56 protein-coding genes (1 of these 56 only partly in view) are annotated in these 56291 nt (G+C 61.8%); 31 read left to right on the top strand and 25 right to left on the bottom strand.

Translation table 11 applies throughout. The features are described from left to right. The first annotated feature begins 63 nt into the window (after positions 1-63). The gene (locus ACR0DA_RS16805) at positions 64-486 is read left to right on the top strand and encodes a tellurite resistance TerB family protein (protein ID WP_093963405.1); all 423 of its coding nucleotides are present in this window, start codon (positions 64-66) and stop codon (positions 484-486) included. Positions 487-492: 6 nt separating this feature from the next. Here ACR0DA_RS16805 and dacB read toward each other — a convergent pair whose 3' ends face one another. The 3 genes from dacB to ACR0DA_RS16790 form a co-directional block, all read right to left on the bottom strand. Next, the gene (gene dacB / locus ACR0DA_RS16800; RefSeq protein WP_480754991.1) at positions 493-1971 is read right to left on the bottom strand and encodes a D-alanyl-D-alanine carboxypeptidase/D-alanyl-D-alanine endopeptidase; all 1479 of its coding nucleotides are present in this window, start codon (positions 1969-1971) and stop codon (positions 493-495) included. A gap of 84 nt (positions 1972-2055) precedes the next feature. Further along, positions 2056-2658 carry a nicotinate-nucleotide adenylyltransferase gene (locus ACR0DA_RS16795; RefSeq protein WP_437342883.1) on the bottom strand — a complete coding sequence of 201 codons (603 nt, stop codon included), beginning with the start codon at positions 2656-2658 and terminating at the stop codon, positions 2056-2058. 32 nt (positions 2659-2690) lie between these two features. Further along, positions 2691-3161, bottom strand: coding sequence for an MOSC domain-containing protein (locus ACR0DA_RS16790; RefSeq protein ID WP_480632444.1), 471 nt, complete (start codon positions 3159-3161; stop codon positions 2691-2693). A gap of 136 nt (positions 3162-3297) precedes the next feature. Here ACR0DA_RS16790 and ettA point away from each other — a divergent pair, with 136 nt between their 5' ends. Then, a complete protein-coding gene (ettA, locus tag ACR0DA_RS16785) occupies positions 3298-4965 on the top strand; it encodes an energy-dependent translational throttle protein EttA (protein ID WP_170343264.1) in 1668 nt (555 codons plus the stop codon). A gap of 32 nt (positions 4966-4997) precedes the next feature. Here the strand turns inward: ettA and ACR0DA_RS16780 are convergent, their stop codons facing one another. Continuing rightward, entirely contained in the window at positions 4998-5897 is a 900-nt protein-coding gene (locus ACR0DA_RS16780; protein ID WP_480754989.1) for an HAD family hydrolase, read from the bottom strand. Positions 5898-6230: 333 nt separating this feature from the next. Between ACR0DA_RS16780 and ACR0DA_RS16775 the strand changes: the two genes are divergently transcribed. Together ACR0DA_RS16775 and ACR0DA_RS16770 are read left to right on the top strand one after the other, a co-directional pair. After that, entirely contained in the window at positions 6231-6437 is a 207-nt protein-coding gene (locus ACR0DA_RS16775; protein WP_093963409.1) for a cold-shock protein, read from the top strand. Between the two features lie 190 nt (positions 6438-6627). Continuing rightward, the gene (locus ACR0DA_RS16770) at positions 6628-7188 is read left to right on the top strand and encodes a L,D-transpeptidase (protein ID WP_170360241.1); all 561 of its coding nucleotides are present in this window, start codon (positions 6628-6630) and stop codon (positions 7186-7188) included. A gap of 8 nt (positions 7189-7196) precedes the next feature. Here the strand turns inward: ACR0DA_RS16770 and ACR0DA_RS16765 are convergent, their stop codons facing one another. Next, positions 7197-7811, bottom strand: a complete 615-nt coding sequence (locus ACR0DA_RS16765; protein ID WP_170372153.1) for an SOS response-associated peptidase — start codon at positions 7809-7811, stop codon at positions 7197-7199. 3 nt (positions 7812-7814) lie between these two features. Continuing rightward, complete coding sequence (locus ACR0DA_RS16760; RefSeq protein WP_480754987.1) at positions 7815-8456, bottom strand: arylesterase; 642 nt, start codon at positions 8454-8456, stop codon at positions 7815-7817. A gap of 49 nt (positions 8457-8505) precedes the next feature. Between ACR0DA_RS16760 and ACR0DA_RS16755 the strand changes: the two genes are divergently transcribed. Beyond that, on the top strand, positions 8506-9201 hold the full coding sequence (locus ACR0DA_RS16755) for an ABC transporter ATP-binding protein (RefSeq protein ID WP_170448400.1): 696 nt from the start codon (positions 8506-8508) through the stop codon (positions 9199-9201). Next, on the top strand, positions 9198-11723 hold the full coding sequence (locus ACR0DA_RS16750) for an ABC transporter permease (protein WP_480754985.1): 2526 nt from the start codon (positions 9198-9200) through the stop codon (positions 11721-11723). Before ACR0DA_RS16755 ends, ACR0DA_RS16750 begins: the two co-directional genes overlap by 4 nt. A 2-nt stretch (positions 11724-11725) precedes the next feature. Here ACR0DA_RS16750 and ACR0DA_RS16745 read toward each other — a convergent pair whose 3' ends face one another. Next, positions 11726-12172, bottom strand: a complete 447-nt coding sequence (locus ACR0DA_RS16745) for an RrF2 family transcriptional regulator (RefSeq protein WP_170360231.1) — start codon at positions 12170-12172, stop codon at positions 11726-11728. A gap of 97 nt (positions 12173-12269) precedes the next feature. Between ACR0DA_RS16745 and ACR0DA_RS16740 the strand changes: the two genes are divergently transcribed. Beyond that, positions 12270-12839, top strand: a complete 570-nt coding sequence (locus ACR0DA_RS16740; protein WP_170601232.1) for a gamma-glutamylcyclotransferase family protein — start codon at positions 12270-12272, stop codon at positions 12837-12839. A gap of 71 nt (positions 12840-12910) precedes the next feature. Here ACR0DA_RS16740 and gltX read toward each other — a convergent pair whose 3' ends face one another. Together gltX and ACR0DA_RS16730 are read right to left on the bottom strand one after the other, a co-directional pair. Further along, positions 12911-14236, bottom strand: a complete 1326-nt coding sequence (gltX, locus tag ACR0DA_RS16735) for a glutamate--tRNA ligase (RefSeq protein WP_480754983.1) — start codon at positions 14234-14236, stop codon at positions 12911-12913. Positions 14237-14310: 74 nt separating this feature from the next. Next, the gene (locus ACR0DA_RS16730; protein ID WP_480754982.1) at positions 14311-14745 is read right to left on the bottom strand and encodes a DUF1801 domain-containing protein; all 435 of its coding nucleotides are present in this window, start codon (positions 14743-14745) and stop codon (positions 14311-14313) included. A 115-nt stretch (positions 14746-14860) separates the two neighbouring features. Between ACR0DA_RS16730 and ACR0DA_RS16725 the strand changes: the two genes are divergently transcribed. Next, positions 14861-15793 carry an MBL fold metallo-hydrolase gene (locus ACR0DA_RS16725; RefSeq protein ID WP_480754981.1) on the top strand — a complete coding sequence of 311 codons (933 nt, stop codon included), beginning with the start codon at positions 14861-14863 and terminating at the stop codon, positions 15791-15793. Here the strand turns inward: ACR0DA_RS16725 and ACR0DA_RS16720 are convergent, their stop codons facing one another. The 3 genes from ACR0DA_RS16720 to ACR0DA_RS16710 all read right to left on the bottom strand — a co-directional run bounded on the left by ACR0DA_RS16720 (position 15794) and on the right by ACR0DA_RS16710 (position 19503). After that, positions 15794-17125 carry an NAD(P)/FAD-dependent oxidoreductase gene (locus tag ACR0DA_RS16720; RefSeq protein ID WP_170369703.1) on the bottom strand — a complete coding sequence of 444 codons (1332 nt, stop codon included), beginning with the start codon at positions 17123-17125 and terminating at the stop codon, positions 15794-15796. It abuts the gene before it with no gap. Positions 17126-17269: 144 nt separating this feature from the next. Further along, positions 17270-17545, bottom strand: a complete 276-nt coding sequence (locus tag ACR0DA_RS16715) for a hypothetical protein (RefSeq protein ID WP_480754979.1) — start codon at positions 17543-17545, stop codon at positions 17270-17272. A gap of 299 nt (positions 17546-17844) precedes the next feature. Then, positions 17845-19503 (bottom strand): NAD+ synthase, encoded by a 1659-nt coding sequence (locus ACR0DA_RS16710; protein ID WP_480754978.1) that lies wholly within the window; start codon positions 19501-19503, stop codon positions 17845-17847. Positions 19504-19659: 156 nt separating this feature from the next. On the opposite strand from ACR0DA_RS16710, the gene ACR0DA_RS16705 reads away from it, so the two are divergent. Then, positions 19660-21132, top strand: coding sequence for an MORN repeat-containing protein (locus ACR0DA_RS16705; RefSeq protein WP_480754977.1), 1473 nt, complete (start codon positions 19660-19662; stop codon positions 21130-21132). Positions 21133-21136: 4 nt separating this feature from the next. Here the strand turns inward: ACR0DA_RS16705 and ACR0DA_RS16700 are convergent, their stop codons facing one another. Then, positions 21137-21802, bottom strand: coding sequence for an SDR family NAD(P)-dependent oxidoreductase (locus ACR0DA_RS16700; protein WP_480754975.1), 666 nt, complete (start codon positions 21800-21802; stop codon positions 21137-21139). A 287-nt stretch (positions 21803-22089) separates the two neighbouring features. On the opposite strand from ACR0DA_RS16700, the gene ACR0DA_RS16695 reads away from it, so the two are divergent. After that, positions 22090-23661 carry a 2-isopropylmalate synthase gene (locus tag ACR0DA_RS16695; RefSeq protein ID WP_170445645.1) on the top strand — a complete coding sequence of 524 codons (1572 nt, stop codon included), beginning with the start codon at positions 22090-22092 and terminating at the stop codon, positions 23659-23661. Positions 23662-23829: 168 nt separating this feature from the next. Here ACR0DA_RS16695 and ACR0DA_RS16690 read toward each other — a convergent pair whose 3' ends face one another. Beyond that, positions 23830-24615, bottom strand: a complete 786-nt coding sequence (locus tag ACR0DA_RS16690) for a 23S rRNA (adenine(2030)-N(6))-methyltransferase RlmJ (protein WP_480754973.1) — start codon at positions 24613-24615, stop codon at positions 23830-23832. 156 nt (positions 24616-24771) lie between these two features. Here ACR0DA_RS16690 and ACR0DA_RS16685 point away from each other — a divergent pair, with 156 nt between their 5' ends. From ACR0DA_RS16685 to ACR0DA_RS16660, 6 genes are all read left to right on the top strand, one after another. Beyond that, positions 24772-25818: a rod shape-determining protein gene (locus ACR0DA_RS16685; RefSeq protein ID WP_093963423.1), complete on the top strand. Its 1047-nt coding sequence runs from the start codon at positions 24772-24774 to the stop codon at positions 25816-25818. A gap of 61 nt (positions 25819-25879) precedes the next feature. Further along, positions 25880-26782 carry a rod shape-determining protein MreC gene (gene mreC / locus ACR0DA_RS16680; RefSeq protein WP_170365324.1) on the top strand — a complete coding sequence of 301 codons (903 nt, stop codon included), beginning with the start codon at positions 25880-25882 and terminating at the stop codon, positions 26780-26782. Continuing rightward, positions 26775-27311, top strand: a complete 537-nt coding sequence (locus ACR0DA_RS16675) for a rod shape-determining protein MreD (protein ID WP_170601247.1) — start codon at positions 26775-26777, stop codon at positions 27309-27311. The genes mreC and ACR0DA_RS16675 overlap by 8 nt, the downstream gene beginning before the upstream one ends. Next, the gene (gene mrdA, locus ACR0DA_RS16670; RefSeq protein WP_480754971.1) at positions 27308-29254 is read left to right on the top strand and encodes a penicillin-binding protein 2; all 1947 of its coding nucleotides are present in this window, start codon (positions 27308-27310) and stop codon (positions 29252-29254) included. Before ACR0DA_RS16675 ends, mrdA begins: the two co-directional genes overlap by 4 nt. After that, complete coding sequence (gene rodA, locus ACR0DA_RS16665; RefSeq protein ID WP_170372184.1) at positions 29251-30390, top strand: rod shape-determining protein RodA; 1140 nt, start codon at positions 29251-29253, stop codon at positions 30388-30390. The genes mrdA and rodA overlap by 4 nt, the downstream gene beginning before the upstream one ends. A gap of 15 nt (positions 30391-30405) precedes the next feature. Continuing rightward, on the top strand, positions 30406-31338 hold the full coding sequence (locus tag ACR0DA_RS16660; protein ID WP_480754970.1) for a 2-hydroxyacid dehydrogenase: 933 nt from the start codon (positions 30406-30408) through the stop codon (positions 31336-31338). Between the two features lie 36 nt (positions 31339-31374). Here the strand turns inward: ACR0DA_RS16660 and ACR0DA_RS16655 are convergent, their stop codons facing one another. The 6 genes from ACR0DA_RS16655 to ACR0DA_RS16630 all read right to left on the bottom strand — a co-directional run bounded on the left by ACR0DA_RS16655 (position 31375) and on the right by ACR0DA_RS16630 (position 37951). Beyond that, positions 31375-33390, bottom strand: coding sequence for a M3 family metallopeptidase (locus ACR0DA_RS16655; protein ID WP_480754968.1), 2016 nt, complete (start codon positions 33388-33390; stop codon positions 31375-31377). A 59-nt stretch (positions 33391-33449) separates the two neighbouring features. After that, positions 33450-34496: a HesA/MoeB/ThiF family protein gene (locus tag ACR0DA_RS16650; RefSeq protein WP_480754966.1), complete on the bottom strand. Its 1047-nt coding sequence runs from the start codon at positions 34494-34496 to the stop codon at positions 33450-33452. Beyond that, positions 34496-34951 carry a dUTP diphosphatase gene (gene dut, locus ACR0DA_RS16645; RefSeq protein WP_480755040.1) on the bottom strand — a complete coding sequence of 152 codons (456 nt, stop codon included), beginning with the start codon at positions 34949-34951 and terminating at the stop codon, positions 34496-34498. The genes ACR0DA_RS16650 and dut overlap by 1 nt, the downstream gene beginning before the upstream one ends. A 39-nt stretch (positions 34952-34990) precedes the next feature. Beyond that, a complete protein-coding gene (gene coaBC / locus ACR0DA_RS16640) occupies positions 34991-36187 on the bottom strand; it encodes a bifunctional phosphopantothenoylcysteine decarboxylase/phosphopantothenate--cysteine ligase CoaBC (protein ID WP_480755038.1) in 1197 nt (398 codons plus the stop codon). Between the two features lie 64 nt (positions 36188-36251). Next, positions 36252-37076 carry a ChaN family lipoprotein gene (locus ACR0DA_RS16635; RefSeq protein WP_170367660.1) on the bottom strand — a complete coding sequence of 275 codons (825 nt, stop codon included), beginning with the start codon at positions 37074-37076 and terminating at the stop codon, positions 36252-36254. Continuing rightward, positions 37073-37951: an RNA polymerase factor sigma-32 gene (locus ACR0DA_RS16630; protein ID WP_170367659.1), complete on the bottom strand. Its 879-nt coding sequence runs from the start codon at positions 37949-37951 to the stop codon at positions 37073-37075. The genes ACR0DA_RS16635 and ACR0DA_RS16630 overlap by 4 nt, the downstream gene beginning before the upstream one ends. A gap of 101 nt (positions 37952-38052) precedes the next feature. Between ACR0DA_RS16630 and cobU the strand changes: the two genes are divergently transcribed. The 4 genes from cobU (at position 38053) to ACR0DA_RS16610 (ending at position 41665) form a co-directional block, all read left to right on the top strand. Beyond that, entirely contained in the window at positions 38053-38574 is a 522-nt protein-coding gene (gene cobU / locus ACR0DA_RS16625) for a bifunctional adenosylcobinamide kinase/adenosylcobinamide-phosphate guanylyltransferase (RefSeq protein WP_480754964.1), read from the top strand. Then, positions 38571-39149 (top strand): histidine phosphatase family protein, encoded by a 579-nt coding sequence (locus ACR0DA_RS16620; RefSeq protein WP_480754962.1) that lies wholly within the window; start codon positions 38571-38573, stop codon positions 39147-39149. Before cobU ends, ACR0DA_RS16620 begins: the two co-directional genes overlap by 4 nt. Before the next feature lie 58 nt (positions 39150-39207). Then, on the top strand, positions 39208-40086 hold the full coding sequence (locus ACR0DA_RS16615) for a glutathione S-transferase (protein ID WP_480754961.1): 879 nt from the start codon (positions 39208-39210) through the stop codon (positions 40084-40086). A 64-nt stretch (positions 40087-40150) separates the two neighbouring features. Beyond that, on the top strand, positions 40151-41665 hold the full coding sequence (locus ACR0DA_RS16610; RefSeq protein ID WP_480754959.1) for a YifB family Mg chelatase-like AAA ATPase: 1515 nt from the start codon (positions 40151-40153) through the stop codon (positions 41663-41665). Here the strand turns inward: ACR0DA_RS16610 and gshB are convergent. The 3 genes from gshB to rsmI all read right to left on the bottom strand — a co-directional run bounded on the left by gshB (position 41662) and on the right by rsmI (position 43886). Further along, positions 41662-42594: a glutathione synthase gene (gene gshB, locus ACR0DA_RS16605; RefSeq protein WP_170360189.1), complete on the bottom strand. Its 933-nt coding sequence runs from the start codon at positions 42592-42594 to the stop codon at positions 41662-41664. The genes ACR0DA_RS16610 and gshB overlap by 4 nt on opposite strands. Before the next feature lie 61 nt (positions 42595-42655). Beyond that, positions 42656-43027 carry a YraN family protein gene (locus tag ACR0DA_RS16600; RefSeq protein WP_260064167.1) on the bottom strand — a complete coding sequence of 124 codons (372 nt, stop codon included), beginning with the start codon at positions 43025-43027 and terminating at the stop codon, positions 42656-42658. A 1-nt stretch (position 43028) separates the two neighbouring features. Then, complete coding sequence (gene rsmI / locus ACR0DA_RS16595) at positions 43029-43886, bottom strand: 16S rRNA (cytidine(1402)-2'-O)-methyltransferase (RefSeq protein WP_260064164.1); 858 nt, start codon at positions 43884-43886, stop codon at positions 43029-43031. A gap of 88 nt (positions 43887-43974) precedes the next feature. On the opposite strand from rsmI, the gene ACR0DA_RS16590 reads away from it, so the two are divergent. Genes ACR0DA_RS16590 through murJ form a run of 3 tightly spaced genes read left to right on the top strand, consistent with a single transcriptional unit; the run spans position 43975 to position 49452 of the window. Beyond that, a complete protein-coding gene (locus ACR0DA_RS16590) occupies positions 43975-45135 on the top strand; it encodes a penicillin-binding protein activator (protein ID WP_170360183.1) in 1161 nt (386 codons plus the stop codon). Then, the gene (locus tag ACR0DA_RS16585) at positions 45095-47914 is read left to right on the top strand and encodes a [protein-PII] uridylyltransferase (protein WP_480754957.1); all 2820 of its coding nucleotides are present in this window, start codon (positions 45095-45097) and stop codon (positions 47912-47914) included. The genes ACR0DA_RS16590 and ACR0DA_RS16585 overlap by 41 nt, the downstream gene beginning before the upstream one ends. Further along, positions 47911-49452, top strand: coding sequence for a murein biosynthesis integral membrane protein MurJ (gene murJ, locus ACR0DA_RS16580; protein WP_480754955.1), 1542 nt, complete (start codon positions 47911-47913; stop codon positions 49450-49452). Before ACR0DA_RS16585 ends, murJ begins: the two co-directional genes overlap by 4 nt. Before the next feature lie 5 nt (positions 49453-49457). Here the strand turns inward: murJ and ACR0DA_RS16575 are convergent, their stop codons facing one another. Continuing rightward, positions 49458-50144 carry a rhomboid family intramembrane serine protease gene (locus ACR0DA_RS16575; protein ID WP_480754954.1) on the bottom strand — a complete coding sequence of 229 codons (687 nt, stop codon included), beginning with the start codon at positions 50142-50144 and terminating at the stop codon, positions 49458-49460. An 86-nt stretch (positions 50145-50230) separates the two neighbouring features. On the opposite strand from ACR0DA_RS16575, the gene trpS reads away from it, so the two are divergent. Further along, on the top strand, positions 50231-51259 hold the full coding sequence (gene trpS, locus ACR0DA_RS16570) for a tryptophan--tRNA ligase (protein ID WP_480637517.1): 1029 nt from the start codon (positions 50231-50233) through the stop codon (positions 51257-51259). 58 nt (positions 51260-51317) lie between these two features. Here the strand turns inward: trpS and ACR0DA_RS16565 are convergent, their stop codons facing one another. Next, on the bottom strand, positions 51318-52367 hold the full coding sequence (locus tag ACR0DA_RS16565) for a Glu/Leu/Phe/Val family dehydrogenase (protein WP_480754952.1): 1050 nt from the start codon (positions 52365-52367) through the stop codon (positions 51318-51320). A gap of 129 nt (positions 52368-52496) precedes the next feature. Here ACR0DA_RS16565 and ACR0DA_RS16560 point away from each other — a divergent pair, with 129 nt between their 5' ends. From ACR0DA_RS16560 to rimI, 7 genes are all read left to right on the top strand, one after another. Further along, positions 52497-52958 carry an Lrp/AsnC family transcriptional regulator gene (locus ACR0DA_RS16560; RefSeq protein ID WP_480754951.1) on the top strand — a complete coding sequence of 154 codons (462 nt, stop codon included), beginning with the start codon at positions 52497-52499 and terminating at the stop codon, positions 52956-52958. Between the two features lie 58 nt (positions 52959-53016). Then, positions 53017-53880 (top strand): branched-chain amino acid aminotransferase, encoded by an 864-nt coding sequence (locus ACR0DA_RS16555; RefSeq protein WP_480754949.1) that lies wholly within the window; start codon positions 53017-53019, stop codon positions 53878-53880. 75 nt (positions 53881-53955) lie between these two features. Continuing rightward, a complete protein-coding gene (locus ACR0DA_RS16550) occupies positions 53956-54411 on the top strand; it encodes a universal stress protein (protein WP_170342153.1) in 456 nt (151 codons plus the stop codon). Beyond that, positions 54411-55004 carry a DsbA family protein gene (locus ACR0DA_RS16545; RefSeq protein WP_480754947.1) on the top strand — a complete coding sequence of 198 codons (594 nt, stop codon included), beginning with the start codon at positions 54411-54413 and terminating at the stop codon, positions 55002-55004. Before ACR0DA_RS16550 ends, ACR0DA_RS16545 begins: the two co-directional genes overlap by 1 nt. A 68-nt stretch (positions 55005-55072) precedes the next feature. Further along, the gene (locus ACR0DA_RS16540) at positions 55073-55636 is read left to right on the top strand and encodes a NifU family protein (RefSeq protein WP_093963451.1); all 564 of its coding nucleotides are present in this window, start codon (positions 55073-55075) and stop codon (positions 55634-55636) included. Continuing rightward, the gene (gene tsaB / locus ACR0DA_RS16535) at positions 55626-56216 is read left to right on the top strand and encodes a tRNA (adenosine(37)-N6)-threonylcarbamoyltransferase complex dimerization subunit type 1 TsaB (protein ID WP_170436108.1); all 591 of its coding nucleotides are present in this window, start codon (positions 55626-55628) and stop codon (positions 56214-56216) included. The genes ACR0DA_RS16540 and tsaB overlap by 11 nt, the downstream gene beginning before the upstream one ends. After that, positions 56213-56291, top strand: partial view of a ribosomal protein S18-alanine N-acetyltransferase gene (gene rimI / locus ACR0DA_RS16530; RefSeq protein ID WP_170391890.1) — the beginning only. Its footprint extends 335 nt past the window's final position; the window shows 79 of its 414 coding nt (coding positions 1-79); its start codon is at positions 56213-56215; its stop codon lies beyond the right edge, outside the window. Before tsaB ends, rimI begins: the two co-directional genes overlap by 4 nt.

The following is a 56291-nucleotide window of genomic DNA, read 5'->3' as shown; positions in this document are numbered from 1 at the left end:
GATATTGAACCCTTTGCCACACCTCAATAACGTGCGGCACGATACCAATCGCAGGATGTTCCCATGACCCAACCCGTTTCCCACCCGATGTCGCCGCAGGATTGCCTTGTGGCGATCATGGTGGCCGTCTCAGCCTCGGACGAGAACATCCGCACCGTCGAACTGGTCAAGATCGAGACAGCCGTGAATATGCTGCCTGTGTTTGCCGACTACGATATCGACCGTATGCGCCGGGTTTCGCAGATCGTGTTTGATCTGTTCGAGCAGGAAGATGGTCTGGACGCACTGTTTGGTCTGATCCGGGACAACCTGCCTGAGCGGTTGAACGAAACGGCCTATGCTCTGGCCTGCGATGTCGCCGCCGCCGACGGCTCGCTGGCCGAAACCGAACTGCGGTTGCTGGAAGAGATCCGGTATGAGTTGGAGATCGACCGGCTGCACGCCGCAGCGATCGAGCGCGGCGCACGGGCGCGTCACACCGTCTGATCGGATTCAGCTGCCATAAAGCGCGCCCCAGCGCTCGATGAGGGCCTGCTGCAGTTTGCGAGACCTGCGATTCCAGCTGCGCGCGCCTTCAGGGCGTTCGCGGCTTTCACGCGCGATGGTCGCCCGATGCGGAAGATCGGCAGTGAATATCGCAAAGGCCAACTCGGATCCTCCGGCGGTGGTCAGATACCCGCCCAGGCCAGATACAAAGTTCAAGGTCCCGGTCTTGGCGTCCACCTTGATCGGGTGCCCTTGGATCCGCTGGCCTTTGGCGTCGGTCAGGGTAAACGGCTTCAACAGATGTCGCAGCGTTTCATGCTGCTGAGCGGCCACCAGAACTTTGACCAGACCAGACGGTACCATTCGCGAAGCATCACCCAATCCGGAATGATCCACCATTGCAATACCGGACGCGCCGTAGGTCTGAGCCGACCAGCGATTCATCTCATCCGCGGAGTCTACCAGTGTTTGCGGCCGCCTACCCCGCGCGACGGTCGCAGCCAGCCCCACCATCTCGGCCGTGAGGTTGGTCGAATATTTCAGCATCCCTTTCACTATGCTGGTCAGTTCATCGCTCTTATGCGTGACCAGAACGGTGCCCCTGGGGGCCTCGCGTGTGACTTGAACCCGCCCCAGGACGATGCCGTTGACCCGGGCCAGAGTGCGGAACACATCCCCGGCGTACAAGCCCGGTTTGCGTACGGGCAACCACCTGGCGCCGCCGCTGCCCAGCGCGCCCTTGGCAACTGTCCAGCGGTCCTGCCGCGCGCTGGGTTGATAGCTGTAGACCGGAAGGTTGCGATTTTCGATCCGCATCGCGGCCATGTCCACCGACGGCGTATAACTGGCACTGCGTGCGTCCATGGTCACGTCATAGCTGGACCCTTGGCGTTTCCACTCGAAATGCACGCGGTTGAAGTTCAGGGAAATTCCACTGATCGCAGGGCTATAGCCCACATGATCAGGCTGACCGGGGTCTATGCTGAATACATAGGGCAATCCGCCGCTGTACACTTTGAACGCCCCACTAACCTCGGTCAGTCCGGCCTTGCGCAGGTTGGCGGCCATCGTGGCCAGAGCATCGGTATCCAATACCGGATCGCCGCCTCCGGCCAGTATCAGATCACCCTTGAGGATTCCGTTTTCAATCGGACCATCTGCGATCAGCTTTGTTTCGAACCGATGGTCTGGCCCCAGAACGTCCAGCGCGTAAAGCGCGGTCAGGGCTTTGGCGACACTGGCCGGCGGCAAGCCGCGGGCCCCGCCGAATTCCTCCAGTTGCGCGCCGGTTTTCACGTCTGCCACGGCGAAGACCACTTCGCCCTTCAATCGCGCCGCCTGAATGATGCGTTCGGCACCGCTCAACTCGGCGCCACGGGCAACAGGCCGCAATGAGACCGTTGGCGCCCCGGCAAGGCCCGCGGTGGGGATCAGAAGCGAACCGGCGCCGGCCAGAAAGAAACGTCTCGAAATACGATCAGTCATGGGTCAAATAAAATCCCAGAGATCACAGGCAAACAACCATGCACCTGAATTATGTGCCCATCGGGGCTGTTCAGGCAACACCTGTCAGGTCCAGCCGCCTTTGGAGCGTATCTGAGTCGAGCTGACATCGACCATCGGCACGTTCACGAAACACCAGGCCGGTGCATCGGCCCGACCCAAAAGATGCCGCGCCGTTCCGTCAATCCGGTATTTGCCATAGACACGCGCCGCCGGTGACATGCGCGCCGAAATCCGATCTCCGGGGCGCGCCACCACGCCCACAGGAACGGTGTCCATGATCGACCGCCAGTCCTTCCATTTGTGAAACTGGGCCAGGTTGTCAGCCCCCATCAGCCAAACGAACCGAACCTGCGGATAGAGCCGCCGCAAGGCAGCAAGTGTGTCAGCCGTGGCGCGGGTGCCCGTCAGATCCTCAATGTCAGTCACCTCAACCTTGGGATGCTGCATGATGGACCGTGCAGCCTCAACTCGCTGATCGATCGGAGCCGGGCCGCGAGACTTCAGCGGGTTCCCCGGCGACACCAACCACCAGACCCGATCCAAACCAAAAGCCTTCATCGCCTCCAGTGTAACGTGCACATGCCCCTGATGCGGCGGATCGAACGATCCCCCGAACAGTCCCACGACCTGACCGGGCCGCGCATATGGTATCGCGCTTCGCAACATCCCCTGCTGTAGTCCAGAACTCACCGGCCTTGTCAATCAACAGGTTGCACAGCATCGCCCAAACCGACCGCCCCCGATCGCACCACTTCGGCACACCAGCCGCCATGCCCGCGCACTGCAGAGTACCCCCCGTTGCCCAACGCCTCTTCCATCCTGCTGCAAGGCGCGCAGATAACCGTGATCCGCAAAATGGCGGTGCCGACCTGAACCTCGCGCCCTTTGAGAGCGCCCAAATTGATGCCGGAAACCACCAGATTGCGCCGCAGCACGTCCGGTGTGACTGGGCCTTGTCCCAAATAGCTGCCGATCGCGGCAAGATGCTCGTTCTGAATCAGGGTCACCGCACGCTTCCCCGGGCGACTGCGATCGCCCTCAACCCCATCTTCCCGGATCATGGCCTGACCCAGTGCGATCATATCCAATCGTCGCCCCGGTCTGACGCCGATCCATTCGATCCGCCCGGCCTTGGCCCAACCTGATACCAATTGCGCAAGTTCCGGCATTCCCAGCATCCTTCCCAGTCCGGTCAGGCCGGCGCATAAGGCCAGCCAGAAATTCGCCAAAGCACCAGCTTGCCCCGCCCGTCCCGCTTGGCTATCAAGCGGGTCAACCTGAATTCCCCGACCCAGAGGACGCGACATGGCCGCCTATCAATATGTCTACCACATGCAGGGTGTCTCAAAGACCTATCCCGGTGGCAAGAAGTGCTTTGAAAACATTCACCTGAGCTTTCTGCCCGGCGTAAAGATCGGTGTCGTCGGCGTGAACGGCGCCGGTAAGTCGACCCTGATGAAGATCATGGCCGGCCTCGATACCGATTTCACCGGCGAGGCGTGGGCCGCCGAGGGCGCAAAGGTCGGCTATCTGCCACAGGAACCTCAGTTGGACGAATCCCTGACCGTCCGTGAAAACGTCATGCTGGGCGTGGCCGAGAAAAAGGCCAAGGTCGACCGCTTCAACGAAATCGCGATGGAGATCGCCGAGAACTACTCGGACGAGTTGATGGAAGAGATGACCGCCCTGCAGGACGCGATCGACGCGGAAAACCTGTGGGACCTCGACAGCCAGATCGACGTGTCGATGGAAGCGCTGCGCTGCCCGCCGGACGATGCTAACATCGCCAACCTCTCGGGCGGTGAGAAACGCCGCGTGGCGCTCTGCAAGCTGCTGCTGGAAGCGCCCGACATGCTGCTCTTGGACGAACCGACCAACCACCTGGACGCCGAGACCATCGCCTGGCTGCAACAGCACCTGATCGACTACAAGGGCACCATCCTGATCGTCACCCACGACCGCTACTTCCTGGATGACATCACCGGCTGGATCCTCGAGTTGGACCGCGGACGTGGCATCCCGTACGAGGGCAACTATTCCTCGTGGCTGGAGCAGAAGGCCAAGCGGCTTGAGCAGGAAGCCCGCGAGGACAAATCCAAGCAGAAGACCCTGCAACGCGAATTGGAATGGATGCGTCAGGGTCAAAAGGCCCGTCAGGCCAAATCCAAGGCCCGTATCAACGCCTACAACGAGCTGGCGGAACAGTCTGAGCGCGAGAAGCTGACCCGCGCCCAGATCGTCATCCCCAACGGCCCGCGCCTGGGCAGCAAGGTGATCGAGGTCAACGGGCTGGCCAAGCATATGGGCGACAAGCAACTGATCGAGAACCTGTCCTTCAGCCTGCCGCCGGGCGGCATCGTCGGTGTGATCGGCCCCAACGGCGCCGGTAAGTCGACCCTGTTCAAGATGCTCACCGGCCAGGAAAAACCTGACGCGGGCACCATCGAATACGGCGACACGGTGCAACTGTCCTATGTCGATCAGTCGCGCGACGACCTCAACGACAACGACACCGTGTGGGAGGCGATCACCGGCGGCGCCGAGATCATCCAACTGGGTGACGCGCAGGTCAATTCCCGCGCCTATTGCTCTTCCTTCAACTTCAAGGGCGGCGACCAGCAGAAAAAGGTCTCGTTGCTGTCAGGGGGTGAGCGCAACCGCGTCCACATGGCCCGCCTGCTGAAAGAGGGCGGCAACGTCCTGCTGCTGGACGAACCGACCAACGACCTGGACGTCGAAACCCTGCGTGCGCTGGAAGACGCGCTGGTCGATTTCGCCGGCTGCGCCGTGGTCATCTCGCACGACCGTTTTTTCCTCGACCGGATCTGTACGCACATCCTGGCCTTTGAAGGTGATGCGCATGTCGAATGGTTCGAGGGCAACTTCGAAGACTACGAAGAAGACAAGAAGCGCCGCCTGGGACCGGACGCGCTGGAACCCAAGCGGCTGAAGCATAAGAAATTTGCGAGGTGATCAGTGCCATAGGGTAGAGGCGTCCTCTACCCTCAAAGCTCTCCTCTTGGCGGCAGTTCAAAAATTCGCTGCCTCAAAACCACTCGTGAAACGATTACTCTCAGCGTGTCTTTGACTAGCCTATCCAGCTCCGAATCTTCTCTAAAGTCCGCTGGACAAAAGTAGTCGATTCTTTTTGCCTCTTTAAGCTTGAGGCACTTTCTGTGGCTTTCGCCTGGCTTGTGCACAGCAACAGCGTGCCCACCGTTTTGCATTACTACAGCCATGCTGGGAACATCGGTGTCACCGTCGCCAAAATAGATCATATTGTCGAACGGAATCCGCCGCTCGTGTTTCGGCATGTGAGAGTTGATACTTTCATTAACGTTTAGGACGCCCTTGTTTATTCTAAACAGATATTGCGTCTTGGAAGTATCAGATATTACCCTCGCCGGCCATTTGGGGTGGCCGTACTGATCATAATAAAACTCACAAGCATATATCTCTTTGAAGTGATGAGAAATGTCACACCCTTCGATCATTTCTCTGAGGCCAGAAGAAACCACGTAGTGCTCTAAGTGAACATCTGCATCACCGGCCAAACCTTTTGCAAACTCTTCAATTCGGGGAAACCATTCCCGGACACCTTCAAAAAATTTGATTTCTCTTCCATGCTCGTTGAACTTATTTCTGTCGAGTTTAACTCTCTTTGCCTCTGATATCGCGATCATCTCTCGCATATAAACAAGCAGTTCTTCTGAATTTTCTTTGATGCGTTTGGATTTCACATCTGCCCAAAAGTCTTCGGGAGCCACGCCAAGCTCAGGCAGAACTCCGTAGTGTTGCATGGCTTCCGGGCTCAACGTCCCATCGAAATCATAGACAAGTGCGACAACGTTTTGTTTGAAAACTGTATTTTCGACCAATTTTCTGCCTTTCTTCAACTTTCCCACTGACAATATCTAGGGGTTTCACGCGTGCCATTCAATCTAGGGAACTCAAAATTTATGCAAATCTATCATACAGTTATCGATCAGCCGGCGCTGCTGGTTCTTTCAGATGAAAACAGGTTCTGAATTTTCGGAAGCCCAAAATAGCTTTCGCGCTTGGTCACTTGCCGCCACTTTCCACCCTTGCCATATGGCCCCCTCAGTGCCATATGCAAAGAGCTTACGTTATTCTACTTCGACCTACTGTCTCCGTTTTCGGCGTTCAGTCTATCGATCCAGACAACGACGCCGGGCTGCCGCAATTCCGTGGGCAGCACTAATACAGGAGATACGGATATGCCCGCAGGCACCGTAAAATGGTTCAACACCACCAAAGGTTTCGGCTTCATCGCACCCGAAGAGGGCGGCAAAGACGTGTTCGTGCACATTTCGTCCGTCGAACGTTCGGGCCTGACCGGCCTGGCCGACAACCAGAAAGTCACCTATGAACTGCGCGCTGGTCGCGACGGTCGCGAAAGCGCCGACAACATCGAACTGGCCTAAACCAGGTCTCTGGGGGCGACGGATGGCCGTCGCCCCCATTTTTTTGCCCGATTTCCGATCGCGCTTTCCAGACCCGGTGGGGCAGGAAAACAACATCACTTTCCGGTGAAACCCGCGCGGGAATTGACCCGATCGGCTATTCTGAACAGACTGCTATCCTGTTTTCTTTGTTGATTAGCCGAGTATTGCCATGTTCTCACGCCGCAATTTTCTGATCTCTGCCGCCGCTATCAGTGCCGTGCCTGGCACGGCCCACGCGAAGAAGAAGCCGGTCGAGTACGACCCGACTCCGCAAATCGTTCGGATCAAGAAGCAGTTTTTGCCCGGGCAATTGTTGGTCGCGCCACGTTCGTTCTACCTGTATTTCGTGACCGAGCCTCGCAAAGCCATCCGTTACGGCTGTGGCGTCGGCAAGGCCGGGCTGGAATTTACCGGAACTGCGACGATCGACGTGAAAAAGGAATGGCCCACCTGGCGCCCCACCGAAGAGATGATCGAGCGGGACCCCGTTGCCTATGCCAAATTCAAGGACAATGACTATGTCCAGCCCGGTGGCGGAGACAACCCGCTTGGCGCCCGTGCCTTGTATCTGTTTCAGAATGGCGTCGACACGTATTTCCGCATCCATGGAACGACCCAGCCGCAGACCATCGGACGAGCCGTGTCGAACGGGTGCATCAGAATGCTGAATGAGCACGTGATCGACCTGTACAACCGCGTCCCGATCGGAACGGTCGTCACCGTCGTCTAAGGCAGCGGTCAAGGCCCCGACCAATCCACCCCTTCGGCTTTTTCAATCTTCAGTCTTCCGTTTGGCCACGGGACACAAAGGCTTGCCGCTTGCCTGTCCGATCCGTTCAGCCAGGTCCGGACGTCTTCGGGCCGCAACAGGACACCCATGCGGTGGTGGATCGGCCGCAGATCATCGTTCGGCTCGCAGGTCACAGCAGCGAACTGATCGACATGCTGACCACCGGGCGCGATCCATCTGTCCGTAATCGCGGCAAACAACAAGGGGATTCCGTCGGCGGATTCAATCCGCCACGCGGTTTTGCGGCGCTTTTCGCCGGTCCACTCGTACCAGCCATCAACCGGAACAACCGCGCGACCGACACCTAGAAAAGCAGATTTGTCAAAAACCGTTTCCGACCGCGCATTGATGATCGTTTCCATGACCGGTCGCCCCCGGGCATTGACGCGCCCTACGGGAATCATGCCCCACCGCATGGGCCCGGCGCCTTCAGCGGTCAGAACGATAACTTCCTGACCGGGCTGTATGTTCTGGCGCGGCTGTTCATCCGGCCAAGCAGTTTCTCGACCCAGGAATTCGGAAATCTGGGAAAACGGCCGCGTCAGAAAGAACCGCCCGGGCACGGTTTACTGCCGCTGTTTTGCGGCGGCGATCAGATCAAGGACAGCAGGTCCAAGATCATCCACGATCAGCGCAACGCCGCGCGCATTGGGGTGGATCCCGTCAGGTTGCATGTAGGTCTGCACGGCTCCGGGGTCGCCACCCGCCTGCAACCCGGAAAAAAAGCTGGGGGAATAAAGTGTGCCGAACTGGGTGGTCAAATCCGGATACATCGCATCAAACGCCTGTTTGTAGTCCGCGCCATAATTGCCCGGAGCCTGCATGCCGATCAGCAGAACCGGAACCTTGGCCGTTTGCGCCTCGGTCAGAATTTTTTCCAGATTCGACTTCGAGACCGCCGGGTCGATCCCACGAAGAACGTCGTTTCCGCCCAGCGCCACGATCATCCCGTCCACCTCTGGTGTCAGGGTCCAGCCCACACGCGCCGCACCACCGGCCGTTGTGTCCCCGGAAACACCGGCGTTGATTATCTTCACCTCGACGCCTTGCGCATCCAGCCACCGGTTCAGTTGAGGGACGAACCCATCCTTCTCAACAAGGCCGTAGCCTTGAGTCAGCGAGTCTCCGAGAGCGGCCAGGACCACCGGCTCGGCTGTGGCAGCAATGCCGCAGAGCGACAACAGCCCCGCCGCCAGAGCCTTGCGCAAATTCCTGACCGCTCCATATCCCAAATGACTGCCCCTTTCGGAAAGACTGATGACTGAACCCGTTCTGACACTCCAAAATGCCGCTTTGTCGCTGGATGGCAATGCCGGACCTGTTGAAATCTTGCGGGACATCAATCTGACCGTGAAAGAGGGAGAAACGCTGGGCCTCGTCGGCCCGTCCGGTTCGGGTAAATCCTCGCTGTTGATGCTGATGGGCGGACTAGAGCAGACGACCGCGGGTCGCATCACTGCATTGGGACAAGACCTGACTTCGATGAGTGAGGATGCGCTGGCCCGGTTTCGGCGCGACGCGATGGGCGTCGTTTTCCAGAATTTCCATCTGATCCCGACCATGACGGCGCTTGAAAACGTTGCCACCCCGCTGGAACTGGCCGGTCACCGCGATGCCTTCGATCGGGCCGAGGCCGAATTGGCGGCGGTGGGGCTTTCGCATCGGCGCGATCACTACCCGGCGCAACTGTCGGGCGGCGAACAACAGCGGGTCGCGCTGGCCCGCGCTTCGGCCCCGAGGCCTCGGATCCTTTTGGCGGACGAACCAACCGGCAATCTGGATGAGACGAATGGCGCGGCTATCGTTGATTTGCTGTTCGGCCTGCGCGACCGGCACGGGGCGACGCTGGTTCTGGTCACACACAGCCACTCGCTGGCCCGCAGATGCGACCGGGTTGTCCGATTGCGCGACGGCCGCATCACCGAAGAGGCCAGCCAAGAGGCAGCGGAATGAGCTTGCGCCTGGCGACGCGCCTGGCCCGACGTGAACTCAGAGGCGGCTTACGCGGTTTTCGGGTTTTTCTGGCCTGCCTGACCCTGGGGGTTGCCGCCATTGCTGCGGTTGGATCGGTGCGGCAAGCAATCATGACCGGCCTTGCACAGGAGGGGGCAGCCTTGCTGGGCGGCGATGCCCAGATCGAGCTGACCTATCGCTTTGCGGACGAAGCAGAAACCGCGTGGATGGAGCAAAACGCCGATCGCGTGTCCGAAGTCGTCGATTTCCGCTCGATGGCCGTGACCCGCAGCGACGCACCGCAACGCGGACTTACTCAGGTCAAGGCCATCGATGAGGCCTATCCTCTGATCGGTGCCGTCCGGTTGAACCCCGAAATCTCGCTGTCCGATGCGTTGGACGGAAATGCCACCCTTCCCGGGGCAGTGATGGACCCGGTTCTGATCGAGCGTCTGGGGCTGGACATCGGCGACAGTTTTGCACTGGGCACGCAGGACTTTGTGTTGTCCGCCGCCCTGATATCCGAACCCGACGCGGCCGGAGATGGGTTCACCTTGGGGCCGCGCACATTGGTTCGCACAGCCGATCTGAAGGACTCGGGCCTATTGCAGCCCGGCACGCTGTTTTCCACCAAATACCGTATGGACCTGCCGGTCGGGGCCGACCTCGCAGAACTCTCGGAACAAGCAGAGAGTGTTCTGCAAGGCTCTGGGCTGCGCTGGACCGATGCGCGCAACGGCGCACCCGGAATTGCCGAATTCGTCTCGCGCCTCGGCGCGTTCCTGGTGCTGGTGGGTCTCTCGGGTCTGGCTGTGGGCGGCATCGGCGTGTCCGCGGCCGTACGCGCCTATCTCGCGCGAAAGACCGAAACCATCGCCACATTGCGTACGCTGGGCGCTGACCGCGCCACGATCTTTCAGACCTATCTGATCCAGATCGGCGTTCTTTCGGTTGTCGGGATCGCCGCTGGTGTAGCCCTTGGCGGGCTGGCCCCGATTCTCCTGGCATCCCTGATTGAAAGCCGGCTTCCCGTACCGGCCGTTTTCTCTGTCTATCCGCAACCGCTGTTCGAGGCGGCATTGTATGGCCTGCTGACCGCCTTGCTGTTCACCCTGTGGCCCCTTGCCCGGGCGGAGGACGTCCGGGCAGCGACCCTGTTCCGCGATGCGCTGAGCAGTGCCCGCAGGTTGCCCCGCGCCGCTTACCTGTTGGCGACGGGCCTTGCCCTGGCGACACTGATCGCCACCGCCGCTTGGTTCAGCGGATCCCCCTGGCTGACCCTCTGGACCGGAGGTGGATTTGTCGGCGCATTGGTGCTGTTGGCGCTGTCGGCCCAAGGCATCCGCTATGTGGCAAAAAGGGCCGCCACACGCGCCCGTGGCCGCCCGGCGTTGCGTTGGGCACTTGCCGCAACTTCCGACCCCCGTGAAGGTGCCGCATCGGTGGTCCTGTCTCTGGGATTGGGCCTGTCGGTTCTGGCTGCGGTCGGACAGATCGACGGCACTCTGCGCAATGCGATATCCGGGAACCTGCCGGACGTGGCGCCGTCGTACTTTTTCGTGGACATTCAAAAAGACCAGATGCCCGGCTTCAGCAGCCGGCTTGAAAACGACCCCGGTGTCACACGTGTAGAAAGCGCACCAATGCTGCGCGGAATCATCTCGCAGATCAACGGCCAGCCAGCACATCAGGTTGCGGGCGATCATTGGGTTCTGGAAGGCGATCGCGGCGTGACCTATTCGGACAACGCGCCACAAAACGCCCGCATCACCGCCGGGGAATGGTGGCCAGAGGACTATTCAGGCCCGCCTCAGATCAGCTTCGCCGCGGAAGAGGCCGAGGAAATGGGTCTCAAGCTTGGTGACGAACTGACTGTGAACATTCTCGGGCGTGATATCACCGCGACCATAACATCGCTGCGCGAGGTGGATTTCTCGAACGCGGGCATGGGATTCATCATGTCGATGAATCCGTCCGCACTGGCCGGCGCGCCTCATAGCTTCATTGCAACGGTTTATGCCGAGGAAGAGGCCGAGGCAGCCATCCTTCAAGACCTTGCGACCCAGTTCCCCAACATCACCGCGATCCGGGTTCGGGACGCGATCGACCGTGTCTCGGGCCTGCTTGCCGGTTTGGCCTCGGCCACCTCCTACGGCGCCGGTGTCTCTTTGCTGACCGGTTTTCTGGTCCTGATCGGCGCAGCGGCCGCGGGAGAGCCCGCACGTCGCTACGAGGCCGCAATCCTCAAGACGATCGGCGCAGATCGCCGACGGATACTTCTCAGTTTTGGCTTGCGCTCGGCGCTTCTGGGTGCGGCTGCGGGCTGCGTGGCGCTGCTGGCCGGCATCCTTGGCGGCTGGGCGGTGGCGACATTCATTTTCGATACCAGCTTTGCGGTGATATGGCCTTCGGCATTGGGTATCGTCGCTGCCGGGCTGGCCGTCACGCTGCTGGCAGGGCTGTTCTTCGCCCTCCGCCCCCTATCCGTCAGCCCAGCCCGCGTCCTGCGGGCCAGCGATTGAATTCAACGCACGCAGGTAACGGGTTGCAGAATTTTCAGCAGCGGATCGTTGTCACAAACCAAAGCATCCAACGATATTTCATCCAGCGACGCAAAGAAGACCTCGGCCGCGTCCTGCAGCGCCAGACGCAGGCGGCAGGCATCGGTCAACGGACAGGTGTTGTCGGCATCCGCAAAACACTCGGCGATCGGCAAACTGCCCTCGACATGGCGAAAGACGGATCCGATCCGGATCTGGTCCGCCGGCCGCCCCAGTGTCATTCCACCGTTGCGACCGCGCTGCGTGCTCAGATACCCTAGCTGACCCAGCTGGTTGATGACTTGCGCCAGATGGTTTTCCGAGATGTTGCAGACATCCGCAATCTCGGATTTCGTCACGAGCCGATCCGGATGTGCAGCGCAATACATCAACAGCCGCACGGCGATATTTGTTCGTTTGGTGATCCGCATCAGATCCTCCCCCCGAATTTCAAGATGCAGCCTTATTGCACAGACCGCAAAAAAACGGTTTGACATACATCAATCGTCAAGAAGGACAGCACGCGACATGGCAGAGCCCTATTTCTTTGGCTATGGCAGCCTCGTAAACCTTGCCACGCATGACTTTCCCGACCCGCGCCCGGCGCGACTCAAGGGCTGGCGCCGGGCGTGGCGGCATACCGATCTGCGTCCGGTCGCCTTCTTGACCGCAGTGCCGGATCCCGACTGCGAGATCGACGGCATGATCGCACATGTCCCCAAAAACGACTGGGCGGCACTGGATGAACGGGAGTGGGCCTATGATCGGATCCCCGCCACCCACGCCATAACTCATTCTCTGAAGACAGAGGTCGAGATTGCGGTCTATGCGGTTCCGGAACAGCACCGCAAGGACCCGACGCACAGCCACCCCGTTTTGCTCAGCTATGTGGACGTTGTGGTGCAGGGGTATTTGCGCGCATTCGGCTTGCCGGGTGTCGAGCGTTTCTTCGCCACGACCGACGGGTGGGACGCGCCGATCCTGAATGACCGGAACGCGCCGCGTTATCCGCGCCACCAACAGCTTCACCCCGACGAAACAGCCTTGGTCGATGAGCACCTGTCCCGGGTTTCGGCCCGGATCGTTCAAACCGCGTGAAGAAGGCGGGCGCCTGCAGCACCCGCCTCTGGTTCTTGTTCAGATCAAAGGCGACACCGCCCCGCGGTGTCTTATTTTCGCGCCCGCACGACCTGCAGCAACGGCAGAAAGGTCGCCATCTCGGGGCCACGCTCCATCCCGGTCAGCGCCTTGCGCAACGGCATGAACAGGCCCTTGCCCTTGCGGCCGGTCGCCTCTTTCACGACCGCCGTCCACTTGCCCCAGGTCTCGCCGTCAAACGGCCCCTCGGGCAGCAGTTCCATCGCCTGCGCGACGAATTCGCGGTCTTCGTCGTCGATCAGCGGCTCGGCGCCATCGCGGCACAGTTCCCACCAGCCCTTCAGGTCGTTCAGCGTGGTGATGTTCTCGCGCGCCATCATCCAGAACGGCTCGGCCAGTTCATCGGGTACACCGGCCGCGGCCACCGCGTCGGAAACCTTCTCGAGCGGCAGCGTCTGCAGATGTCGGGCCGTCAGAGGAAACAGGTCCTGCACGTCGAACTTGGTCGGCGCCGACCCGAACCGGGTGACGTCGAAACCTTCGATCAACTCGGCCATGTCGCTGCGCAGTTCCACCGGGTCGGACGAGCCCAACCGCGCCATCAGGCTCAACAGCGCCATCGGCTGCACGCCCTGCTCGCGCAGATCGCGCAGCGCCAGCGTGCCAAGACGCTTGGACAGCGCCTCACCCTGCGGGCCGGTCAGCAACGAGTGATGGGCAAAACGCGGGACGGTTCCGCCCAGCGCCTTGATGATCTGAATCTGGGTCGCTGTGTTGGTCACGTGGTCGGCGCCGCGCACCACGTCGGTCACGCCCATCTCGGTGTCGTCCACGACCGAGGCCAGCGTATACAGGACCTGCCCGTCGCCACGGATCAGCACCGGATCCGACACCGAGGCCGCATCGATCGACACGTCACCCAGAATGCCGTCCGTCCACTCGATGCGCTCATGATCCAGCTTGAACCGCCATACACCGTTGCCACGTTCGGCTCGCAGCGCCTCTTTCTCGGCCTCCGACAGGTTCAGGGCGGCCCGATCATAAACCGGCGGCTTGCCCATGTTCAGCTGCTTCTTGCGCTTGAGGTCCAGCTCGGTCGGGGTCTCAAAGGCTTCGTAGAACCTGCCGATCTCGCGCAGCTTGCCGGCGGCTTCTGCATAGCGGTCCAGCCGGTCCGACTGCCGCTCCACCCGGTCCCAGTGCAGACCCAGCCACTCGAGATCCTGCTTGATCGCATCAACATATTCTTCCTTCGACCGTTCGGGGTCGGTGTCGTCGATACGCAGGATGAACGTGCCGCCGGCCTTGCGGGCGATCAGATAGTTCATCAGCGCGGTGCGCAGGTTGCCCACATGAATATAACCGGTGGGCGAAGGGGCGAAACGGGTGGTTGTCATGGATGTCTCCTGTTGGCGCGGCTCATGTCACATGAGCGCGTTTTTGTCCAGAAGGCGGTGCGAATGCTTGCCGTTTACTCGGACTTGATCGGCCAACGTGATGACAGGTCATCCAACCCTGCTCGGATCAATTCGGCCAACACGTCCTCGCCAATGTCCGACAGCTTGTTCACGTACAGACATGACTTGCCGGTCTTGTGCTTGCCCAGGCGCGCCAGAATACTGCCGAAATCGGAGTAGCCCGGCATGATATAGATCGAAAACGCGGCCTTGCGTGGGGAAAACCCGGTGGCAAGAAAAGTGCCTTCCCGCCCGGACTTGTAGCGGTAGTCATATCGCCCGTATCCAACGATGGATGGCCCCCACATGACTGGCCGAAACCCGGTGACGGTTTCAAACAGGGTGTTCAGCCTCTGCGCCTCCGTTGCGCGCGCGGCCGGCAGGATCGCTGCCAAAAACTCCTGGACGCTTTGATCGGTCGGAACGGTTTTGTTTCCTGAGCGGGACATGAACAAGATTTAACATGCGTTCGGCCAGCGCGCAGCCCATATGGTAGAGTGGAAAGTGGCAATTATCCGAAAGCGTTCTAATTCGTCGCACGTAATCTGACAGGGAGACTTTGAAATGACCATGAAACTGACCCGCCGGGCCGCTTTGGGCACCGCCGCTGCGCTACCTTTTGCATCTATCGCGACACAGTCACTGGCTGCCGGGGCCGAAACCAAGGCCAACTCGACCGTCGCCCGCAGCTTTCAACTGGGCGATTTCACGGTCACGACCCTGTTGGATGGCAGCTTGCCGCGAGACGGCGCCCAAGAGATTTTCGGCGGTGGCGCGTCAGACGAGGAGTTTGCCAAAGTATCGGCCGACAATTTCATCTCGCCCGACATTGCCCAGTTCTTCTTCACGCCAACGCTCGTCAATACCGGATCCGAACTGATCCTGTTTGACACGGGATTGGGCCAAGGCGGTATCCAGAAGGCTCTGGCCGATGCGGGCGTTGGCCCCGAGGCGATCAACGTTGTCGTCCTGACCCACATGCACCCCGACCACATTGGCGGCATGACGACCAACGATGCCGCGACCTTTCCGAACGCACGATATGTGACCGCCGCGGCCGAGTATGATTTCTGGTCAGCACAGGAGGCCGGCAACCGCGTCGGCGACCTTGTGGCAGCCAAGGTCACCCCGATGGCTGAAAAGATGTCGTTCATCGGAGACGGTGGCGAGGTCGCATCCGGCGTGACCGCCATGGCGGCCTTCGGGCATACACCCGGACACATGGTCTATCATCTCGAAAGCAACGGTCAGCGGCTGATCCTGACCGCCGATCTTGCCAATCACTATGTCTGGTCCTTCGCGCATCCGGAATGGGAAGTCCGGTTTGACATGGACAAAGCAGCGGCCACCGCATCCCGTCGGAACGTGTTGGGTATGCTTGCCGCGGACAAGGTCCCGATGATCGGGTACCACATGCCTTTCCCGGCCGCCGGCTATGTCGAGCCGCGTGGCGAAGGCTTCCGTTTTATACCTGTCAGCTATCAGATGATGGGCTGATCAATACCCCGGGTCCGGCCGTACTTTCGTACCGTCCGAAAACCGCGACAGTCGAAAGGCGGCCGGGTCCACACAAGGCGATGTGTTCGTCACCAGATCGGCCACCAGGCGGCCGGCACCGGGGCCTATGCCAAATCCATGTCCCGAAAACCCGGTTGCAATCACCAGTCCCGGGATTTCCTGCACTTTCGAGATGACCGGGATTGCATCCGGGGTCACATCGATCATCCCGCCCCAGCTCTGCACGATTTCGGCACCAACCAGTGCCGGAAGCGCCTGACGGGCCTTGGCCCATGACTTGCGGAGCGCCTTCTGCGACGGCTCGGGGTCCAGTGTCCGACAGAGTTCGAACGGGGTTACGTCGGTGGGCGCCCATGACCGGCGCTGACGCGCCTCAATGGTCCAGCGGTGCGACAGGCGGAATCTGAGCGATTTCCATTCCTGCGCGAATGCCGGCAGGAATTTCGCGGCCAACCGAAAACTGTCAGGCACGATATCTACTGTGTTTTCATGGCCCGAGGCGATCGTGTACCCGCCGTCGGCGCGTTTGCGAATGGCAAAATCATCCGACCACAGAGCTGTTTCCGGACCCGGTTCCACAGGCGAGGTCCGCAGAACCGTGTTCAGCACCTTCAGCTGTGGCAGGGCAATTCCTTCGTTACCGGCAAACAACCGAGACCAAGCCCCCCCGGCCAGAACCACTTGATCGCAAGCGACCCGCCCCCGTTCCGTGTAAACCCCGGCAACGCGACCAGCTTGCAGGTCTAGGCAGCGTACCGCGCAATTTGTCATGATGACCGCGCCTTGGTCACGCGCCGCCTCGGCCAACGCCGGAGCAACCCATTGCGGCTCGGCCCGTCCGTCCTGCGGCGTGAAAAGCGCGGCCTTCAACTTGGTCTGGAGGCCGGGCATGTTCTGTTCCAACTCGGATCCGGAAACCATGCGCGCTCCGGTCTGGTAGCCCTCGAGGTTTCGCAACCAGCGCTCCATATCAGCTGCGGACCGGTCGGTCCGCGCACCGAACAGAATGCCGGATTGCACATAGCCGGATTTGCGCCCGATCCGCTCATCAAGCGATTGCCAGATCCTGAGCGACTCGGTCATCAACGGTATTTCGCGCGGGTCGCGCAGCCCCAGACGAACCCAGCCCCAGTTCCTGGAACTCTGTTCGGCGCCGATCTGGCCCTTTTCACACAAGAGGACGGAATTGCCACGTTCCGCCAGTTCCAGCGCAGTTGAGACACCGATAATCCCTCCGCCGACGATCAGAACGTCAACGGATTTGGGCAGGCAAAGATCGGATTCAACAGGGTTGGGCTTGGGGCCGGGCATCAACGGATCTTGTTAGTCAGACACGAGTTTCATCGAGCCTTGGCAAACGTCATCCGGCAATCCTGAATAACGGAAAAAGCATCACTTTGTTCGGTTGTGTGGCGTCGATGCAAACGCCACAATGGAACTAGACCGGCACGCGGTTCAGGCCGCGCCCGAGAACTCGGCCCATTTCTGACGCAACAAAGCTGCGACACCCGAGTTTTGGGTCTCTGACTCGGTCTCTTCGGGTTGAAGCTCGGGCAATTCCGGGTGTTTGGCTGAGAACTCCTCGGACGGCTCCTCGCTCTCTGCGTCAGCCTCGGCCAACACACCGGCGATTGCCGCTTCCAGACGCGCCTCATCCAATTCGCGCGCCGGTGTCTCCATTGTCTTGTACCTCAACGGCGCATGCAGCGGTTTGTCATATCCATCAACCATCGGACCACCTAAACCTTATAACCGGCACCCCACCACGGATGCGTCACCAGAAAACTTGGTCTTCAACTGCGCTTCGCCCGACAGATCAATGCTCGGCTCCCGCGCGCCGATCTTTCAAAATATGTGGCAAGATCGGTCCTAAACTATGGCAAAAAAATGTCCAAAAAACAAGGAGGCGGCCAAGCGCTGTCAGCAATACCGCGCCACCTGCGGAACAGTCAGGGTGTAATCCCCTCATTGCCGCCGATTTGTAAACAAACACCTGGGCCCCGGCACAGGGCGCTCAGCCGTAGTTTTCGTTAGCTTGGATCGCGCCAGCGATTCACGATCGGATAGCGCCGGTCCAACCAGAAGGCCCGAGGTGTCAGGCGCGTGCCCGGCGCGGACTGAAAGCGCTTGTATTCGCTGATATAGATCAGATGCTCGACACGTCGGGCATCAGCCTCGTTGTACCCGGCCGCCACACAATCCGCGATCGAGCCGTCCTGATCAACAAGGATGTCGAGAATACCGTCCAGGACCGGGTAATCGGGAAGGCTGTCGCTGTCTTTCTGATCCTCGCGCAGCTCGGCACTGGGTGGTTTGTCGATGACCGAGGGGCGAATGACCTCGCCGGCGGGTCCTTTCATCCAGTCGCGGTGATTGGCATTGCGCCAGCGGCAGGTTTCGAACACCCGGGTCTTGTACAGATCCTTGATCGGATTGTAGCCGCCATTCATGTCGCCATAGATCGTGGCATACCCGACCGCCACTTCGGATTTGTTGCCGGTGGTCAGCACCATCTCGCCAAACTTGTTGGACATCGCCATCAACAGCAGACCGCGCAGACGGGACTGAATGTTCTCCTCGGTAATGTCGGCCTGAAGACCGTCAAACAACGGCGCCAGGGTCTCGGTGACGGCGGCACGGGACTGGCTGATCGGAACATAGTCGTATCGCACACCCAGCGCCTTGGCGACGGCTTCGGCATCCTCCAGCGACTCGGCGCTGGTGTATTCCGACGGCAGCATCACGCAACGCACATTGTCGGCCCCAAGAGCGTCAACCGCGATGGCCGCAACAAGCGCGGAATCGACCCCTCCGGACAGTCCCAGCAGTGCTTTGGAAAATCCGGTCTTGCCCATATAGTCGCGCAACGCCTGCACCATGGCGCGATAGTCCTGCTCCAACGCGTCCGGCTGCTCGGCGATTTCGGCAGGGACGATGGCCCATCCTTCATCACCGCGCCGCAGATCGATCTGCATCACCGCCTCGTCGAAGACTGGCATTCGAAAGGCCAGTTCGCCGCCGGGATTCAGGCCAAATGTCCCGCCATCGAAAACCTGATCATCCTGCCCGCCCACCATGTTGAGGTAGATCACCGGCAGCCCGGTTTCGACCACACGGGCCACCATCTGGTTCAGGCGCACATCGTGCTTGTCGCGGAAATAGGGTGATCCGTTGGGGATCAGAAGAAACTCGGCGCCCGTCTCCTGCAACGTCTCGGCAACATCCTCGTGCCAACCATCCTCGCAGATCGGACTGCCGATGCGTGTGTTGCCCACCGCATAGGGGCCACCCAACGGCCCGGCGTCGAACAACCGAACCTCGTCGAACACAGTTTCGTTGGGCAAATGGTGTTTCAACACCTTGCTGACGATCCGCCCCCGGCTGAGGATCAAATAGGCGTTGTAGAGGTTGCCACCCTCGACCCAAGGCCCACCGATGGCCATCGCCGGACCATCCGCGCAGGATTCCGCCAACTGCTGCACAGCCGCCATGGCAGCCATGTGAAACGACGGCTTCAGAACCAGGTCCTGAGTGTTGTAACCGGTGACGAACATCTCTGGCAGAGCCACCAGATCGGCCCCCGCAGCGCGGCCCTGCTCCCATGCGGAACGGGCTTTTGCGGCGTTGCCTGCAATGTCGCCCACCGTCGGGTTCAGCTGCGCCAGCGTGATGCGGAAATGGTCGGCCATCTTTGCCCTCTTGCCCTCGTCACCTGAAAAGGCATTTAGCAGATCAGGCCGCAAGTGAAAGGCCAATGCGGCAAAACCCGTTGCCCGACCTTCATCAGTGTCATAGTTTTGCACGAACCAATGCACCACGGGACAATCGGGCAGGCAGGGACTACCATGAACGCTTTTCGTACAACGATTGCCGTTGCCGCAATGGGCATCGCCGCACAGAGCGCGTCCGCGCAGCAGGGCCAGATCATCACCGCAGATGACGATGTGGGCGGGGTCTACGAAGGCACCTTTGAAAACGGGCTGCGTCACGGAACCGGCACCTATCGCCTACCCGACGGCTTTGAATACACCGGTGAGTGGGTCGAAGGAGAAATTCAGGGCAAGGGCGTGGCGCGTTACGCCAATGGATCGGTCTACGAGGGCGATTTCGTCAAAGGTCGCCCGCACGGCAAGGGTAAGATCACCTTTGCCGACGGCGGCACCTATGAGGGCGACTGGACCGACGGCGCGATAAACGGAACCGGCATCGCGCAATACGCAAACGGAATGCGCTACGAAGGTGGCTTCAAGAACGCCCAGCATGACGGCATAGGCGTCATGACCGACCCCGGCGGCTATGTCTATGATGGCGACTGGGTGGACGGCGTTCGCCAGGGCAAGGCCAAGATCACCTATGCGGACGGCGCGGTATACGAAGGCGATATCGTTGCCGGCCAGCGTCAGGGCAACGGATCGCTGACCTTGCCCGACGGCATGATCTATTCCGGCGAATGGACCGAGGACCGGATCACCGGAACCGGCGTACTGAAACAGGCCAACGGTGATGTTTACGAAGGCGCCCTGGTGGACGGGCGCCGGCAGGGCAAGGGAAAGGCGACCTACGCGAACGGCGATACCTACGAAGGCGATTTCGTCGACGACCGGCGACACGGCAAGGGAACGTTCACTGGCACCGACGGCTATGTCTACACCGGCGACTGGAAAAACGGTCAGATCGAAGGGTTGGGCGAACTGACCTATCCCGATGGCTCGGTCTATGTCGGTGACTTCAAAGCGGACCTCGCCGATGGCAAAGGCCGGATCACCTATCCCGATGGCTCGTCCTATGACGGCGACTGGGTTGCGGGGGTGATCGAAGGTCAGGGCACCGCGACCTACACGAATGGTACGATCTACAAAGGACAGTTCAAGAATGCTCGAACGCATGGCACCGGCGTTCTGACCCGGGCCGACGGCTCTCGCTACGATGGCGAGTGGGTAGACGGCGTGCGTCAAGGCAAGGGCACCGCCACCTACGCGGATGGAACGGTCTACACAGGTGACTTCCAGAACGGTCAGCGCCATGGCGAGGGCGAGGTCGTGATGGCGAATGGCTTCAAGTATTCCGGCCAGTGGACCGACGGCAAAATCACCGGCTCAGGTGTCGCGACATATGCAAATGGCGATGTCTATGAAGGCAACTTCGTGAACGGCAAACGCCAGGGCTCTGGAACAATGCGCTATGCAAATGGCGAAGAGGAAAGCGGCACGTGGGAAAACGGCGCTCTGTCGGAAGCAGGCGCGGCACAACCATCGGGCAACGAGCCGCAGGCGCCGGAGGCCGAACAGGACCCGGAAGTCACCCCATCGGACGGATAGCCCGCTACCAGGGAACCGGTTGGCCGGCCCAGTCGAAGAACTGGCCGGTCTGATCAGCCGTCAGACCATCCACAACCCGCAGAAGGTTTTGGGCGGCGTCACTCGGCTCGACTGCGGGATGGCGGCCCAGGTATTTCTGCGTGAACGGGGTCTTGACCGTTCCGGGGTGCAGGGCGACGCAGATCGCATCCTTGTGGGTTCGGGCCAGTTCAATTGCGGCCGTGTGCACGATCTGGTTCACCGCCGCCTTGGCCGCGCGATAGCTGACCCAGCCGCCCAGACGGTTGTCCCCGATCGAGCCCACGCGCGCCGACAGTACCGCAAACACCGCCCGGCCATTGCGCGGCAACAGGCGATGCGCATGCTTCAGCACCAGCGCCGGCCCAACCGCGTTCAGGGCGAACTGGTCCATCATGGCCTTGGCCGAGACCGCCCGAATAGTCTTTTCCGGTTCCGCCCCGTCGATCTCGAGCGCGCCGGACGCGACCAGAACAAGGTCGAACGGCCCCTCGATCCGGCCCAGCATCTCATCGGCCAGTTCCGGCTGCATCAGATCCAGCCCATTTTCCGACCGCGACAGACCGACCACACGAACCGACCGCGACAGCAGTTCATTGCAGACGGCCCGGCCGATCCCGCCACTCGCACCTATGACCAAAGCATTTCTCATCGCCCTCCAGCTAGCGGAGTTGCCGACGCAATCAATCCCCGTTTCCGTTCCTTTCGCGAAATCAGACGGCCGCGCATTTTCCTTCTTTTCATTCCCGGTTCGGGGTGTATAACCTCGGACCCATGATCAACCGCGCAGATATCCGTTTTGCTTTCGCCGCTTTCGCCGGCGCTGCTCTGCGTGGCCTACTGATCCTAATCCGCCTCTGAGCGTGCCATCCGGCGCGCCCGCTCAGAGGAGGACGCCTGCGCGCCAATGGCTTTAGGACAGACAAGAAAGTGACTCCCATGACCAACGTGACCGACCAAGACCGCGTCTTGATCTTTGACACCACTTTGCGCGACGGCGAGCAAAGCCCCGGCGCCACCATGACCCATGACGAAAAGCTGGAAATCGCCGAGCTTCTGGATGACATGGGCGTCGACATCATCGAGGCCGGCTTTCCGATCGCCTCCGAGGGTGATTTCAAAGCGGTGTCGGAAATCGCACAGCGATCCAAGAACGCCCGCATCTGCGGCCTCGCCCGTGCGAATTTCGCCGATATCGACCGCTGCTGGGAGGCGGTGAAACACGCCGAAAAGAACCGGATCCACACCTTCATCGGCACCTCGCCGCTGCACCGTGCCATTCCGAACCTGACCCAGGACGAGATGGCCGAAAAGATCCACGAGACCGTCAGCCACGCCCGCAATCTTTGCGAAGACGTGCAATGGTCGCCGATGGATGCGACCCGGACCGAATGGGATTACCTGTGCCGCGTGATCGAGATTGCGATCAAGGCCGGCGCGACCACGATCAACATTCCCGATACGGTAGGCTACACCGCGCCGATTGAAAGCGCGGACCTGATCAAACGTCTGATCGAAACCGTTCCGGGCGCGGACGAAGTGGTTTTCGCCACCCATTGCCATAACGACCTTGGAATGGCGACTGCCAACTCTCTGGCCGCCGTTGCAGGCGGGGCCCGGCAGATCGAATGCACGATCAACGGCCTGGGCGAACGCGCGGGCAATACCGCGCTGGAAGAGGTCGTGATGGCCCTGCGCACCCGCAACGATATCATGCCGTGGAAGACGGGCATCGACACCACCAAGATCATGCACATCTCGCGTCGGGTGGCGACGGTTTCGGGCTTTCCGGTGCAGTTCAACAAGGCGATCGTCGGCAAGAACGCCTTCGCGCATGAAAGCGGCATCCATCAGGATGGCATGCTGAAGAACCGCGAGAATTTCGAGATCATGCGCCCCGAGGATATCGGCCTTTCAGGCACCTCGCTTCCGTTGGGCAAGCATTCCGGCCGGGCCGCGCTGCGCGACAAACTGGAGACACTCGGCTATGAGATCGGGGACAACCAGCTCAAGGACATCTTCGTGCGGTTCAAGGATCTGGCCGACCGCAAGAAAGAGGTGTTCGACGACGACCTGATCGCGCTGATGAGTGCAGATGATGAGGCCAACGACCACCTGCAGCTGGTCTCGATGAAAGTCACCTGCGGCACCGGCGGTCAGGCCGAAGCGACGGTCGAACTGGAGGTCGACGGCAAGGATGTCATCGCCACCGAGCACGGCGACGGACCGGTCGACGCGACCTTCAAGGCGATCCGGGCCATCTACCCGAACAAGGCGCATCTGCAGCTCTACCAGGTGCATGCCGTCACCGAGGGCACCGACGCACAGGCCACTGTTTCCGTACGCCTGGAGGAAGACGGCATGATCGCCACGGGCCAATCCGCGAACACGGATACCGTGGTGGCGTCGGCCAAGGCCTATATCAGCGCGCTGAACCGGTTGATCATGCGCCGCGAAAAGGCCGGCCCGGGCGCGGATGCGCGCGAGATCAGCTACAAGGATCTGACCTGATCAGACATGGCAGGCAGGGCTCCCGCGCCCGCGGCAGCCCGGCTTCGCCGCGCAACCTAGCGGCCTTGGGCCCGGCACTGCGCCATGGCGCAGTGCCGGGCCCAACACGTTTGGCGGCATCTTTGATGCTGTCAAACGGGGCGGGAGACCCTTGATCCTGATACGCCGTCAGATCTTTGCGAACAGGCCGGAAAGACGCGCGGCCTCGTCTTCGATCCCGAAGGGTGCATTGACCACGAACATGCCAGAACCGATCATCCGGTGACCCTCACGCGCGGGCGGAAACCGAACTTCGTGCACGAACGACTTGGGAAGGTCCAAGCCCTTCAGTGCCGACACCATCGGAACGTGTCGATCGTCGGTCAGGATCGGGTACCACAAGGCGATGAGACCCACGTTCCACTTGCGGTGATACTTGGCGATCAGCCCCGGCAGGCGGCCATAGTCCGCCTTTACCTCGTAGCTAGGGTCAATCAGCATCATCCCGCGCCGAGGCGTGGGCGGCAGAACCGACTGAGCCAGCTCGAACCCGTCCTGTCTGTAGGTCTTGGCACCGCGCCCGGTCAGCGCATTTTTCAACGCTGCGTATTCCTGCGGATGAAGCTCGGCGAAATGCAGACTGTCCTGCGGACGCAGCAGGCTTGCCGCAATCATCGGCGAGCCCGGGTAGGCCGTTTCGCCAAACTGCGCCTGGACCGCGTGCAACGCGCGTGCCAGCGGGTGATCGTCGGCAAACCACCCGTTGCTCAGCGCGCGCCCGATCCCTGCCGCCGCCTCTCCGGTCTGCACGGCCTCGGCCGCATCGAGGTGGTACAGACCACGCCCCGAATGGGTCTCTAGATAGCTGATCGGCTTGTCCTTGCGGGTCATGTAGTCCAGCATCCATGCCAACAAAGCGTGCTTTTGCACGTCCGCCAGATTTCCCGCGTGGTAAATGTGTTGATATGAGAGCATGTTGCCTTCTAAAGTCCCTGTCAAAGAGGCGGAAAGGTGCTGATTTACGCGGAATCAGGCCTTTAACCGGGCGTCATGGCACCCTATAAGTCATCCGTCCCGGAACCGTCGAGTCGCGGGCAGTAGAAAACATCTGACAGACAGGATCAGGGGAATATGGGGATCTTTGACAGTTTGGGCGGCCTGTTCACAGCGGATATGGCCATCGACCTCGGGACGGCCAACACGCTGGTCTACGTCAAGGGGCGTGGCGTGATCCTGTCGGAACCCTCGGTTGTTGCCTACCATGTCAAGGATGGGGTCAAGAAGGTTCTGGCCGTGGGCGAGGACGCCAAGCTGATGCTGGGCCGCACCCCCGGCTCGATCGAGGCCATCCGCCCCATGCGCGAAGGGGTGATCGCCGATTTCGACACCGCGGAGGAGATGATCAAGCACTTCATCCGCAAGGTGCACAAGCGTTCGACCTTCTCGAAGCCCAAGATCATCGTCTGCGTTCCCCATGGGGCAACGCCGGTTGAAAAGCGCGCAATCCGTCAATCGGTTCTGTCAGCAGGCGCGCGGCGCGCGGGTCTGATCGCCGAGCCGATTGCCGCCGCCATCGGAGCCGGGATGCCGATCACCGATCCCACCGGCAACATGGTCGTGGATATCGGCGGCGGAACCACCGAAGTGGCTGTCCTGTCGCTGGGAGACATCGTCTATGCTCGCTCGGTCCGCGTGGGGGGCGACCGCATGGACGAGGCGATCATCTCGTACCTGCGTCGTCAGCAGAACCTGCTGGTGGGCGAATCCACCGCCGAGCGGATCAAGACCACCATCGGCACCGCCCGGATGCCCGATGACGGGCGCGGGCAGTCGATGCACATCCGCGGGCGAGACCTTCTGAACGGTGTTCCCAAAGAAATCGAGATCAGCCAGGCCCAGGTGGCCGAGGCGCTGTCGGAACCCGTCCAGCAGATCTGCGAGGCGGTGATGACCGCGCTGGAAACCACCCCGCCGGATCTGGCCGCGGACATCGTGGACCGGGGCGTGATGCTGACCGGTGGCGGCGCGCTGCTGGGTGATCTGGACCTGGCCCTGCGCGAACAGACCGGATTGGCGGTGTCGATTGCCGACGAAAGCCTGAATTGTGTGGCTTTGGGCACCGGCAAGGCACTGGAATACGAAAAACAGCTGCGCCACGCGATTGACTACGAAAGCTAAGGCGCGCACCCTCTGATCTGAGGGTTCAAGATCGGGCACGAGCAGCACGGGAAGGAGTCCTGTGGCAAAAGACCGAGCACAGCGCGACGACTACACCACCCCCTTGCGCCGCTTGTTCATGGGGATCCTTGTTCTGTGTCTGCTGGGCATATTCCTGATTTGGCGCATCGACAGCCCGCGGGTCGAAAGGTTCCGGGCCCAAGTGGTGGATGCCGTTGTGCCCTCGATGGAATGGGCGATGGTTCCGGTCACGGCCGCGATTAACCTCGTACGGGATTTCCAAAGCTACCAAAGGCTGAGCGAGCAGAACCAGGAACTGCGCAGTGAACTGCGCCGCATGCGCGCCTGGAAAGAGGCGGCCCTGCAGCTGGAGCAGGAAAACGCGCGGCTTCTGGACCTGAACAACGTTCGACTGGATCCGCGTCTGACTTATATTACCGGGGTCGTCATGGCCGACAGCGGCTCGCCATTTCGGCAATCTGTCTTGCTGAACGTCGGCGAGCGTGACGGGATCGTCGACGGCTGGGCCGCAATGGACGGCATCGGGCTGGTGGGCCGGATTTCTGGCGTTGGCCCGGATACCGCGCGGGTCATCCTGTTGACCGACGCCTCGAGCGCGATTCCCGCCACGATCCAGCCCTCGGGCCAGACCGCACTGATTACCGGTGACAATACCCCTGCCCCAGCCGTCGAGTTTCTTGAAAGCCGTGAACTGGTGCGACCCGGCGACCGTGTGGTGACCTCAGGCGACGGCGGCGTATTTCCTGCGGGCCTTCTGATCGGCCAGATCGCCGCCGATCCAGGGGGGCGTCTGCGCGTCCGACTGTCCGCGGATTTCGAGCGTTTGGAATTCCTGCGCGTCCTGCGCTACCACTCGGCCGCCCCGATCCGAGACCCGGGCGGCATCGTCGGACCTCCGCGCCCCGAGGCTCTTCTCCCGACCGAGGAGGCCGCCGATGGATAGTGCCACGTCACGTCTATGGCTGATGCGGGGCCTGTACCTGTTCCTCGCTCTGACGGTGATGTTCTTTCACCTGTTGCCTCTGAACACGCAACCGGGTCGTCTGCCCTTTCCTGACTTCCTGATCTGCCTGACCTTTGCATGGGTCCTCAGGAGGCCGGAATATGTACCGACACTCAGCATCGCGGCGGTCATGCTGATGGCCGACCTGCTGCTGCAACGGCCGCCGGGGCTGCTGGCGGCATCCGTCGTCATCGGCTCTGCCTATCTGCGGTCGGCAGGCCCCGGAATGCGCGACGTCGGATTCGTGGGCGAGTGGACGACGGTGGGCGTCGTCATCGCGGCAATCTTTGCCTTCAACCGGACGGTTCTGGCCCTGCTGTCCGTCAGTCAGGCCAGCATTGGCCCGGTATTTGTCCAAGTGGTCTTCACGGTCCTCGCCTACCCGCTTGTCGTTGCATTCAGCCAAACCATATTTGGCATCCGCAGGCCATCTGCGGTAGATGTTGCCACTGTGGGAACACGCTCATGAAACGCACACCCAAAACACAAGGTGCCGCATACAAAAGGCTGACCCGGCGCGCGCTGGTGCTGGGTGGCATGCAATTCGCATTCGTCGGCGGCCTGGCGGCCCGTATGCGTTACATGCAGGTCGATCAGGCCGACCAATATCGCCTGTTGGCCGAAGAAAACCGCATCAACATCCGGCTCATTCCGCCGACCCGAGGGCGCATTTATGACCGCAATGGTCAGATCATCGGGCAGAATGCGCCGTCCTACCGCATCGTGATCGTGCGCGAGGATGCCGGCGACGTCGACAAGGTCATTGCCAAACTGTCACAGCTGATCCCGCTGAACGAAGACGAGATCGAGCGGGCCAAAGCCGAGATGAAACGCACAGCGCCGTTTCTGCCGGTTACGCTGGCCGACCAGGTCACCTGGGAAGATATCTCGAAGGTGGCGATCAATGCCCCCGCCCTTCCCGGCGTCACGCCCGAAGTCGGACTGACCCGCCAATATCCCCGCTACGAGGATTTCGCCCATGTGGTCGGGTATGTCGGACCTGTCAGCGACTATGACCTGAGCAAGATGGAAGACCCCGAGCCGGTTCTGATGATCCCGCGCTTTCAGATCGGCAAGGTCGGGCTTGAGGCCAAGAAGGAAGACCTGCTGCGCGGCAAGGCGGGCGCCAAGCGCGTCGAGGTCAACGCGACCGGCCGGGTGATGCGGGAACTTGACCGCCGCGAGGGCCAGCCCGGCGCCGACCTGCAATTGACCATCGACGCCGACCTGCAGGAATACGCACAGGCCCGGCTGGCCGGAGAAAGCGCCGCCGTGGTCGTGATCGACTGTGAGACGGGCGATCTGCGGGCCATCAGCTCGACCCCCAGCTTCGACCCCAATCTGTTCGTGCGAGGGATATCGGTCGCGGATTACCAGGCTCTGACCCAGGACAACCACCGCCCGCTGGCCAACAAGACGGTTCAGGGCACCTACCCGCCCGGTTCGACCTTCAAGATGATCACCGCGCTGGCCGCGCTCGAGGCCGGCGTCGTCGGTCCGGGCAACACCGTCTATTGTCCCGGCTACCTGAAGGTGGGCAGCCGTCGATTCCACTGCTGGAAGCGCGGCGGACACGGGATGGTCGATCTGGAGACCTCGTTGAAGCGCAGTTGCGACGTCTACTATTACGACGTCGCCCTGCGGGTCGGGATCGACAAGATTTCGGACATGGCGCGCAAATTCGGCCTCGGCATCAAACACGACCTGCCGATGTCCGCCGTGGCGGCTGGCCTTGCGCCGAACCAGAAATGGAAACAGACCACCCACGGACAGGACTGGCTGGTCGGCGACACGGCAAATGCCTCGATTGGGCAGGGCTTCATGTTGGCCTCGCCGATGCAACTGGCCGTCATGACTGCACGCATCGCGACCGGCCGATCGGTGACACCGCGTCTGATCCGCAGTGTCGACGGGGTCGAACAGCCTACGGGCGCGGGCGAGCCGCTGGACGTCAATCCGGCCAACTTGGAACAGGTGCGCAACGCGATGTACAAGGTCTCGAACGACCGTCGCGGCACCGCTTATCGCAGCCGGATCATCACAGACGAATTCCGCATGGCCGGCAAGACGGGCACCAGCCAGGTCCGCAACATCACCAAGGCCGAACGGGCCGCTGGGGTCATTCGCAACGAAGACCTGCCCTGGGAACGACGGGACCACGCGCTGTATGTCAGCTTTGCCCCTTACGACAACCCGAAATATGCGGTGGCCGTCGTGGTCGAACATGGCGGCGGCGGTTCGAAGGCTGCAGCCCCCGTGGCTCGGGACGTGATGCTGCAGGCTCTGTACAACGGCACCCCGCCGCTGGAAGCATATCCCGTGGCCGACCGCGAGCGCATCAAGGAACAGCAGAAACGTCTGGAAGGTGATCGCCGCCCGAAAGCGCGCCCTGACGAAAAGGACCGCGCATGAGCTATCTTGAATATGCGGTCAAGACTACGCCGACGGGGATCCGCAAGGTTCTGTACATGAACTGGCCGCTGACGCTTTTGCTGATCAGCGTCGCAAGTGCCGGTTTTCTGATGCTGTATTCGGTGGCCGGCGGCTCGTGGTCGCCGTGGGCGGAACCACAGATGGAACGGTTTGGCCTGGGCCTGACGGTCATGTTCATCGTCGCATTGGTTCCGATCTGGTTCTGGCGCAACATGTCCGTCGTCGCCTATCTTGTATCTTTGGGGCTTCTGCTGTTCGTCGAGCTGTTCGGCACCATCGGCATGGGCGCGCAACGCTGGATCGACCTAGGGTTCATGCGCCTGCAGCCCTCCGAACTGGCAAAGGTGACTTTGGTCATGTTGCTGGCGGCCTACTACGATTGGCTTCCCTCCTACAAAACCTCGCGCCCGGTTTGGGTCTTGATCCCGGTTGTCCTGATCCTGATCCCGACCTTCATGGTGCTGCGTCAGCCTGACCTGGGAACTGCAATCCTGCTGTTGGCGGCCGGAGGAGGCCTGATGTTTCTGGCGGGCGTGCATTGGGCCTATTTCGCAGCGGTCATCGCGGCGGGTGTCGGCTTGGTTTCAACGGTGTTCAAAAGCCGTGGCACCGATTGGCAGTTGCTCAAGGACTATCAGTTCCGGCGCATCGACACATTCCTTGACCCCTCGACCGATCCGTTGGGCGCGGGGTATCACATCACCCAGTCCAAGATTGCCCTGGGATCCGGCGGCTGGAACGGCCGAGGCTTCATGCAGGGCACCCAGTCGCGCCTGAACTTCCTGCCCGAAAAGCACACCGACTTCATCTTCACGACACTGGCCGAAGAGTTCGGCTTTGTCGGGGGCACTACCTTGTTGCTGCTTTACGGACTGATCCTGATCTTCTGCCTCGTCACGGCGCTGTCGACCAAGGACAGGTACTCGTCATTGGTGACACTGGGCATTTCGCTGAACTTCTTCCTGTTCTTCGCCGTCAACATGTCGATGGTCATGGGGTTGGCGCCGGTGGTCGGTGTTCCGTTGCCTATGGTCAGCTATGGGGGCTCGGCCATGTTGGTTCTGATGGCCGCCTTCGGCATCGTGCAGAGCGCGCATATTCACCGTCCTCGTTGATCCGAAAGGCCGCCCATGTCCGTGAACGTCCTGTTTTCCGCCCGCCCGACACTTTGGCCGGTTTACGAGCCCTTGCTGAACATCGGGCTGGCCGATGCGGGGATCAAAGCCACTATCGCCACCGACCTGCCGCCCGATCAGGTGGATTACATCGTCTATGCACCCAATGGCGGGCTGCTTGATTTCACGTCCTACACGCGCGCAAAGGCCGTGCTCAGCCTATGGGCCGGTGTCGAGAAGATAGCCTCGAACGACACGCTGACCGTGCCGTTGGCCCGGATGGTCGATCACGGTCTTACCCAGGGCATGACCGAATGGGTCGTGGGGCACGTTCTGCGCTACCATCTGGGCATGGATCGACACATCACGGTCCAAGATGGGGAATGGGCCCCGGATCCGCCTCCGCTTGCCACACAGCGATCGGTCTGCGTTCTGGGACTTGGCGCCCTGGGGCAGGCTGCGGCACAGGCGCTGGCGGCGTTGAGCTTCAACGTGACAGGGTGGAGCCGTTCGGCCAAGGACGTGTCTGGTGTCACGTGCCTGCACGGACCAGACGGGCTGCGCGTGGCCCTGAGCCAGGCCGAGATACTCGTCCTGCTGCTGCCTGAAACGGTAGCCACGGAGAACACTCTGAACGCGGACACTCTGGCACTTCTGCCAAAAGGTGCGCGAATTCTGAACCCCGGCCGAGGCCCGCTGATTGACGACGAAGCGCTGTTGCAGGCGCTGAACACCGGCCAAGTGGGGCATGCCACGCTGGATGTGTTCCGCGCCGAGCCGCTGCCCCCCGATCATCCGTACTGGGCGCATCCAAATGTGACCGTCACGCCGCATATCGCGTCGGAAACCCGGCCCGAAACGGCTGCGCAGGTGATCTGCGAAAACATCCAACGCAGCGAATCCGGACGGCCGCTGCTGCATCTCGTCGACCGCGCACTCGGGTACTAGGGCCATCGGGGACCGCCGCCCCCGTCTTGCCGAGCGCTATGCGTCCACCAGTCCCCGACCTTTCAGCAGGGCTTCGACACCCGGCAACCGGCCCCGGAACGCCAGATAGAGATCTTCGGCCTCCTTCGAGCCTCCTTTGGACAGAATGTTGTCCTCCAGAGCCTGCGCCCGCTCGGGATCAAACGCGCCTCCTGCCTCTTCGAAGGCAGCAAACGCGTCGGCATCCATCACTTCGGACCACATGTAGCTGTAGTAACCCGAGCTGTAGCCATCACCTGCAAATACATGAGCGAAATGCGGCGTCGCGTGGCGCATACCGATGGCAAGCGGCATCCCGATCTCGGCCAGAACCTCAGCCTGCTTCGCCATGGGGTCCGCCGGGGCCGGACCGTCGTGAAAGGCCAGGTCGACCAGCGCCGAGGCGACATATTCGACCGTCTGAAAACCCTGGTCGAAATTGGCGGCACCCAGAACTTTGTCCAGCAGTTGCGGTGGCATCGGAGCTCCAGTTTCGGCATGAGTTGCGAACTCGGCCAGAACCTCCGGTACTTCCAGCCAATGCTCATACAGTTGGCTGGGCAGCTCCACGAAATCCCGCGCAACACTGGTCCCCGAGATGCTGTCATAGGTCACATCCGACAGCATCTGGTGCAGTGCGTGCCCGAATTCATGAAACAGGGTCCGTGCGTCGTCATATGACAGCAGCGCCGGATCGCCCTTGGCGAAGTTGCAAACATTGATGACGATTGGCGTCTGGACCTTGGGAAACTTGGCCTGCGCCCGCATCGCGCTGCACCACGCACCCGACCGTTTCGATCCACGCGCACAATAGTCTCCGATGAATACGGCAACGTGTTTGCCACGCCGGGTCACCTCCCAGGCTCGGCAATCCGGATGGTACAGCGGCACGTCCAACGGCGCGAACTCCAACCCGAACAAGCGGTTGGCGCAGGTAAAGGCAGCCTCGATCATGCGCTCCAGCTGCAGATAGGGTTTGAGTTCTGCCTCATCCAGATCATGCTCGGCCTTGCGCCGTTTTGCGGCATAGTACCGCCAGTCCCAGGGTTCGAGCGGACCGTTGACGCCGTCCTCCTGCATCATCCGCGTCAGGATCTCAGCGTCGGCCTCGGCCCGGGCCTTGGCGGGTGCCCAGACCTGCATCAGCAAGTCGCGCACCCGTTCGGGGGTTCGGGCCATCTCGGTCTCGAGCTTGAAGGCCGCAAAGCTGTCATAGCCCAGCAGTTTGGCCCGTTCTTCGCGCAGCTGAAGGATTTCGGCGGCAATCGCTCGGTTGTCGGTCTCGCCTCCGTTTGCCCCGCGTGACGCCCAGGCACGGTAAGCCTTTTCCCGCAGGTCGCGACGTGGCGAGAACTGCAGGAACGGCACGATCAGAGACCGCGACAGCGTGACAACCGGCCCCTTGGCCCCTTTTTCACGACCGGCCGCGTGTGCCGCATCAACCACGAAACCCGGCAGTCCCGCCAGATCATCTTCAGTCAGCTCCATGAACCAGCCACGCTCGTCCGCCAGCAGGTTTTGCGTGAACGCGGTGCCCAATGACGCCAGACGCGCCTTGATCTCCTGCATCCGGGCATCTTCCGCCCCGTACAATGCCGCACCCGAGCGGACGAACCCGCGATGGGTGAGCATCAAAACCCGATCCTGTTCCTCGGTCAGATCCAGCGTATCTCGTTTCGCCCAAAGGTCGTCCACACGCTGGAACAGCGCCTTGTTCGAGGAAATCGCGGCGAAATGCGCTGCAAGCTTGGGCGAAAACTCCCGTTGCAACGCTTCGCGCTCCGGGTTGCTGTCTGCGCCAGCGACAGTGAAGAACACCGACAGAACCTTGTTCAAGGCCTCGCCCGCCGCTTCCAGCGCTTCGATCGTGTTGGCAAAACTCGCGGGCTGGGTATTCGTCGCGATGATGTCGATCTCGTCGGCATGGGCCTGCAGAGCAGCTTCCAGTGCCGGGGCAAAATCGTCATCCGAGATTTCGGCAAAGGGCGCGATTTCGAACGGGGTCGTCCAGTCGGACAGGATCGGATTGGTCATTGGGGTCTCCTTCAAGCGTCAAGCTAGGAATGCAGGGCAAGCTCGTCCAGTGGCCGCGATCAAACGGGTTGCCCGCAAACCGGGCAATCGTCCCGCCGGGACAGGGTGATCTTGCGGCTTTCGCCATAAAGCGCGTCATAGATCAGCATCTCGCCACGCAAGGCCTGACCTGCACCCGTGACTACCTTGACCGCTTCAACCGCCATCATCGCCCCCACCACGCCCGGCAGTGGCCCGACCACCCCGGCCTCGGCGCAGGAAGGCGCCAGACCCGGAGCAGGCGCTTCGGGAAAAATACATTGGTAGCAAGGGGCGTTCCTGGCGGGGTCAAACACGCTCACTTGGCCTTCCCATTGGGACAGCGCGCCTGAGATCAGGGGCTTGCCCAAAGCCACCGCTGTGCGGTTGGCCAGATACCGGGTTTCGAAATTGTCGGTGCCGTCGAGGATCAGGTCATAATCCGCGAACAGATCGGCCGCGATGTCGTCCGTCAGGCGGCGGTGATAGGGGCGCACGATGACATTGGGGTTCTGCGCCTCCATTGCTTGCTGCGCAGAAAAGACTTTGGGCATTCCGATATCGGCATCCCGATGGATGACCTGCCGCTGCAGATTGGCATTCTCGACCACGTCATCATCAATGATGCCAATCGTGCCCACGCCGGCGGCTGCAAGGTACTGCAGCGCGGGTGCGCCCAATCCACCTGCCCCGATCACCAATACCCGAGCGGCCTTCATCCGTTTCTGCCCGGGTCCACCAAGCTCGCGCAGGACGATGTGACGGGCATAGCGCTCCAGTTCGGCTTCTCTGAACTGGTCAGATGGGCTGTTCGGTCGAATATCCGACGGTGGATTGGCCCGGCGCCGCAGCGCTTTCACCATAGCGCCATAACCCATGGCCAGCAGAACGAAGCCACCCAGGATCAGCCACATCGCGGCCGAGCCGCCTGTGGCCTCGCGCAGTGGGTTCCCGTCGGGCAAAACCAGATGAGACAGAACCACCCCTGCCAGCAAAACCAGAACCGACACCCAACGGGCGGTACGCGAGGCACCAGCGAGGTAGCCAAGCCCCCACAGCCCCGCTGCCAGTGCCAGTACCAGAACCATCAGGCGCGCCCCGTGGATCCGAACCCACCGGAACCGCGCTGGGATTCCTGCAAGCTATCCGCCATCTCGAACCGCGCCTGGATCACCGGGGCCACGACCAACTGCGCAATCCTGTCGCCATGTCCGATTTCAAAGGCTTCCTGCCCCGCATTCAGCACGATCACCCCCAGCGGGCCGCGATAGTCGCTGTCGATCGTGCCCGGTGCGTTCGGCAGCGTGATCCCGTGTTTCAACGCAAGTCCCGAGCGCGGACGCACCTGGATCTCATATCCATCCGGAATCTCTACCCGCAGGCCGGTGGGGACCAAGGCGCGCTCACCGGGTTGAAGGGTAATCGACCCCCGATCAGGCAGGTTGGCGCGTATGTCGGCGCCGGCTGCCTCGGCCGTTTCATAGGACGGTAATGCAACGGCCGGATCGGCCCCGTCTTCTCGGATCACCCGGATTGCCACCATCAGCGCATCCCAACCTTCATCTTCTGTCAAACAGCCGCATCACCGCGCCAGCGCGGCTGCGATCTTTTCCGCCAGCCGCGCGGCCACTGCGTCCTTGCCCATGCGTGGCCACTCCTCGGCACCCGCATCCGATATCAGAACGACCGCATTTTCGGCCCCACCCATGATGCCGGTCACCGGGCTGACATCATTGGCCAGGATCCAATCGCACCCTTTGCGCGCCCGCTTGGCGGTTGCGTGGGCGATCACATCATCCGTTTCAGCGGCGAAACCCACGACTAAGGAGGGTCGGCCGGTCTCCAGATGCGAAATCCGTTTGAGGATGTCCGGGTTCTCGGCAAATTGTAGGGCAGGCATCCCATCGCGGCTTTTCTTCAACTTGCGGTCTGATGCCCCGTCTATCCGCCAATCGGCCACGGCTGCGGCAAACACGCCCACATCCACCGGCAGAGCCGCGTCCACCGCATCCGACATTTGTTGCGCAGTCTCAACCTGCACAACCTGGACGCCTTGGGGTGGTGGCACATCCGCGGGGCCGGTTACGAAAACGACTTCGGCCCCCAGGGCCGCCAAAGCGTTGGCAATCGCCGTCCCCTGCGCCCCCGAGGATCGGTTCGCAATGTACCGAACCGGATCAATCGGCTCATGCGTCGGCCCCGACGTCACGAGAATCCGCTTTCCCTTCAGCGGGCCATCCGACAAGGCAGACTCGACCGCCGCCACGATCTCGAGAGGTTCCGACATGCGGCCGGGACCGAACTCGCCACAAGCCATGTCACCGTCATTGGGTCCGACAAACCGGACGCCGTCCGCGATCAACTGCTTGTGGTTCCGGCGAGTTGCCGGATGGTTCCACATCCGCACGTTCATCGCCGGCGCACATAAAACAGGGGTATCCGTGGCCATCAACAGGGTCGATGCCAGATCATTGGCCAGACCCCCGGCCATCTTTCCCATCAAATCCGCAGTCGCCGGGGCCACGACGATCAGATCAGCCGAACGTGACAGCTGGATATGTCCCATCTCGGCCTCGTCCGTCAGGTCGAACAGTTCACGATAAGCTTTTTCACCGGCAAGTGCAGACACGGACAAGGGGGTCACGAATTCCTCGGCAGCGCGGGTCAGGACCGGGGTCACCGCCGCCCCGCGCTCCTTCAACCTTCGGATCAGATCCAGCGATTTGTAGGCCGCGATCCCACCGCCAAGGATCAGGAGGATCCGTTTGGATGCCAGCATGTTCAGCCCTTCCCGGTCGTGCTCGGCCTCGACACTATGCAACCCATGTCCCGAGTTCCAGTGCTTAATTCTGAGACTCGAAGGCCTTGCAGGGGTCTTCGCGTTCGGCCGCAGGGCTGTCAATCACCGCGTCAAAATCACCGGTCACGACACCGTCTTCGGCCTGACCGAGAACAAAGACCTTAAGGCCCGGACGCAGGCGCGACAGAAAGGTCGGAATGCCCTGATCCTTGCGCGCGTGCCCGTTTCCGGTAATCACCGCCACCGGACCGCCAGTTTCATCAATTGCACGCAGAATGGCCCGGGTCAGAACAGCATCGCGCAGACGCTGGATCGCCACCAGTTGCGGCAAGGCCTCGGCGGGAAGTGCGTTGCAATGCGCTGCCAATTGCTCGGCCTCGCGCGCTGCCTGATCCTCGGGCGCCAATGGAATGTTCAACCCATATCGCGCCGCATCCGCGCCCAGGGTCGTTGCGGCACCGCGTTCCATCGCAGCCCGCGCAGCCGCGCGCGGCACCATCGCTCCGTATACCGGGGCCTCTGATGCTTGGAAAACAGGGTAATACATGCTGAGCGGCGGCCATCCCGTTTCGGCCCATCTCAGGATCCGTGACAGCTCCTCGGGGTTCGAGGCGGCAGTCTGCGCCAGTCTCTGAGCCCCTTCCTCGGTTACCATTTCCCAGACCATTGCAGACGGATCGATGTCCGCAATCGCTTCGGTCTGGACCAGGTGATGAAGGGGGTTGTCGTGAACTTCGCCAAGGATCACGACATCGGCGTCCCTCATCTGTGCCAATATATCTTCGGGAATAAGGTCCCCGGCCAGAACTGGCCGGGTCAAAAATGTCAGCGACAGCACGGCCGCCGTCAGAATCGCAAGATGTCTCATGCGAAGAAGTGTTGCACCTCGCGCGATTGAGCTTCAAGGTTCTTACGCATCTTCACGAACGCCGCTGCCTCGAGCTGTCGCACGCGTTCCTTGGACAAACCCAGTTCCTGACCCAGGCTTTCCAATGTGCGCGCCGGCTCACGCAGCTTACGCTCACGCACGATGAACCGTTCCCGGTCGTTGAGCGCTTGCATCGCCGTGATCAACCATTCCCGCAACCGGCGGGTATCGTGGCTGTTCTCGACAGTTTCTGCAGCCTGCTCGCGATCATCCTCCAACGCGTCGATCCACTCGCGACCATCCTCGTCAGCCGATTGAACGGCGTTCAGCGAAAAGTCTGAGCCGGCCAACCGACCGTGCATCATTTCCACATCGCGCAGCGGTACACCGATCTCGGCCGCAATCATCTGGTGCAGCTGATGGCGGTCCAATTCGACGCCATCGGTCGCGGCTTCGCGCTCCAGCCGGGCCTGCACGCGCCGCATGTTGAAGAACAGGGATTTCTGGGACGATGTCGAACCGGTCCGTACCATCGACCAGTTGCGCATCACGTAATCCTGAATGCTGGCCTTGATCCACCACACCGCATAGGTCGAAAAGCGGACCCCGCGATCCGGGTCGAATTTGTCAGCGGCCTTCATCAGGCCAAGCCCGGCCTCTTGGATCAGGTCATTCATCGGCGCGCCATAGCGTTTGAACTTGGCCGCCATTGAAATGGCCAGACGCATATAGGCCGTTATCAACCGGTGAAGGGCCTGTTCGTCGCGCTCGTCTCGCCAGGCATAAGCCAGACGCAATTCAGTTTCCGCATCCAGCAATTCGGCTTTCATAGCCTGCCGGGACATCGAGAAGTCGTTCGGGTTATCCAGTGCCATGCAGCTCTCCCATCTGTCGTAGGCGCCGCCGGTCTTGCCTTGCCGACGTATGGTCGATACGCAAGGGCGCACCGGGTGGATCACTGTAAAGGTAGTAAAAAATGCATCCCGATTTAACCTTTGTGCTGGGTGGCGCGGCATCGGGAAAATCTGCATTTGCCGAACAACTTGCTGTTTCAACAGGGAAAACCCGCATCTACCTGGCAACATCACAAGTGTTTGATGATGAGATGCGCCTAAAAATCAGGCGCCATGTGGACCAAAGAGGCGACGGCTGGGCCACGATCGAAGCCCCGATGGACCTGCGTCCGGCGCTGGCAGGGCTGAGCCCGGATCAAGTCTGTCTGATCGATTGCGCCACGATGTGGCTCAGCAACCACTTGCTCGCGGACAGCGATCTTGAACACGAACAGGCCGCCCTTTTGGCCGCTTTGCGGGTCTGCCCCGCGCAGGTCGTGATCGTCTCGAACGAGGTGGGGCACGGTATCGTTCCCGACAATGCGCTGGCCCGCAAATTCCGCGACGCGCAGGGGCGGTTGAACATCGCCCTCGCCGCCCAAGCCGACCTTGTGGTTCAGGTCATCGCGGGACTACCGCAGGTTTTGAAAGGCCAGTTGCCGTGACCCGGCTGCATCTTGTCCGCCACGGCCCGACCCATGCCAAGACGATGGTGGGCTGGTCCGATATTCCCGCCGACCTGAGCGACCACGCGGCCATCGCGCGCCTGCATGACCACCTGCCGCAGGATGCGCTGGTCATTTCGTCGGACCTGTCGCGCGCCGCGGATACGGCCACGGCCATTCAGGGCACGCGCCGCCGGCTGCCGCACCATCCCGACCTGCGCGAGATCCATTTCGGCACGTGGGAGATGCGCGCATTCGCCGAGATCGAGCCCGAAGACCCCGAACTGGCCTTTGCCTATTGGGACAGCCCTGGCGACGTGCGCCCGCCCAACGGCGAAAGCTGGAACGCGGTCCGCGCGCGGGTCGACGCGGCGATCGACGGGTTGATCGGTATGCATACAGGCGCCGATCTGGTGATCGTGGCCCATTTCGGCGTAATCCTGACCCAGGTACAGCGCGCCCTTGACCTGGACGCGCAACGGACCTTTGCCCATCGCATCGACAACCTGTCGGTGACCGAGCTGGCCTTTGACGGCAGAACTTGGTCGGCCGGCCGGATCAATCATCTTCCGTGAACGCAACACGCACAAATCGGCGTTTTACTGATTCCAGAAGTTCGGCCATCCTCGGGCCATGACCTATGACCTTTTCATCGGGGACCGCCTGTTTTCCAGCTGGTCCATGCGCGGCTGGCTGATACTGGAAAAATTCGGCCTGCCCTACACGACCCACATGATCGGCCTGTATTCGGGCACGATGGCCCGGGACATGCAGCCGCTGGTCCCGGCCCGTCTGGTCCCCGCGCTGCGCCTGCCCGACGGCACGGTGGTCGGTGAAAGCCTCGCCATGGCCGAGACGCTCGCCGAACGCCACCCCGATGCGGGGCTTTGGCCGCGGAACGCCGCCGCCCGCGCAACCGCCCGTTGGCTGTGTGCCGAGATGGTCGCCGGGTTCCACGCGCTGCGGTCGGCCTGCCCCATGCAACTCAAACACCGCTGGAAAGGGTTCGAGCCGTCAGGCGAAACCCGCGCCGATCTGACCCGGATCGAGACCCTGTGGGCGCATGCGCGCAAAATCTCAGGCACGGAGACCGGCCCATTGTTCGGCAGCTATTCCCTGGCCGATGTGTTCTATACGCCGGTCGCAGCCCGGATCATCGGCTACGGTCTGCCCGTGTCCGTGCAGAACCACGACTATTGCATGGAATTGTTGTCAGACCCGGCGGTTCGGCAATGGCGCGCGATGGGGCTGACGGTCGACTACGACCCGTTCCCCTATGACCAGCCGCTCGACGCCGAGCCCTGGCCGATCGGCGGAGCCTCGACGGCCCGCGCAGTTGAGGCGGCGTCATCGGTCAATGACCTCTGCCCTTATTCCGGCAAGCCGGTGACCGCATTTCTAGAGCTGGATGGAAATCGATGGGGCTTCTGCAACACCTTCTGCCGCGACAAAACCGTGGCCGACCCCGGCGCATGGCCGAAATTCACGCAAATGATCCGGCAAGCGGTGTGACCGTTAACCATTCCTAAACCGACGCCATGGCAGCAAGGTCCTGTTAACCAAGAACAGGATCGCCATGGTCGCCCGCGCTCATACCGTTGCCTTTCAGGGGGTCGAGGCCCGCCCGGTCGAGGTGCAATGCGCCGTATCCCCCGGGCTGCCCGCCTTTTCGATCGTCGGCCTGCCGGACAAGGCCGTGTCCGAGGCCCGCGAACGCGTGCGCAGTGCGCTTGGCGCGATGGCCATTGCGCTGCCATCCAAACGCATCACGATCAACCTGTCGCCCGCCGATCTGCCCAAGGAAGGCAGCCATTTCGACCTGCCGATCGCGCTGGCCCTGCTCTGTGCGATAGACATCCTGTCCGCCGACGCCGCCGAAGGCACCATGGCTCTGGGCGAACTTTCGCTGGACGGCTCATTGGTGCCCGTGGCCGGCGCCCTGCCCGCCGCAATGACCGCCGCGGCAGAGGGCCGCACGCTGCTGTGTCCGCGCGCGTCAGGTGCCGAGGCGGCCTGGGTCGACGCGACCCAGGTGATCGGGGCCGCGTCCCTGGCCGACGTCGTGCGCCATTTCACCGGCCAGGCGCCCCTGCCGGTCGCGCAACCCGGTGAGGTCAGGTTGGAGCCCTCGACCCGCGATCTGCGCGACGTCAAAGGGCAGGAACGGGCAAAACGCGCGCTGGAAATCGCAGCGGCCGGCCGTCACCACATGATCATGATCGGCACGCCGGGGTCAGGCAAATCCATGCTCGCCGCCCGCCTGCCCGGCATATTGCCGCCGTTGACGCCCACCGAGGCCCTCGAGACCTCGATGATCCAATCGCTGTGCGGCATGCTGGACGAAGGCGGCATCAGCCGGACCCGCCCGTTCCGCGAACCGCATCACACGGCGTCGATGGCGGCGATCGTGGGCGGCGGAAAGGGCGCGAAACCTGGCGAGATTTCCCTGGCCCACAACGGCGTCCTGTTCATGGACGAATTTCCCGAGTTTCCGCGAACGGTTCTGGAAACCCTGCGCCAGCCAATCGAGACTGGCGAGGTCATGGTCGCCCGCGCCAACGCCCATGTGAAATACCCCTGCCGGTTCATGCTGGTGGCGGCGGCGAACCCCTGCAAGTGCGGATATCTCAGCGATCCGTCCCGCGCCTGCTCGCGCGCGCCGATCTGCGGCGAGGACTATCTGGGCCGCATATCGGGGCCGTTGATGGACCGGTTCGATCTACGGATCGAGGTGCCGCCCGTGGGCTTTACCGACCTCGACCTGCCGCCATCCGGAGACAGCTCGGCCACCGTCGCCGCGCGGGTGCAACAGGCGCGCGTTGTTCAGGCCCGGCGCTTTCAGGACACGCCCGGCATTCGCCAGAACGCCGATATCGAGGGCAATCTTCTGGAAGAGGTCTCCGCTCCAGATGCCGAGGGCAAGGACCTGTTGGTCAAGGCGGCCGAGCGGTTCGGCCTGTCGGCACGGGCTTACCACCGCATCCTGCGCGTGGCCCGCACCATTGCCGATCTCGAGGGCGCGCCCGATGTGCGCCGCCCGCATGTGGCCGAGGCGCTGAGCTACAGGATCAGCGCGCGGGTTGCGGCTTAGACCTTGGCCTCGATCGCCTGCCAGATCTTTTCGGCAATATTTGTACCGTTGAACCGCTCCAATTCCTGGATTCCGGTGGGCGAGGTCACGTTGATTTCGGTCAGATAATCTCCGATCACGTCGATACCCACAAAGATCTGGCCCTTTTCCTTCAGCAGTGGGCCGATGGCCGCGCAGATTTCAAGATCGCGGTCGGTCAGCCCGATCTTTTCGGGACGGCCGCCCACATGCATGTTCGACCGGGTCTCACCCTCGGCCGGAACGCGGTTGATCGCACCGACCGGTTCGCCATCGACCAGGATCACCCGCTTGTCGCCGTTGCGCACATCCGGCAGGAATTTCTGAACGATCAGCGGCTCTCGCGAGAAACCGGTGAACAGCTCGTGCAGCGAGGTCAGGTTGCGGTCATCGGCGTCCAGCCGGAACACGCCCGCCCCGCCATTGCCATAGAGCGGCTTGAGGATGATGTCGCCGTGCTTTTCCTTGAACGCCTTGATGGTCTGCAGATCGCGGGCGATCGTTGTGGGCGGAGTCAGGTCGGGAAAATCCAGAACCAGCAGTTTTTCCGGGTAGTTGCGCACCCAGAACGGATCATTCACCACCAGAGCCTGGCCACGCAACCGATCCAGCAGGTGGGTTGAGGTGATATAGTGCATGTCGAACGGCGGGTCCTGCCGCAGCCAGACGACATCGAAATCCGCCAGATCAACCTCGCGCTCAGGCCCCAGAACCGCCGGCTGGTCCGCAACCCGCTGCACCGTCATGTCGTGACCGCGGGCGGTGATGCGCCCCTCTTGATAGGCCAGTTGATCGGGTCCGTAGTAAAACAGCTGGTGCCCACGGGCCTGGGCTTCTTCGGCCAGCCGGAACGAGCTGTCGGCATTGATGTCCACGGCCCCGATCGGGTCCATCTGAAAGGCGATTTTCATGGCGTGTCCCTCGTAGTCACGCCAGATACATGGCCCAGAGGGGACGGGTGTTCAATGGCGATCAGCCCTGACCAAAGGCGTTTTCGAGGATTTGCACGGCGCCTGTTGCATCCACCAGAGCCGCATCGAACCGGACATCAGTCAGCTGCCCGCCCGGTTCCTGCTCCAAATACTGCGCCGCCGAGGCGCATATCCGGTCGATCTGACGCTTGCTGATCCGCGCGGCGGCGCTGTCAAAGGTTTGGCTTTTCTTGACCTCGACGAACACAAGGCCCTGCGCATCCCGGACGATCAGGTCGATCTCGCCACCCGCGCCGCGCCAACGCCTGTGACAGACCTTGAACCCTCGGCTTTCGTAATCGGCAGCGACGCTGTTTTCGGCCGCCTGCCCGGCGTGATAGGAAACCGAGCCCTGGACCGACCGTCGCGCCATGTCATCCCTTTCCCAGTTGCAGGGCCTTCTGGTAAATCGGCCGCCTTGGCAAATCATACATCCTGGACACCAGATCCGCCGCATCCCGGACCGAGTGCGTTTCCAGAGCCTGTCTCAACGCCCCTTCTACATCAGCATCGTTAACGGCTTGTGAATGGGCACGGTCCACCAGCAAGACGATCTCGCCCTTCACAGTGGCATCTCGATACTGTTCGGACAGCTCTGCCAAGCTACCCCGCCGGACTTCTTCGAACTTCTTGGTCAGTTCACGACAGACCGCGGCCTGACGCTCGCCACCCAGAACCTGCGCCAGATCCGACAGGCACGCCCCCAAACGCTTGGGAGATTCGTAGAACACCAGCGTCCCGGGAACATCCCGCAACGCCTCGATCCGTGTTCGGCGGGCGCCGGACGCATTCGGCAGGAATCCGGCGAAAAAGAAGGCGTCCGTCGGCAAGCCCGCCAGGGTCAGCGCCGTAACGACGGCTGACGCTCCAGGGGCGCAGGTCACGCTGAACCCGGCCTCGGCCGCCTTCTTGCCCAGATCATAACCCGGGTCGGCGATCAGGGGCATGCCGGCCTCGGACGCGTAGGCCACGGACTTGCCCTGGGACAGTTCGGCAATCAGTTTTTCACGCGCAGCCGTGCCGCTGTGGTCGTGATAGGCCAGGATGCGCCGCCCTTCGAGGGGTACACCGTGAATCTCCATCAATCTGCGCAGGCTGCGTGTATCTTCCGCCGCGATCACATCAGCCGAGGCCAGAACGTCCAGCGCCCTGAGCGTAATGTCGCGCGCCGTTCCGATCGGAGTGGCAACAAAATACAGCCCCCCAGCCAATCTTACCTTTTGGAAATTCAAAGCTGGACCCTCGCAGCGTGACGTTTATTATCGCGGCGTGATAGAACAGCAGCGTTCTTTGCCGCCGGATCAGGGAGTTTTCATTTAGATGTTTACCGTTTGCAAGCCCGTTCGCAAACTGGCGAAATTCGCCATCGGCCTGACCGCGGCGGCATTTTTGGCCGCCTGCGAACCCGGCGCCACCGGGCGCGGACCGTCGATAGACACGTCAGAGCCGATCCCCGTTGCCCTGCTGGTGCCCAAATCGGGCGACGCCGCGTTGGCGCAAAGCCTTGAGAACGCTGCCCGGCTGGCCATGGCCGATCTGAACAACGTCAAGATCGATCTTCGCGTCTATGACACTGCCGGCAATCCGAACACGGCAGCCGCAGTTGCGCAGCAGGCCGTTGCCGACGGCGCAAAGGTCATTCTGGGGCCGGTTTACGCGCAGGCTGCAAATGCTGCCGGCCTTGCGGTTCTGAGCAAGAACGTGAACGTTCTATCCTTCTCGAACAATACAAGCATTGCCGGCGGAAACGTGTTTGTCCTTGGACCGACCTTCGACAACACGGCCAACCGGCTTGTCAGCTACGCCGGCAAACAGGGAAAGAAAAGCACCGTCATCGTGCACAGCAACGATGCGGCAGGCCAATTGGGCCAGGCGGCAATCTCGAACGCACTTGGCAACAGCCGTGTGGCGAATGCGGGTGTGGTCGGTTTTGATCGATCTCAGCAGGGCGTGATCGACGCCATCCCTGCAATCAAGGCAACGGTGGACTCGACGGGGGCGGATTCACTCTTTTTGACCGCCACGACCGCCGGCGCGCTGCCGCTTTTCAGCCAGTTGCTGCCCGAGGCCGGTGTCTCACCGGCAACCGTGCAATATATTGGCCTGACACGCTGGGACATTCCGGCCCAGACGCTGGAACTGCCGGGAGTGCAGGGCGGATGGTTTGCCTTGCCTGACCCTGCCAAGGCCCAGGCCTATCGCGTGCGCTACAACGCGACTTATGGCGAGGCCCCGCATCCGATCAGCGGCCTGGCCTATGACGGGATCGCCGCAATCGGCGCTCTGGCCAGCCAAGGGAAGTCCAATGCCCTTTCCGCCGCGGCCCTGACCCAGAATGCCGGGTTCCAGGGTGTTGGCGGTATTTTCCGTCTGCGCCCGAACGGTACGAATGAACGAGGTCTGGCCGTGGCCACGATCCAGAACAAACAGGTAGTTGTGATTGACCCTGCCCCACAAAGCTTCTCTGGCGCCGGTTTCTGATCAGCTTGTGACGATCCCCGCGCCGGCTGGCGCATTGATCTGCGACGCCAGCGAAATCTTCGATGGCGAAAAGGTCAACGCGCTGCTGTCGAAGGCCCTGAAAGACATTCCGGAAACGGCCGCAGCCCGAAACGAGGCCGTCCGGATCCTGCGGGACGCTCAGAAATCCGGGCGTCAGGCCATCGAAGAGGCATTCGCCGCCCGGCCCTTCGACGCCCGGTCTTTGACGCGATCCTACACCTATCTGACCGATGGGCTGGTCTGCGCCGCGATGACTGTGGCCGGACAGCATCTGCATCCATTGGCCAACCCGACCCAGGGCGAGAAGATGGCGGTTTTGGCCGTGGGCGGCTATGGGCGCGGCGAGATGGCGCCGTTTTCGGATGTCGATCTGCTGTTTCTGACTCCCTACAAGATTACCGCCTGGGCCGAGAGCGTGATCGAGTCGATGCTGTACATCCTGTGGGATCTACGGCTGAAAGTCGGGCATTCCTCGCGCACGATCCGTGATTGCCTGCGTCTTGGAGACGAGGATTTCACGATCCGGACAGCGATGCTGGAACAGCGCTATCTGGCCGGTGATCGGGACCTGGCCGATGAGCTGGAAAGCCGGCTGAAATCCGAGCTGTTCAAAGGAACCGAACGCGAATTCATCGAAGCCAAACTGCATGAACGCGACGAACGCCACCACAAGCAGGGCGAGCGTTACATGGTCGAACCGAACGTGAAAGAAGGCAAAGGCGGCCTTCGTGACCTGCAGTCCCTGTATTGGATCGCCAAATACATCTACGGCGTTCACGACGTGGCTGAACTTGTCCCGCTGGGGTTGTTCACCCAGGACGAATTCAACACGTTCGTGCAGGCCGAAGACTTCCTTTGGGCCGTACGTTCGCATCTTCATCTGGTGACACGGCGCGCAACCGAACAGCTGACCTTTGATCTGCAGGTCGAGGTGGCCGACCGCATGGGTTACGAAGACCGAGCGGGCCGCCGGGCCGTCGAAATCTTCATGCAGCGGTACTTCCGAGAAGCCACGAAGGTGGGAGAACTGACACGGATCTTCCTGACCAAGCTTGAAGCGTCACATATGAAGAACGCGCCGTTGCTGGAACGCATCTTCAGCCGCAAGCCACGGGTCAAGCCGGGCTATAGGGTTGTTCATGGCCGGCTGGACGTGGCCGACCCCAAAAGCTTTTTGTGCGACAAGCTGAATCTACTGCGTCTGTTCGAGGAAGGTCTGCGCACGGGTATGCTGATCCATCCCGATGCGATGCGGCTGGTCACCGCCAACCTGCACCTGATCGATGACGAAATGCGCAACGACAAAGAGGCGAGGCGCATCTTTCTGGATCTGATGCTGAAACACGGCAATCCCGAACGCGCGCTGCGCCGCATGAACGAGTTGGGCGTTTTGTCGGCCTTCATCCCCGAATTCGAGCCCATCGTGGCGATGATGCAGTTCAATATGTACCACAGCTACACGGTGGACGAGCACACGATCCAGTGTATCATCAACCTGGCGCAGATCGAACGGGGCGAACTTGTCGAAGCGCTGCCGCTGGCCTCGTCGATCCTCGAGGGCGGAGTGAACCGGCGTGTGCTTTACGTCGCTCTGCTGTTGCACGACATCGCCAAGGGCCGCCCCGAGGATCACTCGATCCTGGGGGCCAAGATCGCACGGACGGTCGCGCCTCGGCTGGGGTTGAACAAGAAAGAATGCGAAACCGTCGAATGGCTGGTGCGGTATCACCTGCTGATGTCGGACATGGCGCAGAAGCGTGACATCTCGGACCCGCGCACGGTGCGCGACTTTGCCAAGGCGGTTCAGACCGTCAAACGGCTGGATCTGCTGACGGTCCTGACAGTCTGCGACATCCGCGGCGTTGGGCCGAACACCTGGAACAACTGGAAGGCCACCCTGCTACGGGCCTTGCACGCGGAAACCAAGCGCGCGCTGGAAACCGGCATGGAGGACCTCAACCGTGCCAATCGTGGCGCCGAGGCCAAGAAAGCGCTGCGTGACGCGTTGTCAGCCTGGTCCAAGGCCGACCTCAAAACGGAAACCGGTCGGCACTACGATCCGTATTGGCAGGGGCTCAACCTCTCGACCCATGTCGAGTTCGCCGAAATGCTGCGCGCGCTGGAAAAAAGCGCGGATCCGGCGGCGATGGAAATCCGGCTGCACCCTGACGAAGACCGGGATGCGACGCGGGCCTGCTTTGCCATGGCCGACCACCCCGGTATCTTTTCCCGGATTGCCGGTGCGCTGGCGCTTGTGGGCGCAAACGTGGTCGATGCCCGCAGCTATACCACCAAGGACGGCTACGTGACTGACGCGTTCTGGATTCAGGACGCTGACGGCCACCCGTTCGAACTGTCGCGTCTGCCGCGCCTGACCCAGATGATTCAGCGCACCCTCAAGGGCGAGGTGGTGGCCCGCGAGGCGCTCAAGTCCCGCGACAAGATCAAGAAGCGGGAAAAGGCGTTCAACGTCCCGACGCACATCACCTTCGACAATGAAGGGTCCGAGATCTACACGATCATCGAAGTCGACACCCGCGACCGGCCCGGCCTGCTCTACGATCTGGCCCGGACCCTTGCCGCCGCCAATGTCTATATCGCCAATGCCGTGATCGCGACCTATGGCGAGCAGGTGGTGGATACGTTCTACGTCAAGGACATGTTCGGGCTCAAACACCACTCGGAGGCCAAGCAGAGGACGCTGGAAGCCAAGCTTCGCACCGCGATCACCGAAGGCGCCGAGCGGGCGGCCTCATGAAGCAGATCCGCCTGTTCTCGGGCCTGTTCACGGTCGGATTCTGGACCCTTGCCAGCCGTATTCTGGGCTTTCTGCGGGAAATCCTGCTGACAGCCTATATCGGGCCGGGGCCGGTCATGGATGCTTTCGTCGCAGCCTTCCGCCTACCCAACATGTTCCGCCGGTTCTTCGCCGAGGGCGCTTTCAACGCAGCCTTCGTTCCGATGTTCTCGAAACGGCTGGAAGGCGGCGAAGATGCGCAGGGGTTTGCGCAGGATGCGTTCAACCTGCTGGCGGCGTCCGTTCTGGCGCTGGTCGGGCTGGCCATGGTGTTCATGCCGGGGCTGGTCTGGCTGACGGCCGAAGGGTTTTATGGCGACGAACGTTTCGATCTGGCGGTCGGCTACGGGTATGTCGTCTTTCCCTACATCCTGTTCACGTCTCTGGCCGCGCTGTTTTCCGGGGTTCTCAATGCCACGGGGCGCTTTGCCGCCGCTGCTGCGGCTCCGGTCCTGCTGAACATCTTCGCCTGCACGGCACTGATCGTAGGCGCGGCAACCGGTGGCGAGGTCATCCGTTGGCTCATCGCCGTCATACCCATTGCCGGGGTTGCTCAACTGGCGCTTGTTTGGGTCGCCACCGAACGCGCCGGAATTCGCATCCGGTTCGGCCGGCCGAAGCTCAGCCCTGAAATGCGCAACATGGTTCGGATCGCGGTACCGGCGGCACTTGCCATGGGGGTGACGCAGGTCAATCTCGTTGTCGGGCAGCTGGTCGCGTCAAAGACCGAAAAGGCCATCAGCTGGCTCTTTGCCGCCGACCGGCTGTATCAGCTGCCGCTGGGCGTGGTCGGCATCGCCGTGGGCATCGTGCTGTTACCCGACCTGTCGCGACGCCTGCGCGCCGGGGACGGCGATGGCGCGCGCAACGCCTTTTCCCGCGCCGGAGAGTTCACCCTGTTGCTGACCATTCCGGCAACCGTGGCTTTCGTGCTCATCCCGGAGCCGCTGGTCTCGGTCCTGTTCGAACGTGGACAGTTCACCCCCGAAGACACGGCTGCCACCGCGCTGGCCGTGGCGGTCTATGGCATCGGCCTGCCGGCCTTCATGCTGCAAAAGCTGCTGCAACCGCTGTTCTTCGCCCGCGAAGATACCCGCTCGCCCTTCCGGTATGCCGTTGTGGCGATGGTCATCAACGCCGTGCTGGCCTTTGGGCTGTACCCGATCGTCGGCTGGATTGCCCCGGCCATCGCGGCCTCGGCCGCCGGGTGGGGCATGGTGGCGCTGTTGGCACTAGGCGCCCGGCGCATGGGCGAGGAGGCCCGTTTCGACGACCGGTTCAAGCGCCGCGCGCCCAGGATATTGGCCGCTTCAATTGGAATGGGTGTGGTGCTGATCGCGGCGATGCAGCTGTTCGGTTGGACGTTCGAGGTTCCGGGCTGGCGCTATCTGGCCTTGCTGGGCCTGATCGTTGTCGCCGCAGTGTCTTACTTCCTTCTGGGCCACCTGCTGGGCGCATTCCGTCTGTCCGAGTTCCGGTCCACCCTGCGAAGGTCCTGACCGCCTCAGTCCCGCCGGATACGCCCCACCAGCCGCGCCCATCCGCCCTGCGCCACGAAAAACGACAGCCCGAACCCGGTCGCGAACCCACCCAGGTCGGCCACCCAATCCGAGGTGCCGCCGAAGATCAGCCCAAACAGCAGTTGAATGCCCATCAGCACTGCGATCAACTGGAACGCCCGCGCCTGGTTCTCTCCGACCAGCGACAGCCTACGCCACAGCAGCCAGGTGAATGCGCCAATCAGGCCGTAGACCGGCGGAAAGCCCCCGACCAGAGGATAGCGCGGGTCCAGCAGCACCGCATAGGCCAATGCCCCGCCCACGCCGGACAACACGAAGATCACCAGCATCGCAAAACCGCCAAAGACCTCGCCCACCATCTTGCCCATCGCCAAAACGAAGACGCAGACAAAAAGCGCCTGGGTGAAGCTGCCTGACACGAAGGGGTAGGTGAAGAACCGGATCACATGCTCGACCGGCCAACGCCCGTTCATCACCATCCAGTCGAAGATGTCGGCCGAGAAGGAGTAGCGCTGGATCGCCTCCAGCCGCCAGCCCACCGCGCCCGGTCCGCCGACCAGGCCGCGCGTGCCGAGGGTGAAGGCCAGTTCGATCCCCATGATGAACAAGACCAGCGCCACCACCACGGGCGGCAGGGGGTTCACGGGGGGTGTGTAATGCTCGCTGCTCATTGGGCGGGCCTTTCGCGGCTGTTGACGTCCCTTTGCCTCATGGGTAAGCGACGGAGGCTTATTTTTCCAGACGGGAGTTCCCTTCCATGACCGAGACCAAGTTCACGCCGCGCGTGTTTTCCGGCATTCAGCCCTCGGGAAACCTGCATCTTGGCAACTACCTTGGTGCGCTCAAGCGTTTTGTGGATATGCAGGGGCCGGAGATGGAGACCGTGTACTGCATGGTCGATCTTCACGCGATCACCGTCTGGCAGGACCCCAAAGAACTGGCTCATTCCACGCGCGAGCTGTGCGCGGGCTTCATCGCCGCCGGCATCGACCCGGAACAGTCGATCCTGTTCAACCAGTCCCAGGTGCCCGAACACGCGCAACTGGCCTGGATCTTCAACTGTGTTGCGCGCATGGGCTGGATGCAGCGCATGACCCAGTGGAAGGACAAGGCGGGCAAGAACCAGCAGAACGCCTCGCTGGGCCTGTTCGCCTATCCCTCGCTGATGGCCGCCGACATTCTGGTCTATCACGCGACCCATGTGCCGGTGGGCGACGACCAGAAACAGCATCTTGAGCTGACCCGCGATATCGCCATCAAGTTCAACCACGACTATGGCGTCGATTTCTTCCCGATCACCGAACCGGTGATCGAGGGCGCGGCGACGCGCGTGATGAGCCTGCGCGACGGGGCCAAGAAGATGTCCAAGTCGGACCCGTCCGACATGAGCCGGATCAACATGACCGACGATGCCGACACCATCGCCAAGAAGATCCGCAAGGCCAAGACCGACCCCGATGCCCTGCCCTCGGAGGTGGACGGGCTGGAAGGCCGCCCCGAGGCGCGCAACTTGGTCAACATCTATGCCGCGCTCAGCGATCAGACGGTCGAGCAGGTTCTGGCCGAGGTCGGGGGCAAGCAGTTCGGTGACTTCAAGCCGATGCTGGCCGATCTGGCGGTCGCAAGGCTGTCGCCGATCTCGACCGAAATGGCGCGGCTAATGGGCGATCAGGCCGAGATCGACAGGATCCTGGACCGTGGCGCAGAACGGGCGCGGGAAATCGCGGCTCCGATCCTCAGCCGCACCTACGAGATCGTGGGGATGGTGGGCGCCGGCCGCGCCTGAGACCCAGACAGAAACTTCAGCGCCGCCCCTGATCCGGGGCGGCGTTTTTCGTTGCAGGTCAGGCGGCCTGCGGGTGCAGTTTTTCCTCGACGATGGATTCGGCCACCGCATGGGGGCTGACGCCATCGACCTTGGCGCGGGTCAGGATGCGGTCCATCGTCCGCTCCAGCGCCTCGAGCCGCTGACCGACCCAGGCTTCGCGGTCCTTGATCTTCAGGATCTCGGTCGCGACGTTCACGATCCCGCCGCCATTAGCCACGAAATCCGGGGCGTAGATGATGCCGCGGTCATGCAGGCGCTGCGCGTCGGCATCAGTCGCCAGCTGGTTGTTGGCCCCTCCGGCCACCGCGCCGACCTTCAGCAACGGAATGCTGGTTTCGTTCAGAATGCCGCCGATCGCGCAGGGCGCGAAAATATCCGCCTCGGCCGCATAGATCGCATCGGGCGCGACGGCCTGCGCTGCGAACCGGTCCCCCAGCCGGGCGGTCTGGCCCGCATCGATGTCGGTGATCACCAGTTTTGCCCCGGCGTCATGCAACAACGCACACAGATGTTCGCCCACATGGCCCAGCCCCTGCACCGAGACGGTCTTGCCGCTCAGATCCCCGGACCCGAACCGATGCCGCGCGGTGATGCGGATGGCGTTGAAGATCCCGCGGGCGGTGACCGGCGACGGGTCGCCGCTGGCGAACGGGCCGTCGGGCAGACCGGCGACATATTCGGTTTCGGTGCCGATCTGGGCCATGTCGGCCGGGGTCATCCCCATGTCCTCGGCCGTCCAGTACCGGCCACCAAGGCTTTGAACCACGCGCCCGAAGGCCTGCAGCAGCCGGGGCGTCTTGTCCGCGTTCGGGTCGCCGATGATCACGGCCTTGCCCCCGCCCAGCGGCAGATCGGCCGCCGCGTTCTTGTAGGTCATGCCCCGCGACAGGCGCAGCGCATCGTCCAACGCCTCGGACGGGTGGCCATAGGAACGCATCCGCACGCCGCCCGCTGCAGGCCCCAACTGCATGGAGTGGATCGCCACAAAGCCCGAAAGCCCGCTGGCGGCGTCTTTGAATTCGACCACACGCTCGTGATCTGGCGCGTCAATCGTGGTTATTTCCATTTTGCTCCTCCGGAATGACAGATCGAGTCTGCCACATCGGACCGAGCGATTTTCGCCAATACATGCTGGCCAACACATATCTCTTGGCGATAATGGTAAACTGAACCGACATTTTTAGGGATTTTCTCCATGGATCAGATTGACCGCAAGATCGTGCGCGCGCTGCAGCAGGACGGCCGAACGACCGTTCTGGACCTGGCCGAAAAGGTGGGCCTGTCGCCCACACCCTGCGCGCGACGCCTGGACCGCCTGCGCCGCGACGGGGTGATCACCGGGTACTCGGCGCAGGTCGACCCCGAGAAATTGGGCTTTGGCGTCACGATTTTCGTGTCGGTCGAACTTGAGAAACAGGACCGCAACGCCATCGACGCCTTCGAACGCGCCATCCTGCGCTGTGACGAGGTGATGGAGTGTTACCTCATGACCGGCTCGCGCGACATCCTGCTGCGCGTCGTGGCGCGTGACCTGACCGCCTTTGATGCGTTTCTGGAAAACCGGCTGATGCAGATTCCGGGCATCCGCAACCTGCGCTCCAACTTCGCCCTGCGCGCGATGGTCAAGCGCGACGTGTTGCCATCGTCGGCCGGATAATCTGCTGGACCTCGGGCGCGCGCGCTCCTACGGTTCGGCGGAATTGACGGAGGGCACAATGGCAGTCGGCAAGAATATCCGCACTTATTTCGATGGCAAATGGCACGATGGCGATGCCCCGATCATGCGGGCTGCGGACCACGGGGCCTGGTTGGGTTCGTCGGTGTTTGACGGGGCCCGCCGATTTGATGGCATGACCCCTGATCTGGCCGCGCATTGCGACCGGGTAAACCGCTCGGCCGAGGCGCTGATGCTCACTCCGACCGTGACCACCGAACAAATGGTCGAACTGATCCGCGAAGGTCTGGAAGCATACCCGACCGAGGCCGCCGTCTACATTCGCCCGATGTACTGGGGGATCGACGGCGACGCGACCGCGATCGTACCGCAGGGTGACAGCACAGGTTTCGCCATCTGCCTCGAAGAGATCCCAATGGCACCCGAGGCGGCCTCGGTCACTCTGACGACCACCCGCTTCCGCCGCCCGGTTCTGGAAAGCGCGGTCGTCAACGCCAAGGCCGGGTGCCTGTATCCAAACAACGCCCGAATGCTGGCGGAAGCGCGATCCAAGGGGTTTTCAAACGCATTGGTGACAGATGCCATGGGCAACGTGGCAGAAACCGCAACGGCCAACATCTTCATGGCAAAGGATGGCGAGCTGTTTACTCCGGCACCGAACGGCACCTTCCTTGCGGGCATCACGCGCGCGCGGCACATCGACAACCTGCGTCGCGACGGGGTGACGGTTCACGAAACTGTTCTGACCTTCGACGATTTCCACGACGCGGACGAAGTGTTCATGTCCGGCAATATGAACAAGGTCACGCCCGTGACCGCACTGGACGACACGCAATATCAGATTGGCCCTATCACGCGCCGCACGCGCGCGCTCTACTGGGACTGGGCGGCCAGCGACCAATAAGCGACGGCCTGTCGCGGCCCGAGTTGCCAGACACCGAATGCTCGGGCATGATCCCGAAAACCGAAGAGGACATTCATGCGCAAGTTCCTTGTAGTTCTTGACGATAGCCGCGAGTGCCTGAACGCCATGCGTTTCGCCGCGATGCGTGCTGCGCATACGGGTGGGGGGGTGACCATCCTCTCGGTCATTCCTCCGGACGAGTTCAACCACTGGATCGGCGTGGCCGAAGTGATGCGGGAAGAAGCCCGCGAGCGTATCCACGCGCATTTCGAGGTATTTGCCAAATGGATGCGTGACAAGCAGGGGATCGAGCCTGAACTGGCGATCCGCGAGGGTGAGCCCGTTCCGCAGATCATCGAGCATGTGCGCTCGGATCCCGAAATCGGCGTCCTTGTTCTGGGTGCAGGTACTGACAAGAAGGGTCCCGGTCCACTGGTCACTCAGTTGACGCGGAATTCCGGCAGCTTGCCGATTCCGATTACCATCGTTCCGGGCGACTTGAGCAAGGAGAAGCTCGAAGAGATCACCTGATGCCCGCCACCCTGCACTTCTGGTTCGATTTCGCCTCGACCTATTCCTACTTCAGCGCCATGCGGGTCGAACGGGACGCGGCAGCCTGCGGCGTGCAGGTGGACTGGCAGCCATTCCTTCTGGGTCCCATTTTTGCCGAGCAGGGGTGGAAAACCTCACCGTTCAACATCTATCCGGCCAAGGGGCGGTACATGTGGCGCGACATGGAACGGCTTTGCCGGCAGCATGGCCTGCCCCTGACCCGACCTGCCGAGTTTCCGCAAAACAGCCTGAAGGCCGCACGCCTTGCGCTCGCCATCCCTCAACGTGAAGCGCGCGCTGCATTCTCCTGCGCCGTTTTTGCCGCGCAGTTTGGCCAAGGCCTGAACATTTCGGTAGAGCCAGTCCTGCGCAGCGCCCTGTCCGCCGCCGGCCTCCCCGAGGACATGATCGACCGAACCGCAGACTCTGACATCAAGAGTGCTCTGTTTGACCAGGTTGCCCGCGCCAAATCGCTGGGGATCTTCGGCGCCCCCAGTTTTGTCGTGGATGAGGAGCTTTACTGGGGCGATGACCGACTGGACATGGCCATCCGACAGGCTGCAGCGATTTAGAACCGTTCCAAATCTTGACTTCCCGACCGCTGACGCGCATATCAGAGCCAACTGATACGGAGCGCGCCATGTTCATCCAGACCGAATCCACACCCAACCCGGCCACGCTGAAATTCCTGCCCGGTCAGACCGTGCTCGAGGCCGGTACAGCGGATTTCCCGACCGCCGAAGCCGCGCAGAACTCGCCGCTGGCGCAGCGCATCTTTGCGGTCAGCGGTGTGACCGGAGTTTTCTTCGGCAATGACTTCGTAACCGTCACCAAAGACGACGGCGTGCAGTGGGACCACATCAAACCCGCCATCCTGGGCGCTGTGATGGAGCACTACCAGTCCGGCCAGCCGGTGATGGGGGCCGGGGTGGAAACCGCGTCCGGCCATGCTGAACATTCGGGTGAGGACTCGGAAATCGTCAACCAGATCAAGGAATTGCTGGACAGCCGCGTGCGCCCCGCCGTGGCGCAGGACGGCGGTGACATCACCTTCCACGGCTTTGACCGCGGCGTCGTCTACCTGCATATGCAAGGGGCCTGCGCAGGCTGCCCGTCCTCAACGCTGACCCTGAAAATGGGGATCGAGAACCTGCTCCGCCATTACATCCCCGAGGTGACCGAGGTTCGCCCTGTTGCCGTCTGATCAGACAATTCTGGCATTTGACACATCGGCCGCGCATTGCGCGGCCGCTTTGCTGCGCGGGCCAGACATCGTCGTGAGCCGCGCCGAAACCATGACCCGCGGCCAGGCGGAACGCCTGATGCCTTTGCTTCAGGACATCCTGGCAGAAGGCGGGGTTTCTTGGGCGGATATCGACGCGATCGGTGTCGGGACGGGTCCGGGCAATTTCACTGGAATTCGCATCTCGGTCTCCGCCGCCCGAGGGCTGGCGCTTGGATTGAACAAACCGGCAATCGGCGTTTCGGGCCTTGAAGCCCTTGCGGCTTTGGCACCTGAAGGGCGGACCCCAGCCATTCCAGCCCCCCGGGAACATGTTTACCTGCTAGCGCCCGACGGGACGCCGCAGCTGATGACGCAGGAACAGGCAGAATCACTTGGCGCCCTGTTTTTGTGCGACGATGCGAATGCAGTCGTCCGGGCCATCGCCCGGATTGCATCCGAACGTGTTGACCTTGTGTCAGGTCCCCCGGCCCCCCTGTACGTTCGTGCCGCAGACGCCGCCCCGTCGCGCGATACGCCGCCGCCTTTGCTGGACCCATGACCCCACAGGAAATGGCCGAGACCCACGGCGCGGCTTTCACCCAGTCCCGCCCCTGGACTGCTGATGAATTCGCTG

It is taken from the genome of Ruegeria sp. CI8 (genome assembly GCF_056536865.1).
Note: the sequence above shows the minus strand (reverse complement) of the source record. Positions and strands in the feature narration are given on the sequence as shown.

Bases quoted from the DNA above. Each gene is read 5' to 3' on its own strand.
- ACR0DA_RS16805 (WP_093963405.1), top strand. From the start codon at position 64: ATGACCCAACCCGTTTCCCACCCGATGTCGCCGCAGGATTGCCTTGTG.
- dacB (WP_480754991.1), bottom strand. From the start codon at position 1,971: ATGACTGATCGTATTTCGAGACGTTTCTTTCTGGCCGGCGCCGGTTCG.
- ACR0DA_RS16795 (WP_437342883.1), bottom strand. From the start codon at position 2,658: ATGTTGCGAAGCGCGATACCATATGCGCGGCCCGGTCAGGTCGTGGGA.
- ACR0DA_RS16790 (WP_480632444.1), bottom strand. From the start codon at position 3,161: ATGCCGGAACTTGCGCAATTGGTATCAGGTTGGGCCAAGGCCGGGCGG.
- ettA (WP_170343264.1), top strand. From the start codon at position 3,298: ATGGCCGCCTATCAATATGTCTACCACATGCAGGGTGTCTCAAAGACC.
- ACR0DA_RS16775 (WP_093963409.1), top strand. From the start codon at position 6,231: ATGCCCGCAGGCACCGTAAAATGGTTCAACACCACCAAAGGTTTCGGC.
- ACR0DA_RS16770 (WP_170360241.1), top strand. From the start codon at position 6,628: ATGTTCTCACGCCGCAATTTTCTGATCTCTGCCGCCGCTATCAGTGCC.
- ACR0DA_RS16755 (WP_170448400.1), top strand. From the start codon at position 8,506: ATGACTGAACCCGTTCTGACACTCCAAAATGCCGCTTTGTCGCTGGAT.
- ACR0DA_RS16750 (WP_480754985.1), top strand. From the start codon at position 9,198: ATGAGCTTGCGCCTGGCGACGCGCCTGGCCCGACGTGAACTCAGAGGC.
- ACR0DA_RS16745 (WP_170360231.1), bottom strand. From the start codon at position 12,172: ATGCGGATCACCAAACGAACAAATATCGCCGTGCGGCTGTTGATGTAT.
- ACR0DA_RS16740 (WP_170601232.1), top strand. From the start codon at position 12,270: ATGGCAGAGCCCTATTTCTTTGGCTATGGCAGCCTCGTAAACCTTGCC.
- gltX (WP_480754983.1), bottom strand. From the start codon at position 14,236: ATGACAACCACCCGTTTCGCCCCTTCGCCCACCGGTTATATTCATGTG.
- ACR0DA_RS16730 (WP_480754982.1), bottom strand. From the start codon at position 14,745: ATGTCCCGCTCAGGAAACAAAACCGTTCCGACCGATCAAAGCGTCCAG.
- ACR0DA_RS16725 (WP_480754981.1), top strand. From the start codon at position 14,861: ATGACCATGAAACTGACCCGCCGGGCCGCTTTGGGCACCGCCGCTGCG.
- ACR0DA_RS16720 (WP_170369703.1), bottom strand. From the start codon at position 17,125: ATGCCCGGCCCCAAGCCCAACCCTGTTGAATCCGATCTTTGCCTGCCC.
- ACR0DA_RS16715 (WP_480754979.1), bottom strand. From the start codon at position 17,545: ATGGTTGATGGATATGACAAACCGCTGCATGCGCCGTTGAGGTACAAG.
- ACR0DA_RS16710 (WP_480754978.1), bottom strand. From the start codon at position 19,503: ATGGCCGACCATTTCCGCATCACGCTGGCGCAGCTGAACCCGACGGTG.
- ACR0DA_RS16705 (WP_480754977.1), top strand. From the start codon at position 19,660: ATGAACGCTTTTCGTACAACGATTGCCGTTGCCGCAATGGGCATCGCC.
- ACR0DA_RS16700 (WP_480754975.1), bottom strand. From the start codon at position 21,802: ATGAGAAATGCTTTGGTCATAGGTGCGAGTGGCGGGATCGGCCGGGCC.
- ACR0DA_RS16695 (WP_170445645.1), top strand. From the start codon at position 22,090: ATGACCAACGTGACCGACCAAGACCGCGTCTTGATCTTTGACACCACT.
- ACR0DA_RS16690 (WP_480754973.1), bottom strand. From the start codon at position 24,615: ATGCTCTCATATCAACACATTTACCACGCGGGAAATCTGGCGGACGTG.
- ACR0DA_RS16685 (WP_093963423.1), top strand. From the start codon at position 24,772: ATGGGGATCTTTGACAGTTTGGGCGGCCTGTTCACAGCGGATATGGCC.
- ACR0DA_RS16675 (WP_170601247.1), top strand. From the start codon at position 26,775: ATGGATAGTGCCACGTCACGTCTATGGCTGATGCGGGGCCTGTACCTG.
- mrdA (WP_480754971.1), top strand. From the start codon at position 27,308: ATGAAACGCACACCCAAAACACAAGGTGCCGCATACAAAAGGCTGACC.
- rodA (WP_170372184.1), top strand. From the start codon at position 29,251: ATGAGCTATCTTGAATATGCGGTCAAGACTACGCCGACGGGGATCCGC.
- ACR0DA_RS16660 (WP_480754970.1), top strand. From the start codon at position 30,406: ATGTCCGTGAACGTCCTGTTTTCCGCCCGCCCGACACTTTGGCCGGTT.
- ACR0DA_RS16655 (WP_480754968.1), bottom strand. From the start codon at position 33,390: ATGACCAATCCGATCCTGTCCGACTGGACGACCCCGTTCGAAATCGCG.
- ACR0DA_RS16650 (WP_480754966.1), bottom strand. From the start codon at position 34,496: ATGGTTCTGGTACTGGCACTGGCAGCGGGGCTGTGGGGGCTTGGCTAC.
- dut (WP_480755040.1), bottom strand. From the start codon at position 34,951: ATGGTGGCAATCCGGGTGATCCGAGAAGACGGGGCCGATCCGGCCGTT.
- coaBC (WP_480755038.1), bottom strand. From the start codon at position 36,187: ATGCTGGCATCCAAACGGATCCTCCTGATCCTTGGCGGTGGGATCGCG.
- ACR0DA_RS16635 (WP_170367660.1), bottom strand. From the start codon at position 37,076: ATGAGACATCTTGCGATTCTGACGGCGGCCGTGCTGTCGCTGACATTT.
- ACR0DA_RS16630 (WP_170367659.1), bottom strand. From the start codon at position 37,951: ATGGCACTGGATAACCCGAACGACTTCTCGATGTCCCGGCAGGCTATG.
- cobU (WP_480754964.1), top strand. From the start codon at position 38,053: ATGCATCCCGATTTAACCTTTGTGCTGGGTGGCGCGGCATCGGGAAAA.
- ACR0DA_RS16615 (WP_480754961.1), top strand. From the start codon at position 39,208: ATGACCTATGACCTTTTCATCGGGGACCGCCTGTTTTCCAGCTGGTCC.
- ACR0DA_RS16610 (WP_480754959.1), top strand. From the start codon at position 40,151: ATGGTCGCCCGCGCTCATACCGTTGCCTTTCAGGGGGTCGAGGCCCGC.
- gshB (WP_170360189.1), bottom strand. From the start codon at position 42,594: ATGAAAATCGCCTTTCAGATGGACCCGATCGGGGCCGTGGACATCAAT.
- ACR0DA_RS16600 (WP_260064167.1), bottom strand. From the start codon at position 43,027: ATGGCGCGACGGTCGGTCCAGGGCTCGGTTTCCTATCACGCCGGGCAG.
- ACR0DA_RS16590 (WP_170360183.1), top strand. From the start codon at position 43,975: ATGTTTACCGTTTGCAAGCCCGTTCGCAAACTGGCGAAATTCGCCATC.
- murJ (WP_480754955.1), top strand. From the start codon at position 47,911: ATGAAGCAGATCCGCCTGTTCTCGGGCCTGTTCACGGTCGGATTCTGG.
- ACR0DA_RS16575 (WP_480754954.1), bottom strand. From the start codon at position 50,144: ATGAGCAGCGAGCATTACACACCCCCCGTGAACCCCCTGCCGCCCGTG.
- trpS (WP_480637517.1), top strand. From the start codon at position 50,231: ATGACCGAGACCAAGTTCACGCCGCGCGTGTTTTCCGGCATTCAGCCC.
- ACR0DA_RS16565 (WP_480754952.1), bottom strand. From the start codon at position 52,367: ATGGAAATAACCACGATTGACGCGCCAGATCACGAGCGTGTGGTCGAA.
- ACR0DA_RS16560 (WP_480754951.1), top strand. From the start codon at position 52,497: ATGGATCAGATTGACCGCAAGATCGTGCGCGCGCTGCAGCAGGACGGC.
- ACR0DA_RS16555 (WP_480754949.1), top strand. From the start codon at position 53,017: ATGGCAGTCGGCAAGAATATCCGCACTTATTTCGATGGCAAATGGCAC.
- ACR0DA_RS16550 (WP_170342153.1), top strand. From the start codon at position 53,956: ATGCGCAAGTTCCTTGTAGTTCTTGACGATAGCCGCGAGTGCCTGAAC.
- ACR0DA_RS16545 (WP_480754947.1), top strand. From the start codon at position 54,411: ATGCCCGCCACCCTGCACTTCTGGTTCGATTTCGCCTCGACCTATTCC.
- ACR0DA_RS16540 (WP_093963451.1), top strand. From the start codon at position 55,073: ATGTTCATCCAGACCGAATCCACACCCAACCCGGCCACGCTGAAATTC.